Genomic DNA, 57671 nt, shown 5'->3' on the forward strand with positions numbered 1-57671 from the left:
TAAAAAAAATGTTACTTTTTTAATCTGTCCGTCAATTCCCTTTTGTAGGTTATTCCAACGGGTAATTTTTCATTTTTAATTACTACAAAATCTTTTTCAGTTGTATCAATTTTGTCTAATGCAACAATATAAGATTTATGGATTCGGATAAAATTTTTCTCCGGAAGGCATTTTTCAAGCTCCGTTGTGGTTATTGAGGCGAGATACGTTCGCTTTGTCGTGTGCAGTTTTACGTAATTTCCAAAACTTTGTGCATATAAAAGCTGGTCTAATTCAATATCAATAAAATAACCGTCAACTTTTACGCTTACCTTATTTACAACAACTTCTTCTTCTTTTGTTTTTACATTTTCTGTAGAGAAAAAACGATCTACAGCTTTTAAAAATCTTGGAAAATAAATGGGTTTCAGTAAATAATCAATTACACCGTAATCGTAGCTTTCGAGTGCAAATTCAGAATAAGCTGTTGTCAAAATTGTTTTGGGATGATTTGGAATAATCTTCAATAATTCCATTCCTGAAATCTCAGGCATATTGATATCCAAAAACATCAAATCGACTTTGTTTTCCCTAAGATAATCCATTGCTTCGATGCCATTATATCCCTGAAAAACCAATTCTAACTGCGGATTTTGTTTTATATAATTAGCTAAAACATAATGCGCTGCCGGCTCATCATCAACTATAATGCATTTTTTTGGATCTCTCATTATGCAAATCTTTTCAACTGCAGTTTTAAATCAACTATATAAGTTTTTTTATTCTCCTGAATATCGAGTGTATAGTTTTTTCCGAAAATCAAATTCAGTCTTTCAATCGTATTTTTTAAGCCAATTTTAGTCGAAACAACATCTGTTTGCTTCGTTGGAATTGAATTTACTACATGAAGATGCAGCTGTCCGTCTTCCACCGTAATAAAAATTTGGACGAAACATTTTTCAATCGCGCAGGTTCCGTGTTTAAAAGCATTTTCGATAAAAGCAATTAAAAGCATCGGCGAAATTTTATACGCATTTTCATTATCAACTTTAGAATCAAAAGTAATATCACAGCGATATCCTACTCGTTCTTTTTCAAGCTGCACATAACTGTTTATAAACTCTAATTCGTCTTCTAAAGATACGCATTGTTTGCTGTTACTTTCTAATTGATAACGCATTAACTGCGAAACCTTCATAATTAAATCAGGCGTTCTGTCCGGAAATTCAAGACTGATTCCGTAAAGCGTATTAAAAGTATTGAATAAAAAGTGCGGGTTTAATTGTCCTTTAAGGGAATTCAACTGCATTTGGTTGAATAACAAAGCTTCTTCAGTACGTTTTCTGTGTATTCTGTAGAATTTAAAAACAATAATCGGGCTTAAAATACAAACTAAAGTTCCTAAAACGCTGGCTAATTGGTACAAATAACTTCTTTGATGGGAGTTTTGATAAAAATAAAGATTTCTAAACATGTCTAGCATCGTAAGCTCATACAACACAATCGAGAAAACAAGAACACCAAAAAGCGTTAATACCAAATAAGTAAAAGGACGGCGGGTTTTAAATAATATGGGAAAAAGGAAGAAACGATTGAACTGTGCGTGCATATACAGAATGCAGTAGAAAAAAACGCCCATTAAAACAGATGTTATGGAACTAAATAACATCCAGTCGTTTTTTAAGGTATATATGGTAAAGGAAAACGCGACGACGGCAATTTCCTGCCACCATTTGTTATCCAGAATATTATCAAATTTTATGCTCATTTTTTAAACTTAAATAGTTCACAAAGTACGGACAAATATTTAATTATCATTTCTAAAAAATGACCAATTGAATTGGTCATTTACTATTGCAGTACATCACTTAACATGACTTTTATCAGTGTAAGAGAAATAAATTTGTGCTATAATTTCACACTTGAGTTTATGTATTTCAAAAAAATTACCTTATTATTTTTCTTGATTTTTGCATCAATCGGTTACTCTCAAACCCTTTCTTTAAAAGAAGCAGTAAAAACTGGGCTTGAAAATTACGGTTCGATCAGGGCAAAAAACAATTACACCAATGCATCAAAAGAGACTCTAAAACAATCTCGACGTGATTACCTGCCTAACCTTAATTTATCGGCTCAGCAGGATTACGGAACTGTAAATGGTCAAAACGGACCGCTTTATGGATTTGGAGGTCTTGGAGTTGCTTCATCAGGATTACCGCTGCCGGAACAAAACTGGAATTCGGCTTTTGGCGCACTTTATCTGGTCAACATGAACTGGGATTTTTTCACTTTTGGAAAAACGCAGGAAAAAATCAATTTGTCTAAAATTGATGTTCAGGCCAAAGAAAAAGATTTACAGCAGGAAAAATTCCAGCAGGAAATCAAAATTTCTGCTGCTTATTTAAATCTTTTGGCAAGTCAAAGATTGTTGATCTCTCAGCAAAAAAACCTGGATCGTGCAGAGGTTTTCAAAAAGACAGCTGTTGCGAGAGTTAAAAACGGATTATTAGCCGGAGTAGATTCTACATTGGCTACAGCCGAAGTTTCAAAAGCTAAAATTGCTTTAAATCTGGCAAAGAATTTCGTTAAAGAACAAAACAATAAACTGGTTGATTTAATGGGCGTTGCACCTCAGGATTTTGTTACGGATACTCTTTTTGTAACGCAGATTCCGAAAGAATTAATTAAAACAAATGCGGCTACAGACAGTCTGCATCCTTTATTACAATTCTATAAAACCAAAATCGATTACAGCAATCAGCAGGTTAAATTATACAAACGTTTTTATTACCCAACCATGAGTGCTTTTGGTGTTTTACAAACCAGGGCTTCGGGATTTGAAAATAGTTATGCTACAGACCAGCATGCTTTTAGCAGAAATTACTGGGATGGCGTAAATCCGGATCGTACCAATTATTTGGTTGGAGTTGGAATTACATGGAATTTAACCACGCCTTTTAGATCAAGCAAACAAGTAAGTGCTCAGAAATTTGTTTCTCAGGCTTTACAGGAAGAATATAATCAGGCAGACAGAGAATTAAAATCACAGCTGACTTTTGCCGAAGATAAGATCAAAATTACACTTGATAATTATGCCGAAGCGCCAATTCAGGTTGATGCGGCTAAAAGAGCTTACATTCAAAAATCGACTTTATACAAAAATGGTTTAACTGATTTAACCGATTTGACCCAAACGATTTACACTTTAAATCGCGCCGAAATCGATCGTGATATTGTGAACAATAATGTATGGCAGTCGTTTTTACTGAAAGTTGCTGCAACGGGCAATTTTGACTTATTTATAAATGAATTTTAATTATAACGTCTAATGAATTTAATACGTTTTGCACTCCGCAAACCCATTTCCATATTAGTATTGGTTGCGGGTCTATTTTTCTTCGGAATTGGTGCCATCAAAGACATTAAGGTAGATATTTTACCAAAAATGAATTTGCCGGTTATTTATATTGCGCATCCGTTTGGAGGTTATACGCCAGACCAGATGGAAGCTTATTTTGCTAAAAACTACGTGAATGTTTTGCCTTTTTCGAATGGTATAAAATCCGTAGAAACCAAAAATATTCAGGGGTTAATGATCATGAAATTAACCTATTATGAAGGTACAAATATGGCTCAGGCTGCTGCCGAGTTAAGTGCGCTTTCCAACAGGATTCAGGCAGCATTTCCTCCGGGAACTCAGCCTCCATTTATCATTCGTTTTGATGCTTCTTCCCTTCCAATTGGTCAATTGGTTTTAAGCAGTAAAGTTAGATCAAACAATGAATTACAGGATTTAGCCAACGTTTATGTTCGTGCTTCGTTTACTGCAATTCCCGGTTTATTATCTCCGGCTCCCTTTGGCGGAAGCCCAAGAACAATTGAGGTAAATGTTGATCCTGATTTATTGCGTTCGCATAATATGACGCCGGATCAAATTGTGGAAGCAATTCGTTTAAACAACCAAACGGCTCCTTCTGGAAACGTTCGTATGGGCGACAAAAACTATATTACTCCAACAAATAATACGATTAAAGAAGTTAAGGATTTTGAGCAGATTCCGTTATTTAAAGGCGGCGTTCAAAACTTAAAATTAGGAGATGTTGCTTCTGTAAAAGATGGTGCCGATATTACGGCAGGTTATGCTTTAGTAAACGGAAAACGTTCTGTTTATATTAGTATTGCAAAAGCGGGTGATGCTTCGACCTGGGATGTGGTTCAGAAATTAAAAGCCGAACTTCCTAAAATTCAAAGTACACTTCCTGAAGATGTAAAATTATCTTATGAGTTTGACCAGTCGGTTTATGTAATCAACTCGGTTAAAAGTTTAATTACTGAAGGAATTATTGGTGCGGTTTTAACCGGATTAATGGTATTGCTTTTCCTTGGAGACCGTCGTGCAGCTTTGATTGTAATTATGACGATTCCAATTTCGGTAATTTCGGGAGTTTTATTTTTGAAACTATTTGGGCAAACGATCAACTTAATGTCTTTATCAGGATTAGCTTTGGCAATTGGTATTTTGGTGGATGAAAGTACAGTAACTATTGAAAATATTCACCAGCATCTTGATATGGGTAAACCCAAGGCACTCGCCATTTGGGATGCGTGTCAGGAAATTGCATTGCCTAAATTATTAATCTTACTTTGTATTCTTGCCGTGTTTGCGCCAGCGTTTACCATGGTTGGTATTCCGGGAGCATTGTTCCTGCCTTTGGCTTTAGCGATTGGATTTTCGATGGTTATTTCGTTTTTATTATCTCAGACTTTTGTTCCTGTAATGGCAAACTGGTTAATGAAAGGTCATGAAAAACACGATCATGGCCCGGAAATTACAGATGATGAAGCTGAATTTAGAGACTGCGGTTTAACTCCGGAATCTGAAAAAGATTTGATAACACAGAAAAAAGGTTACGTTGAAAAAATCGATACGGATAATAACGGAAAAATAAGTCTTTTTGAAAGATTCAGAGTTCGTTTTATGAGAACTTTAGATCGATTATTTCCATACAAAAAAGCGACAAGTATTATATATCTGGTTTCGGCTACCGCTTTAGCAATTGTATTTATTGGTTTTATTGGAAAAGATGTATTCCCAAAAACAAATTCAAGTCAGTTTCAATTGAGAATGCGCGCTGTTGACGGAACTCGTTTAGAAAGAACAGAAGAACAAGCCAGAATTGTTTTAAAAGAATTAGAGAAAATGGTTGGAAAAGAGCATATCGGAATCACTTCTGTTTATGTGGGACAACACCCGTCTTTATTCTCCATTAACCCTATTTATTTGTTCATGGCAGGTTCTCATGAAGCGGTATTTCAGGTAAGTTTAAAAGAATATCATGTTGATATGGATGAGTTTAAAGATGACTTTAGAGCAAGACTTAAAAAAGTACTGCCAAATACGAAAGTTTCTTTTGAACCAATCGAATTAACTGATAAAGTTTTAAGTCAAGGTTCTCCTACTCCAATCGAAATTCGAATTGCAGGAAAAGACAAAAAACGAAATGAGTTATACGCCAATCAAATTGTTGATAAACTAAAAGCGATTTCTTATTTCAGAGATGTGCAAATTGGTCAGCCAATTCACTATCCGGCAATGAATATTGATATTGACAGAACCCGTGCTGCAGAATTAGGCGTTGATATGAATGATATTTCGCGTTCACTAGTGGCTTCGACTTCATCATCAAGATATACAGAAAAAAATACATGGGTTGACGAAAGAGCGGGATTATCATACAACGTTCAGGTTCAGGTTCCTTTAAATAAGATGAAAAGTAGAACTGATATTGGAGAAATTCCGGTATTAAGAAACTCGATTCGTCCGGTTTTAAGTGACGTTGCTAAAATTACACCAACTTATGTAAGTGGAGAAAATGACAATTTAGGGGCTATGCCATACATTACCGTTACGGCAAACATCAACCAAACCGATTTAGGTACGGCTGCAAAAGATGTGGGCAAAACAATTAGTTCATTAGGCGAATTACCTCGTGGTTTGTTCATTTCGCCAATTGGGTTAAGTACTGTATTGAGCGAAACATTAAGTAGTTTACAAACAGGATTATTGGTTGCCGTTTTTGTAATCTTCTTAATGTTAGCCGCTAATTTCCAGTCGTTCAAAGTTTCATTGGTAATTTTAACAACGGTTCCTGCGGTTGTTTTAGGAGCTTTATTAATGCTTACGCTTACAGGATCTACGTTGAATTTACAATCGTATATGGGAATCATTATGTCGGTTGGGGTTTCGATTGCCAATGCCGTTTTACTGGTCACGAATGCCGAACAATTACGTAAACGAAACGGAAACGCTTTAGAGTCTGCACGTGAAGCTGCGGCGCTGCGTCTTCGTCCGATTATTATGACTTCGGTTGCGATGATTGCGGGAATGTTACCTATGGCAATTGGACACGGTGAAGGCGGCGATCAGGTTTCTCCGTTAGGAAGAGCGGTTATTGGCGGATTATTATTTTCTACTTTTGCCGTATTATTAATTCTTCCTCAGATTTTTGCCTGGGCACAAGAAAAAACATCGACACAATCTGTTTCTTTAGATCCTGAAGACGAAGAAAGCATCCATTATATCTCATCAATAAGTAAGTCGAAAGTTGAAAAGTCATAAAGTTGAAAGTCCAATCGTGGTGAAAAAACTTCGATAACTTTTATCCTTTAATAATCATATAAAACCAAAAAATGAAAAATAAAATACAATATAGCGCGCTGTTTTTTGCAGCATTATTTTTCCTTAACAGCTGTAATTCAAAGAAAGAAGAACCTGTTGTGGCAGAAATTGAACCTAAAACTGAAACGTTTCTTTTAGAAAAAGAAAAACTAAGTACAGAATTGCGTTTACCAGCCGAATTAACTGGTTTTCAACAAGTAGATTTATACGCAAAAGTGAGCAGTTTCGTAAAATTATTGAAAGTTGATATTGGTACGAAAGTAAAAAAAGGACAGCTTTTAATTGTTTTAGAAGCTCCTGAAATCAGTTCACAGCTGGCTGCAGCCGAATCGAGATTAAAATCGATGGAAGCGATTTATACAACGAGCAAAAGTACTTACAACCGCTTGTATGAAACCAGCAAGGTTGAAGGAACGATTTCTAAAAATGATTTAGAAATGGCAAGCGGAAAAAAGAATTCTGATTACGCACAATACCAAGCCGCAATTGCTGCGCATAAAGAAGTTTCGATTATGAGAGGTTATCTTGAAATCCGCGCTCCGTTTGATGGCGTTGTGGCGGCAAGAAACGTGAATTTAGGAACATTTGTTGGTCCGGCAGGAAAAGGTTCAGATTTGCCTTTATTGACCATTCAACAGCAGGATAAATTACGTTTGGCGGTTTCAATTCCGGAATTGTATACAGGATATTTACACGAAGGCGACGAAATGAGTTTTAATGTAAAATCACTGCCTGAAACTTTTAAAGCTAAAATTACCAGAATGTCTGGTGCTTTAGATTTAAAATTGCGTTCTGAGCGTGTTGAAATGGATGTTGTGAACACCAAAAAAGATTTATTACCTGGAATGGTTGCCGAAGTTTTACTACCGCTTAACGCGAAAGACAGCACATTTGTAGTTCCAAAATCAGCAGTGGTGAATTCTGCTGAAGGTTTGTTTGTAATTAGAGTTGTAAATCATAAAGCAAACAGAGTTGACATTAAAAAAGGAAGAGAAATCGACGATAAAATCGAAATTTTCGGAGATTTAAACCTTAAAGATAAACTGGTAAAAATTGCCAGCGAAGAAACTAAGGAAGGCGATATCATAAACGAATAACCTGCGTTTAGTCTTCAATTTAGTGATTACCAAAAACTGTACGCATTCTTGAATGCGGCATTTTAAAATTGTTACTGATTTTAAAATGCAAATTTAAAATTTGCCTTGAAGGACGATACTTGATATAGTGTCGTCCTTTTTTGTTTTGCCACGAAGGCGCTAAGGCACAAAGTTTTTTCTTATTTTTGGATTAAACATATCTAATAATCCTTTCTATAATCACAAATATTTAAAAATGAAATTATCTGTAATTCTATTTCTTTTTACTTCTCTTTCGTTTGCACAAATGCTAAACTACGAAATGATGAAAAAAGATTTATTAAATGATGTTATTAGACAAGAAGCTTTCAATAAAGGAGAAACTTTTATTGCTACAAAAATTGATTCTGTAAACGTAGAACATTTATTAAAATTGATGCTAGAAAAACCGTATATAAATAATTCAGACATTGAAAGTGAAAGTCTTATATTAACTGGTGAAGAATTACAATATCTTTCTGAAGGTATTCGAAAGCAATACAAAAAGGAATGGAAAGAAGACGATTTTAGCAATCGTAAATTAATTAAGAAATCGGATATTTTGGAATACCTTGATAAATACACTAACAATCAAGTTATTATGATTTCAGATCCTATATATATTAAAACGGATAACACTGTATGTATATATCTTGCAAAATTATGCCGCACTACAGGTTACGGAAGTTCAAGTATTGTCCTCTACACTAAAAAAGGCGAAATATGGAAAAAGTCTTTTGATATTGTTGAAGATAATTATTAACAAATTATTTATAAATGAATGCTTTTACAATTCTATCATTCAAATTGTTTTGGCCAGCCAAGTGTGCTTATTTGTACAACAAATTCTTCTGCTTCTTTATTTGTTTCGATCAGTTATAAAGTGTTGCTTGTTATTATTTTCATTTTATTTCAAGTCTTGCGAAATCTGTGCTAAAATGTGTTAATAGAGCGGCAGTAATCATTCCTAGAACAATCGCGATCAATGCATCTGAAGGTTGTTCTTGTGTCCTCCAGTGTGTTGGGAATATTGTGACGTTTTTACTAAAAGGTAACACCTCAAATCTGAGAAGAACATTATTATAAAATTGCGCGCCAACTGGTGTCAACAAATATTTATCATCTTCTGATTGTGCAATCTTCCAAGTTTCTAAAGTACCGCTTTTAACAGCTTTAAAAATTTGTTCTCTTAGTTGTGTTGCATTTGGAGTAATTATTTCAATTTGCATAGTTACTATATTTAGAGGTTGTGTTTAAATCTAAAATTCTGATAATATTTTAAATTTTTCTTTTTTACATACTCAATAAAATCTTTTCCATGATCTGAGATTTGATAAATTCCTTTATTGTTTTTAATGAGAACTTTTAGTTCTATTAAAACTTTTAAGAATGCATCATCGATCCAAGTCGAGTCGATTGTATTATTTTCAGTCTTGTTTAAATCAGATATTGAGAAAAGTTGATCTAACTGCCAATTTGCGAAGATTCCTTCTGACATTGCTTTTAGGATTGTTTCATTTGAATATTTATCAAATTCTTTTCCAATTCCTAAGGTTTCTCGAATTTTTTCAGGATCAATATATTTATATTCCTGAATATTAGAAAATAGATTTTCATTATTTATATTCGCTTCTTTTAATTTTGCGTTTAGTTGATCAATTGAATTTTTATTAGCAATTTCCATTTGTCTTTTCGATTCTTCTAATTGCTCTTTTGAATCTTCCAAAAATTTTATCCTATCGATGAAGTCTTGTTTTTCTCTATTACCGGATTCCGCATTTTTTAAATCTAGTTCAACTATTGCGAGAGTGATTTTTTCTTTTATAACAAATTGCTTTGATTTATATACACTCTTTATTCTTTTTTCCTTTGTCGGTTCAAGCTTTTCGTCCACCCACACCATCAGCATGGGAATTAAAAAAGTATATACACCAACCATTAGAATAGGAACTATTATTGCTAGTACTGTCCAATACCAAGTGTCAAAGTAAAAATCAACTGCTTTTAGTCTATTTTCAATTTTTTCGTCCGAAAATATAAGTATTACTATTGGTCTCCAATTAAAAATGATAAAAGAACAGATGAAAGATCTCACAATAGGTGTCTTTAAGCGTTCTTTTGATGAGTCAATTGTGCTTTGTATTAATTCTGTTATAGTCATTGGTTAGTTTTAATTGAAACAAACATAATAAAAATAGGTAAATACTGCTAAAAACAACCGATACTAAATGTACGACGTAAATTTTGCTTTTATATTTTCGATCGATTTTTTTGTGTTCAAATCCATTTTAAGATTACGTTCATTAAATTATTTTTGATATTTAATGAGCATTATTTTCAAAGATAAAAGTATATAGATCTTTTTATTTTCGTTTACGGATTTCCATACATCAATTTATTTTTCTATATTTTTGTTACACAATAACATGTAAAAAATTAATTATGATCACTAAAAAAGATTTAATAAAACTGGGATATAATAAGAAACAAGACCGAAACCTAGGTAGATCTATTTCAGAAGATTTTCGATTCGGTGAGGCAGGAGAAAGAGAGTATCTTGTTAATTTAACTGACGATGGTGTTCTTAGTGTAGATTTTGGAATAAAAAAGGGACAAGGCTCATCAAAAAGAAAACCAAATCTTGCAAACATTACCAGTCTTGACGAATTTATAGCTTGGCATAATGCCTATGAAGTTTAATGTAGTGATAAAACTATATCAATATAAATTCTTTTTATAAGAAGGTATTGCTTTAGTTTTAACATTAATATACCTTTGTAATATCAATTCTAAGAAAGCACGCTAGTTTTTTTCTAGGATTGCTGAGTGGTTTAAGGAAGCAGGCTGATACCCTGTCGCTCGTAATGAGCCATGGGTTCGAATCCCATATCCCCCGCTAAGGGGCTTTAAGTAGCCCCTTTTTCATTAGGGGAATTTATTGATTCCAACAACGTTGATTTATATAACTTCTGCATAAGGAAAAGGTGAGTTTTACCCGCTCCAAAAAGTCCCCGTGCACGCAAAAATGATAACAATTTAAATAAAAAACCTCGATTTTAAAAAATCGAGGTTTTTTTATAAACTTTATTCATTCTCCAAATAAGGATTCAAAACTTCAGCCAATTCATTCAGCCAAAAAAAGCTGTTTTCTAAATTATCTATTCCGTTTTGAAGAGTTTCATGTTCTCGCATAACGCCTAAAGCAAGGATATAATTTACCTGCCTTATTGCTTTGGCCATGTCTTGCGGATCAATTTTAGTGTTGAAGAAATTTAGAAGCCTTGTTTCGGCTTCTGTTGAAAGGGTGTTTGTTTTCATGTCTTCCATTTAATGAATTAAAGCCTATTTTGGTAAGACATATTACTTGTCAAACCATAAAGGCAAATTTTACTTTATTTTAAATGTGAAGATTTAAGAACTTCAAATGTAGAGAAAAACATTTTTAAAAGAAAGATTTTTCTTTCAATTAATATATTGCTTTTATCAAATATAAGAAATCTATATTTCAGGAGGTATTTATCACCTTTTTGTCATTTCGACCGAAGGGAGAAATCGCACTAGAAACTCCGCAAAGTGAGTCCACAATCTTTGTCGAGCTACTTGTGGAGATTTCTCCCTTCGGTCGAAATGACAAACTAGACGTAAAATAGGAACGCTAACACTAGCAAAAGACAAAAAAATCAAAAATAAACTCCACAATTATTTTAAAACATAGCCTCTGGTTTCAACCAGAGGAACGCAAAGATTAATCCTCAATTAATTAAAAAAATCAATTGCCTCCAGCTTTAGCTGGAGGTATAAATAAGAATAATTGTAAGGCTTTAGCCAAAATGCGTGTTTTGGCTAAAGCCTTATTACTATTGAATCTTTTAATCCCCTAGTTAAAACTAGGGACTATTCAATAAAAAAAATGCAAGACCAAAATTGATCTTGCATTTTTTGCAATTTGACAAATCTAGATAAAATATCTTTTTTAGACTGTTTGACGCTCGTGTTTTCCTTCTTTAATTTCTTCCACCATTTTTTTATTAAAAGCGGGCAAATCATTGGGGTTTCGGCTGGTTACTAATCCATTGTCTACGACAACTTCTGAGTCTTCCCATTGTGCTCCGGCATTTTTTAAATCGTTTTTAATAGAGAAAAACGAAGTTACTTTTCGACCTTCTAAAACGTCAGCATCTACCAGAATTTGAGGTCCGTGACAAATAGCTGCTACTGGTTTTTTACTTTCAAAAAAGGAACGTACAAAATTTACTGCAGCTTCTTCTCTTCTCAATAAATCAGGGTTGATTACTCCTCCCGGCAAAACCAAAGCATCGTAATCTGCTTCATTTGCCTGATCTAATACTACATCAACATTATATTCCTTACTCCAATTTCCGTCTTTCCAAGATTTGATGGTTCCAGATTTCAAACTGACGATATCTGCATTCCAACCTTGCTCTTCCAGATAGGCTTTAGGTGATGATAATTCTGATTCTTCAAAACCGTTTGTGGCTAATATTGCTATATTCTTTTTCATGATTTAAATATTTAAAATGTTATTAATTTTGATTTAAGTTAAAATTAGTTATTTCAAACAGCCAGCAGAAACAGACGCTGTTAAAGCTTTCTTTAATAAAAGTTAATTAATTGAAAATCAAATTTTTATTAAAAATTAAACTGAAATTATATAAAATTGATGTCAATGTGGTTTACTATTTTATAGGAATTTAATAGAGAATAATTAAACAATTAGTTTGCTGCGAAGTAAAAAGAAATTCCAGAAACCATTATATACATGTTGGTGCGCGAAGTGTCGCTCGTAAATTAAAGAATGATAACAATCAATAAAAAAAACCTCGATTTTTTCAAATCGAGGCTTTTTATAAAATTTATTCTCCATCCAAATAAGGATTCAAAACTTCGGCCAATTCATTCAGCCAAAAAAAGCTGTTTTCTAAATTATCAATTCCGTTTTGAAGGGTTTCATGTTCTCGCATAACGCCTAAAGCAAGGATATAATTTACCTGCCTTATTGCTTTGGCCATGTCTTGCGGATCAATTTTAGTGTTGAAAAAATTTAGAAGTCTTGTTTCAGCTTCTGTTGAAATTGTGTTTGTAATCATAATGTCGTAAAATTTAGGAATAAAAAACCCTTGCATCTTAGTGTTCCAAACACTTACGACAGTGTTTACGGTCGTTTCCGATACCGTACACATAATACAAGGGCAAATTTCATTTATTTTCAAAGTCGTAATATTTAGGAAAAACAAATATAAGAAAAATCCTTCTATTTTATATTTATTTTCTTACAATTACAGATACTTATTTAAATAACAAAAGAGAAAACCAAATTAATTCAAATGTATTAAATCATAATCAAAAATTAATACATTTGAAAAATCCTCTTGAAACCAAATTCTATATGAAGATAAAGCCATTTAAAATTATTCTGCCTCTTTTAACTTTCCTTTCATTGGGTTGTAAAAATCCTGAAAAAAAGAAAATTGACAATCAAGAATCTAACGAAATGACAGAAGCTGATTTGCTTAATCACGTCAGACTTGCTATTAATCCAAAATTTCAAGATTGGGTTTTATTCAAAAACGGAACTTATATAATTTTTGACAATGCAGACACCATTCCAGATTTAGAAAGCGAGGCAGTAAAATTAATGAAAGAATTTGGCCCGGTACATGTCGGAGGGTCCGCCGGAGACTTTAGCGTTATTCATTTAAAGGAAACCGAAGGCTGGATTGTTTCAGGACATGGCTACGGAATGTATACGTATGTAAGTCCTAACGAACTAGGTTCTGAAAAACCAAATGATGTTCAAATTGGTCTGGAAGGCAGAAGTAAAAGAAATACAGATGGCGAAAATCCTGTAATAATACATATAAATCGAAAAGCAAACAGCCAATAAAATTTATGATTGAAAGTATTAGTGATTGGGAAAAAAAGCAACAAACTTATTTAATCGTATCTGTAACTTGTTTCATCATTGGGACTTACTTTTTTATGAAAGTCATTAGTGGAAGTTATATAATAAAACAATCAGAACTTCAGGTTTATGAAAATCTAATCACTTCAACCGCGCCTCAATTCAAAGAAAGAAAAGGGAAACATAGTAAAAAATGGATAGAAATTAACTGTATAAATAATCAAACTACTTTTGAGATTGCCAGTTATGATTATAGATGTGTTAATGATGATGAAGTAATAAATGAAATAAAAGCCGGAGATACAATCTCAATTTCCATTTTAAAAGATGATATAGACGATTTTGACACGGAAACTTCTTGTGAAATTCATTCGTTAATAAAAAACAACAAAGAATATCTAAGCCTTAAATGTAGAAATGAAGAAGATAATGATGATGGAAAATTCGGGTTTTTACTCCTATTTTCTATATCTATTATAACAGCAATTGTTTATTCTTTATCTAAAAAACCCAAACTTTTTGATAAAGTCAATCCAGAAATTATAATTGGATTTGCAGTTATAATACTTTTATTTGTTCTTTATTATATATGTAATATATATTCGATTTTGGATTAATATTACATCACCAAAAACCAGTAAATATCTTATGAAAAAAATTATTTCTTTACTATTTCTTGTAGCTCTTTCTTCATGCGATCAGAATCATTCGAATGAAAAATTTGAAAAGAAAACAGTCGAAAACAAATATTCATTATCTGTTCCGGAAAGTCTTGGTGTTACGACAGAATTAAATGATCAGGCTTCTTTACAATTACAGAATCAGTTTGACGAATTTTATGTTATTGTAATAGATGAATTAAAAAGTGATTTTGTAAATGCTATTGAAAATAATTTATTAAACACAACACCAGATCTAGATGGATATTACAATGCGACTTTGAATAATTTTAAAAAATCAGGTTTAAAAGATTTTAAGCTCTACGATGTAAAGAAAAAGAAAATTAATTCCTCAAGTGCTATTGTTTTTTCAGTATCTGGAATCAGCGACGGTTTTAATGTTTTTTATCGATTCGCAATTGTACAGGGAAAAAACCGATACTATCAAATCATGTCATGGACGGAAGCCAGTAAAGAAAAACAATATACCGAAAGAATGAATAGAATTCTAGATTCTTTTAATGTAGAAGAAGCTGGTTATTCTAAAAGCAAAAATCGTTTGGCAAAAGACAGAACGAAAAAATAATGAGAGAAAATATTCTATTACTTCTTCAAATAATAACTGTCGACTTTTTTACAGCCTTTGGTTTATATTCAATTCTATTTCTAATTGTTTCTATTTTTATAAAGAAACCAATTCTGTACAAAATAGATGAAGAAGCCGTTAAATTTATTTCTTTGGCCGGCGTAATTTATTTTACTGTCTGGATAATTGGAATTTTTGTTTTTTATGCAGAAAATAATTCCGAAGAACAAAGCGCTATGCTCAACAGGATGTTTGGCGAATACTGGTTTGGAATTTGGTCGCAGCCCATTTTATGGTTTGTTCTTACGCAATTACTGCGATTTAAAAAAGTCAGCAAAAATGCTTTATTGAGAATGATATTTAGCTTTCTACTCATTGTTTCAATTGAACGATTTATTATTTTTATTAGTAGTTTCCATCGTGATTACTTGCCAAGTTCCTGGACAATGTATCGTGATTTAGATATTTATCCCTCTAACTTTTTCCTTGCATTGTTGATGAAAATTATGGTGTTTTTGCTTTTTGTTGGAATATATTATTTGGTAAAAAATCAGATAAAAACTGAGAGAATTGAGAATTAAAAATACCTTATTTTAATACAATAAAAACTTTTAAGGGTGTAGTAACCGAAAAACACAGTCCTATATTTACAAAACTACACCAAAACTTAAAAGATTTTTATATGCTCAATAACCAAAAAGTAACCGAACTATTATCACAAAAATTCAATTCAAAGATCTGTATTTATGGTAGTTTCCCAAAAAGTAAATATACTTCTATACTTGATGTCAATAACGGAACTAATTTTATTACTTCAGATAATCTAATCTATTCCTTTAAAGATCACGAACGCCATCGGTGGTTTACCGTTGTAAATTCATTTCACGCAAATGGGAAAGAATATTTTCCAAACATTGGCGATCATTATACTTTAGAAAACGGAATACAATATAGTTTTACAACTAAAGACGAAATTGTAGAAATGGCGGTTGCGTATTTCAGTAAACATGTTTCGATAAGTTGATTGCGGGGCTTCTCCCGACGCCTCGGGATCGCTCAGCCTGACAAGATTGTGCAGCTTTTTTAGCGCAGTGTTTGTCATTTCGAGGAACGAGAAATCTCCGTTAGCAACTCTACAAAGATTGGCGATTTAGATTGGGAAAATTATGCATTTTTAAACTGGACTGAAGTCCAGCCCTACAATATAGGCCGAGCCTCTGGCTCTTTTTTTGGACGGAATAAAATTCCGAAGGAATGATCCATATTGTAGAGCTGGACTTCAGTCCAGTTTAATAACGGGAATTATTCCGTCGTAAATTCGTGTAAAATTACCAACGCCCAACCTTATAATAGCAAAAAAATAATTTTTATGTTTTAATGTTTCTAATGCAAATTCAATATTTGCTCTTAAAAATCCTTCAGTAAAGGATATACTTTTTTAAACTTATTGAACGCAGCTTCATATACATTTTTATGTTTCGTGTTAGGAAAATAGGTTTGTCCCGTTTTGTTATCATTTGTGATCTCCTCGCCGAGTGATTTTAAACCTATAAGAACAGCTCCCCACGAAGATCCTTCGATAGTTTGCGAAGTTTCAACCTGCATCTGAAAAATATCAGCAACCATTTGGAGCCACAGTTCGCTTTTACCAAATCCGCCGCTGGCCATAACTTTTGTTTCTTTTCTATGTTCGGGATCCGGAATTAAAATTTCTGTGATTTGGAACAATCCAAATAAAATTCCTTCTAAAGTGGCTCGTACCAAGTGCGCTTGTGTATGCGTAATCTGCATTCCTAAAAGAGTTCCCTGAGCCGAGGCATCCCAGATTGGCGCTCGTTCTCCCAATAAATAAGGTACAAAAAGCAGTCCATCAGAACCCGCAGGAATTTTTGCGGCTTCTTCAATAAGAACTTCTAAAGATTGTGTTGTATTTAGCAAAGTTTCTTTCAGCCATTGTAAAACTATCGCACCATTATTGACAGCACCTAAAGTAAGATATTGATTATCCATTAAATGATAGCACTGCGTGCGCATTTGGCCATCAAGATACGGTTTGTCAATGGGCAGTCGCACTGCTCCGCTTGTGCCAATAGTCAAAGCAATACAATTTTTGTTCATGGCGCCTGTTCCGAGATTGGCCAACGCACCGTCGCCACCGCCCATTATATAAAGAAAATCATCTGAAATTCCTTTGCATTGGTGTGTGACTTCGCAAACTTTAGATAGTTGATCTGGCTTTATGTTTAAGAAATCCAAAACTTCCTCATCCCAATCTAAAGTATGAATGTTTAACAATCCGGTTCCAGATGCCATTGAGGTGTCTGTATAATATTCATTGGTCAAATGATGCCAGACATATTCTTTTATACTGATGAATTTATAGGTTTTGGAAAATAGTTCAGCGTCAAATTCTTTGAACCAGGCAATTTTTGTCAAGGGAGAAAAAGGATGAATTGGTATTCCGGTTTTTTGATAAAAGTGTTTTCCCTGATCTGAATTTTTAAGTTTTTCGGCAATTCCCGCAGCTCTGTTATCTGCCCATAAAATAGCATCTGTCAGTGGTTTTCCATTTTCGTCAATTGCAATAACACTTTGCATCGCCGAGCTAAAACTGATGAACTGAGGCTGAATTCCGTTTGTAATCTCATCAATACATTCCTTTACGGTTTGCAAAATTTCGTGCGGTTTTTGAACACTCCATTCGGGCTTGGGATGATACATGCTGTACGACTTAGCAATTTGTCGAAGTACATTTCCCCTTTTATCAAAACAAACGGCTTTTGTTGCTGTTGTTCCAATGTCAATGCCAATATACAATGCTTCCATGTTATTTATTTGATCCATAAATTTAAAAGTAATACCCCAATTAATCCCATTACTCCTATAATTGTTTCCATAACCGTCCAGGTTTTAAAAGTGTCTGACACGCTAATGCCAAAATATTCCTTAAACATCCAAAAACCAGTATCGTTTACATGCGAGCACATTAAGCTTCCAGCGCCAATAGACAAAACCATTAATTCCGGACTCACACCAGATGCAATCACTAAGGGCTGTACAATTCCCGCAGCGGTTAATCCGGCGACTGTCGCAGATCCTAAAGCAATGCGAATAATAGTAGCAATCAGCCAGCCTAACAATAAAGGGGAAAGAGAGGATTGTTCGAAAAAAGTACTTAAATCTGTTCCTATTCCGCTGTCTATTAATACTTGTTTAAAAGCACCGCCGGCAGCAATTATTAAAATAATCATCGTAGCTGCACTTAAAGCACTACCCGATTTGTCCATGATATCCTGCATTTTTCTTCCGCGCAAAATAACTAAGGTAAATACAGCAAAAAGTATTGCAATTAACATTGAAGTCAGCGGATTTCCAATAAAAAGCAATACGGCACATAACGCACTTTTTTTGGGCAAAATTAATTCACTGAACGTAGCAGTGGCCATTAAAAAAACTGGAACTAAAGCCGTTACAATGCTAATTGCAAAAGAAGGCATTTCTGATTCTGTGAAAGTTTTACTGTCGAATAATCCTTTTGGCGGAAAGGCATTTATTTTTTTTATAAATTCAGGAAAGATGATTCCGGCCATGAAAAGTGCCGGAAGCGCAACTATAAGTCCGTAAAGAAGTGTTTTACCAATATTGGCCTTAAAAATAACTGCAATTGCTGTTGGTCCCGGATGTGGAGGCAAAAAACCATGCGTAATAGAAAGTGCCGATGCCATAGCAATTCCCAAATAAATGATAGGCTGTTTAGTGCTTTTGGCCACGGCAAAAACCATTGGAATCAAAATTATAAACCCTGCATTATAGAACATAGAAATTCCAACAGAGAATCCGGTTATAACCATTGCCCATTTAATATACTGAATACCAAAGGACTTAATCATGACAGAACTGATTCGCTGTGCAGCGCCACTATCAGAAAGCAAATTTCCTAAAATAACGCCAAAAGCAATAATTAAAATTAAAGAACCTAACGTACTTCCTATTCCCTCCTGTATCGAATTGATTAAATCCGGAAAAGGCATCTGCTTAAAAATACCGACAAAGCAAGCGGCAATAATTAAGGAAATAAAGGCATTGAGTTTTACAACGGAAATTAGAATCAATAATAAGAGAATCCCGGCAATAAGAATCAGTAGCGACATAATTAAATTATTGAATGAGTGTTCTTTGAATTTGTCTCGTAAAAATATTACTTTCTATACGTAAAAAGGCGCCATTTAAAATTTAATATGTTAAATAAATTCCTTTAAAGCTGCTTAGAAAAATTATAAAAAAGATACGTTCTCGCCTAGCCCCGATCGAAACGGCATCTCCCGATTTAGAAAAATAAGGCTTTTTAGCCGTAGTTTTTGTTTATCGGGAATATAGTGGAGAGCGGGACTAAACGTTCTTTTGAAAACGGAATTTCTGCTCCTCAAAAGAATCTTAACCCAACTTTGCAGAATATCAGAAATAAAAACTACTTTTAAAAACGCTTCAAAAGCAACTTTTAAACCTTTTTATAATGCTCCAACTTAAAATAAAATCACAACTTATATTTGTTATTACTTTAACTATTACAAATTTTATATCTGCTCAGACATCAAAAGAAAAAAGCTATAACTTAATAGCAAAAGGCGCAGTTCTCACAAAACTATCCGATCAATTCAGTTTTACGGAAGGTCCTGCTTCAGATAAGAAAGGAAATATTTATTTTACAGATCAGCCTAATAATAGAATCATGAAGTGGTCGGTTAACGGCGAACTTTCTGTTTTTATGGAAAATGCAGGAAGGGCGAACGGTTTGTATTTTGATCACGCAGGCAACCTTTTGGCTTGCGCCGATGAAAAAAATGAGCTTTGGAAAATAGACAAGAACAAAAATTATACTGTAGTACTAAACAACTTTGAAGGAAAAAGGCTGAATGGCCCCAATGATCTTTGGGTTGACCCAAAAGGCGGAATCTATTTTACAGATCCTTTTTACCAAAGGGATTATTGGAAACATACCTCGAAAGAAATAGAGAAAGAATGTGTTTACTATTTATCTCCGGATAAATCCAAAATTATAAACGTTGGGGATGACCTTGTAAAACCTAATGGCATTATTGGAACTTCGGATGGAAAAACCTTATACGTAGCAGATATAGGAGCAAATAAAACGTACTCTTATACTATCGAAAGTAATGGTTCTTTAAGCAAAAAAACACTGTTTACTGAATCAGGTTCAGATGGAATGACAATAGACAAATCCGGAAATATTTACTTATGCGGAAAAGGAGTTACTGTATTCAATCCGCAAGGAGAAAAAATAGCCCATATTGATGTTCCTGAACCTTGGACAGCTAATATTTGTTTTGGAGGGAAAAAATTTAAAACATTATTTATTACTGCCAGTAAAAGTGTTTATACGATAGAAATGAGCGTTCGAGGAATGAAATAATCGAAGATTTTGATTGAAATTTTATTCGATATTGAGAAATCAGATTTTTTCAGAATCAAAAAACTTCAAAATCATCTTAATTTTATTCGAATTTAGGTTGAATTTTACTTAAAATGAAATTTTACAAAAACACAAAACCTTTCGGAATACCTTATTTTACTACTGTTTTAGTACTCTCTATGATTGCATAAGAAAATATTATGACAAATTTATTTCATTATTAGAAAAACCGCCATACATTTGCCTAACAGTGTTAAACAATTTAATGCTCGAATATAATGGCTAGCAAAGATCGAATTTTAAGACAAAAAGAAGAGACAAGGAATAATATCCTTGGGGCTGCTTATGATATCGTAAAAGATGAAGGCTGGAATGGTTTGAGTATGCGTAAAATTGCCGACAGAATCGAATATACTGCTCCAATTATTTATGAATACTTTTCGAATAAAGAAGCAATATTAGAAGAATTGACAGGTAAAGGTTTTATTAAACTAACTAAAGAACTACAAATTGCAATAGATAAGTTTGAAAAACCGGAAGATCAATTAGAAGCCATGTGGATGACTTACTGGGACTTCGCTTTTACAAATACTGAAATGTATCAGTTAATGTTTGGTGTTCAAATGACTTGCTGCGCACAACGATGTTCTGCTCAGGAGGGACCTTACAAACTATTCACTGGTGTTATTGCTGATGTAATGAAAGACAGCAATCCGAGTGAAGATATCATTAAACAAAAATATTTTACTTTCTTTTCTGTTATTCATGGTTTAATCGCCATCAACATCATTAACAAAAGTGATATTTTAGAAACAATAAATGCTCAAATTTTGAAAGATGCCATTGGTGGTATCATCAAATCAATACAATAGATTTTTTTTCAATTTTTACTTAACAGTGTAAAATAATTTAATTGGATAATATAAAATCCTTTTTTTTATAACCTTAACTTAACACTGTTAGAAAATTTAATAGAGTAATAAAAGCTCTTTTTTTAGACTTTTACTTAACGCCGTTAAATATTTTAATAATGATTAAAATAGAATTGAAAATGCTTAAAGTAGGAAAGTTTGCGCACATTTACTTAACAACGTTAGATAATTTAATTTAATTAGATATGAATCCCGAGAATGCCAGAATACCTAAGAATTTAATCCGAGAAAATGTTCAACCAATTAAAACCAATATGAAAATGAAAAATGTAATAATTATAACCAGTTTTGTTCTGGCTTTTGTATTAAGCAGCTGTGGCGACAAAAATCAGGCGCCTACTGCTCCACCACCACCGGTTTTACCTGTGTTGGCTATAACAAGTGCAAATACAACTACTGATGCTGAATATCCAGCTGCTATACAAGGAACTGTAGATGTTGAAATTCGCCCGCAAGTAAGCGGAAACCTTGACAGAATTTTTGTTGACGAAGGTGCTTACGTAAGCAAAGGACAAACTTTATTTAAAATAAACGAACGTCCATACCGTGAGCAGTTAAACAATGCTTTAGCAAGTTTACACGCTGCAGAAGCAGCTTTGATTAACGCTAATTTAGAAGTAGATAAATTGACTCCTTTAGTTCAAAACAAAGTAGTTTCTGATTATCAATTGAAAACAGCTAAAGCTTCACAAAAAATTGCTGCTGCAAATATTGAACAAGCAAAAGCAATGGTAGGTTCTGCTAAAATTAATTTAGGATATACAAATGTTACGGCTCCAGTTAGCGGATACATTGGCAGATTACCTAAAAAACAAGGAAGTTTAGTTTCTGCTTCTGATGTTGAAGCTTTAACAACTTTATCTGATGTTCATGAAGTATTTGCTTATTTCTCTTTAGGAGAAACAGATTTCATCAACTTTAAAGAGCAATATAAAGGAAGTTCACTTGGTGATAAAATCAAAAAATTACCTCCAGTTACTTTGATTTTGGCAGATAACAATGCTTATCCTCAAACCGGAAAAATTGATATGGTTGACGGACAGTTTGATAAAACTACCGGAGCAATCACAATTAGAGCAACTTTCCCAAATGCAAACGGAACATTACGTTCTGGAAACACAGGAAGAATCCGTTTAGGATTACAACACGACGATGCGATTTTAGTTCCACAGTCGGCTACAGTTGAAATGCAGGATAAAGTATTTGTTTTCACTGTAGGTAAAGACAACAAAGTAACTAAAATGCCTATTACAGTTGTGGGTAAAAGCGGTACTAATTATTTAATTAAAGAAGGTGTAAAAACTGGTGACCAAATCGTGTTAAGCGGTATTGACAAACTTCAGGATGGACAAGCGATTCAGCCAGAAAAATCAACTAAAGTTGCCGAAGTAACTAATAAAAAATAATTCTAAAAGACAATGTTCAAAATATTTATACAAAGACCTGTACTGGCAACCGTAATCTCCATTTTATTGGTGATTCTTGGAGTACTTGGTTTAACTAAACTGCCTTTACAACAGTTTCCTGATATTGCGCCGCCATCGGTTTTGGTAACGGCGGTATATCCGGGAGCCAACGCAGAAACGGTTTTACGTTCTGTGGCACCTTCTATCGAAGAATCTATAAATGGTGTAGAAAACATGACTTACATGAGTTCTACAGCAAGTAACGACGGTACCTTGGCAATTACTGTTTTCTTTAAACTGGGTACAGATGCTGACCAAGCTGCTGTAAACGTTCAAAACAGAGTTGCGCAGGCAACGAGCCAGCTTCCTGCAGAGGTTGTACAACAAGGTATTGTTACGGCGAAACAACAAAACAGTTTCATCATGGCAATTGGTATGTACACTGATGATGAAGCAAAATACGATCAGACATTTGTTGCCAACTATGCACAAATCAATATTATTCCGGAGTTAAAACGTATTCCGGGTGTAGGTTCTGCCAGTATTTTTGGTGGTGTAAAAGATTATTCTATGCGTGTTTGGTTAAACCCAACACAAATGTCAACTTACAAAGTGACTCCAAGTGAAGTTATGGGAGCTATCCAAGATAAAAGTTTGGAAGCGGCTCCGGGTAAATTTGGAGAGCGAAGCAAAGAAGTTTTTGAATACGTTATTAAATATAAAGGGAAATTAACTAAACCAGAAGATTATGAAAATATTGCTATACGTTCTAATGCAGATGGTTCAGTACTTCGCTTAAAAGATGTTGCGAGAGTAGAACTTGGAGCATACTCTTATAACAGTTTAACTCGTTTAAATGGTAAAAAAGGAATTGTAATTGGGGTTATTCAGTTAGCTGGATCTAACTCAAATGATATTCAGATTGCCATTAACAAAATGATGGAAAAGGCTTCTAAAGATTTTCCTAAAGGCATAAAACACAATATTTTCTATAGTACAAAAGTATCTCTTGACCAATCTATTGAACAAGTTGAGCATACATTATTAGAAGCTTTTATACTTGTATTTATTGTGGTATTTATCTTCTTGCAAGATTTTAGATCAACATTAATCCCGGCTATTGCTGTACCTGTAGCAATTTTAGGAACGTTCTTCTTCATGCAGTTATTCGGATTTTCGATCAACCTTTTAACACTTTTCGCATTAATTCTGGCGATTGGTATTGTGGTCGATGATGCCATTGTGGTAGTCGAAGCGGTGCATGCGAAAATGGAGCATAAACGCTTGTCTCCAAAAGTCGCAACCCATGAAGCAATGCACGAAATAACGGGTGCTATTATCTCGATTACGCTGGTAATGGCTGCTGTATTCCTGCCGGTTGGTTTTATGGAAGGTTCTACAGGAGTTTTCTATCGTCAGTTTGCCTTTACAATGGCAATTGCAATTGTAATTTCGGCTGTTAATGCCTTAACATTGAGTCCGGCGCTTGCGGCATTATTCTTAAAAGATAATCACGGAGACCACGATCACGATTCAGCTTATGTAAAAAAAGGATTTAAAGAGAAATTCTTTACCGCTTTCAACAGCAGTTTTGAATCTTTAACGAATCGTTACGTAGGCGGACTTAAATTCTTAATCAGAAGAAAATGGTTGAGTTTAGGTGGATTAGCTTTAATTGTTGTGGCAACGATTGTAATGGTAAAAACAACTCCTGCAGGATTTATTCCAACAGAGGATCAAGGATTTATTGCGATTGCAGTAAATACGCCATCTGGAACATCATTAGACGGAACTCAAAAAGTAATGACCGAAGCTGAGAATACTTTAAAAGCATTAGACGCTTCAAGATTCGTAACTGCGATTTCAGGTTTCAACTTATTGACAAATTCTACAAGTCCATCTTCTGCAGTTGTATTCGTATTGCTTAAACCAAACGAAGAACGAGGCGAAGTAAAAAACATTGACGAAATCATGAATCAGGTTCGTGGAAAACTGGGCGCTATTTCTGGCGGAAGTTTCTTCGTATTCAGTTTCCCAACTGTACCTGGATTTAGTAACGTTGAGGCTTTAGATTTAGTTTTACAAGATAAAACAGGAGGAAAACTGGATAAATTCAGTGGAATTTCTCAAAACTTTATCGGTGAATTAATGAAACGTCCGGAAATTGCAGTTGCCTTTACCTCTTTCAAAGCAGATTATCCACAATTACAATTGGAAGTTAATGATGAAAAAGCAAATCAATTAGGCGTAAATGTAAAAGACATTCTGCAAACCATGCAGGCTTACTTTGGTAGCGCGCAGGCATCTGATTTCAACAGATTTGGTAAATATTACCGTGTTGTAGTTCAGGCTGATATTGCCGATAGAGCTGATCCAACAGCAATTGACCGTGTATTTGTGAAAAACAGAACAGGCGAAATGGTGCCAATAAATACTTTAGTAAAACTAACTCGTATTTATGGTTCAGAAACCGCATCACGATACAATTTATTTAACTCAATTTCTATTAATGCCATTCCAAAACCAGGATTTAGTTCAGGAGATGCCATTAAAGCAATTGAAGAAGTAGCAGCACAACAATTACCTGCAGGTTACGGGTTTGAATTCTCGGGCCAAACTCGTGAGGAGATTTCATCCGGAGGACAATCCGCAACAATATTCTTACTGTGTTTGATATTCGTTTATTTCTTACTTGCTGCACAGTACGAAAGTTACATTTTGCCTTTGGCAGTAATCTTATCAATCCCTGCAGGTATTTTTGGAGTATTCGTAGCTATTGGTTTAACTGGAATTGAGAACAACATTTATGTACAAGTTGCCCTTGTCATGCTGATTGGACTTCTCGCCAAAAATGCCATTCTGATCGTCGAATTTGCCGTACAGAAAAGAAAATCGGGACAAGCGTTAGTTAGAGCTTCAATCGATGCTGCAAAATTACGTTTACGACCAATTATCATGACGTCTCTTGCCTTTATCGTAGGTTTAATACCGATGATGAGCGCAACAGGACCATCAGCTCAAGGTAACCACTCTATTAGTATTGGTGCTGCCGGAGGTATGATTTCAGGAGTAATTCTAGGTTTGTTTATCATTCCTGTTTTATTCATCATCTTCCAGCATTTACAAGAAAAGGTTTCTGGAAAACCAGTTGCCGTAATTCATAACGAAGAAAAAGAATAAATGGAAAACTATATAACCACAGCTTTAGTAGCCATCATAATTGGCATCGCTTATATATCGTACAGAATCTCAAAAGATCTTGAAACTAAAGAGACTTGTACAGAAATTTAACCCTTTGGGATGAAAAAATATTTTAACACATAGAGACATAGTTTTTTTGTCTATGTCTAACAAAAGAGAGCAAAAGAAACAAGTTTCCACACATAGCTAAGCTATTTTAAACTAGTGAAACGCCTTTTTAAAAGCCTCAACAAACTATGTTTCATTGTGTTTAAAAAAATCACACCTAACGGATAAAAAAAATTAATAAAAGAAAGAATGAAAAATCATATAACCAAAATCGTGACCTTCGCCATTCTGATCACGACATTAATATCCTGTAAAGTTTCGAAGGATATTGAAACTCCAAAAGATGCATTTCCTGAGAATTTCAGGAATGCATCAACTTCGAGTGATACAACAAGTATTGCTGATGTGGAGTGGAAAAACTTCTTTACCGAAAAAGATATTATCAAATTGATCGACAGCGCCGTTGAGAGAAACAACGATTTGCAGATTGCCGAAAAAAACATTGAAATTGCACAATACAGATTTACACAATCAAAATGGGGAAATGTTCCTCAGGTTAATTTATTTGTAAACGCAAGCACAAGCAATCCGTCTGACAATAGTTTTACAGGATTGAACTTAAATCAGGCAATTGGTGCGAAACATATTGACGATTATTCTGCCGGAGCTTCGCTTTCGTGGGAAGCTGATATCTGGGGAAAAATCAGAAATCAGAAAAAAGGTGCTTATGCAGGATATTTACAATCTGCAGAAGTTAAAAAAGCATTGCAGACCAATATTGTTGCTAATGTTTCAAGAGGATATTACAACCTTTTAATGCTGGATGCACAATTAGAAATTGCCAGACAAAATCTAAAATTAAATGATAGTACAACCAATATTATCAAATTAAAATACGATGCTGGTCAGGTAACTACATTAGCGATTCAACAATCTGAAGCACAGAAATTAAACTCGGCGCAATTGATTCCTTTATTGGAACAAAACATTGCAATTCAGGAAAATGCTTTAAGTGTTTTAACAGGTTCTTTTCCGAATTCTAAAGAAAGAACAATTAAGTTAAGTGCAATTGAAGTTAAAAACAATACCGCTATCGGAATTCCGTCTTCATTAGTAAGCAGAAGACCAGATGTAAAAAGTGCTGAATTAGCTCTTAAAGCGGCAAACGCAAATGTTGGAATCACAAAAGCGGATTTATATCCAACTTTAAGAATTACTGCTCAAGGCGGAGTAAACTCTTTTGAAACCAGCAATTGGTTCAACATTCCGGCTTCATTATTCGGAACTGTTGCAGGAGGTTTAACACAACCGCTTTTGAACAACAAAAGAGTAAGAACACAATATAATATTGCTGTTGCAGAAAGAGAAAAAGCTGTTTTAAGTTTCAGACAATCTGTTTTGGTTGCTGTAAGCGAAGTTTCTGATGCTTTAGTTAAAGTAGAGAAATTACAACAACAGGAAACTTTCTTAAAAGAAAAAGTAAAAACTTTACAGCAAGCGATTAAAAATGCTAACCTATTATTCAAAAATGGTATGGCAGAATATCTTGAAGTTTTAACAGCGCAAGCGAATTTATTGCAAAGCGAACTGGAACTTGCTGATGTTAAAAGACAACAACTTACAGCTAATACTGAATTGTACCGCGCACTGGGCGGAGGCTGGAAATAATACCTGTTACATTACCCGTTAATTATTTATTTTTTGAGAGGAAAACGCTGTGAGACTTAGGTTTCATGGCGTTTTTTAGTTTTTTTTTGCCACTAAGGCACTAAGGCACTAAGTTTTTTTAAGTTTCTCGCAGATTTTGCAGATTGACCAGATTTTTTTTATGCCACAGATTACTCAGATTAAAAGGATTTTTATCTGCTTAATCTCCAAAATCTGCGAGAGCTTTTTTTATTCTCATTTTTTGTCAGGCTGAGCGAAGTCGAAGACCCGCAATCAAAATCGACAATCTTTGCAGAGCCTCTTTGCGATCCTTCGACTTCGCTCAGGATGATAAACTGTGTGGTTACTTCACTCCTACTATCGGTTCCAAAAAAAACTTAAAATAAAACTTCGCGCCTTAGTGGCAAATAATCTAAAATCTACCTCTAAAATCTACAATCAAAAAACTTGTCCCAAATGCCCCTAAAATAGTCGTAAATAACTATTTCATGAAAAAACAAGAATAGTATATTTGTAATACATTAACTAATAACTATTTAAAAATAAACCACATGAAAAAAGCAAAAATTATTTTTTGGATTGCAACTACAATTATTTTTCTATTTGAAGGCGTTATGCCAGCTTTGACTTCCCAGTCTGAAATGGCTAAAGAAGGGATCAGACATTTAGGTTATCCGGAGTATTTTGGAAATGCATTAGTGATTTTCAAAATTCTGGGAGTTCTCGTTTTAGTAATTCCGTCTGTTCCTAAAAATGTAAAAGAATGGGCTTACGCCGGATTTGGTTTCGACTTTATATTTGCTTCAATAAGTCATTTTGCGGTTGACGGCATTAACTTTCAAAGTTTTTTTCCGTTAATCTTTTTAGTGATTTTGGCAATCTCATATATCTATTATCATAAAATCGAGCGATACAAAAATATTGCTTTGTAACACTTTCCTGCGATGATAGAAGTTTTTAAAACAAATGTTCAGGAAGTTGAGCAATCAGTAATGATTGTTGGGAAACTTCTTGAACATTTCCCAAACAGCATCGTCAATTTTGATCTCGAAGACTGCGATAAAATTCTTCGGGTTCACGCTGCTTCTATTTCAAACCATAAAATAATTGAACTTCTAAATTCGCATGGTTTTCATTGCGAAGCACTTCCGTAAATTTACAATTTATTGATTTACAAAATATTACAATAAAAATCGTACTTTTGAGATACTAACATCTAAACCACAAAAAATGAATTTACCCGCAGAACATCAAACCGTAATGCCATACCTTATCCTGAAAGGCGCATCGCAATTTATAGATTTTACAAAAAATGTTTTCGGAGCTTCAGAGACACATTCGAAGGCACTCCGTGAAGACGGAACCATAATGCATGCCGAAATCACTTTAAACGGAAGCACAATTATGGTAACCGATGAAACTGAAGACTGGTCAAAACAAACGGCCAACTTATTTGTTTATGTTCTTAATGCCGATAAAACCTATCTAAAAGCATTAGAAAACGGCGCCGTTTCTTTAATGGGATTAAGCGATCAGGATTACGGCAGAACCTGCGGCGTAACAGATCCTTTTGGAAATGTCTGGTGGATTACTTCCGTAAATTAAACCTTAAAAATCAATAATATGAAGACAGACGTTCAAAAAGATATTGTTGAAACATTCAAAAAATTAAATGATATTCTATCAAAATTTTCTGAAAACGAGTTAAATCAGGTTCCGTTTCAAGGAAGCTGGACTCCCGGACAAGTTGTACAGCATATTATTTTAGCCTGTTCCGGATTTCCCGAATTATTTGCCGGAAATACGGAAAAAACAACCCGAAAACCCGACGAAAAAATTAAAGATATTGAAGGGCTGTTTTTAAACTTCAACATAAAAATGGATGCTCCTGTATTTCTGAAACCTGAGAAAAAAGAATACAATAAAAATGCATTAAACATAGAATTACTCAGACTTGAATCTGAGTTATTAGATTGTGCCGAAAAATACGATTTAACCCTAATCTGCTTAGATTTTCAGGTTCCGGGCTTTGACAAATTCACCATGTACGAATGGATTGATTTTGCATTAGTTCACACCCAAAGACATACGCATCAATTAAATTCTATTTTTCAACACATAACTAAACTCTAAATTAATGACATCAAAATCTAAAACTATTTTATACTCTGGTTTACTCGCAGGAACTTTAGATATTCTTGCGGCAATTTTTGTTTACTCCGTTATATTACATCAAACAACTGCCGAAAAAATTCTACAGTCTATTGCAAGTGGCATTTTTAAACAGCATGCCTATACAGGTGGCACACAAATGGTTTTCTATGGTTTATTACTGCATTACTTTATCGCATTTGCTTTTGCCTATTTCTATTATAAGATATATCCGCACGTTCCTATTTTGAAAAAGAATATTGTTGTTTCGGGAATTGTCTATGGAATTTTTGTCTGGATTGTAATGAACCTTATTGTGCTTCCAATTGTATTTCCAAAACTTCCATCAAAAGAATTTGATCTTCCCTTAATCATTTCTGTTTTAATTTTAATCGTCTGCATTGGTTTGCCAATTGCTTTTGTAACTAAGAAAAGTTATGAGTTATGAGTTATTAGCTTAGCGCAATAATTTTAACGCAAAGAACGCTAAGATTTTTTGAAAGGCTGCATTTTCAATGCTAAAGTTCGCAAAGCTATGTGTTCATCATGCTTTGCGAACTTTGAGTTTCAGTAAAAAACTAACTTATTAAAAATCTTAGCGTGCTTTGCGTTAAAATTATAAGTATAGATTAAAAACAAAAAAGCGAAATCAACACAACTGTTGATTTCGCTTTTTTAATAAACTTGAAATTTTAAACTCTTGATCTTCCGCTTATTAATGAGATAATAAATAAAACTAAGAATATAAAGAATAAAATTTTTGCGATACTAGCGGCTCCGGCAGCAATTCCTCCAAAACCAAAAATTCCGGCTACTATAGCCAAAATAATAAATGTGACTGTCCAACGTAACATAATATTGAAATTTAAGTTATAATAATGTGACTTTTACAAGTCTGATTTGTTTGTCTCTCAAAGTTCTCTTTTACTTACAAAAACAATTAACTCAAACGGTATATTTATTATCGCAATCCATTACAAATCATAAATTTATCAGGCTCTTTTAGAATTTTGGTCTCAACGTTATACAATTCCCATCCAGAAGCTTTAGAGTTAATTTTTTGATCGATTGAGTTAATTACCGCTGCGTTCCCAAGGTAATTTTATTCAAAATTAAAAACTGGCTCAGTTGAATCTTATAAAAAGATACTGTTATATAAATAAGGTATTTTTCTTAACAAAAAGTCATTTTTAATAGTATAACATTATTATGGTGCCGCCAATAAAAAAATTGTGGCGGCTACTTTGAACCTTGACGACTTATTAACAGAACTAAAACAGAATCCCATGAAGAAGATATCAAATAAATCGAAAATTGTTTTTCTTTCAACATTTCCTCCAACACAATGTGGAATAGCAACTTATACTCAGGATACAATTAAAGGAATTACCGACATTTTTGGTAAATCAATAACTTGTGAAATTTGTGAATTAGTAGACAATCCAAAGACAAATTCGACACAGGCCTTTACATTAAACACAAAAGAAAGAGCAGAGTACACAAAAGTTGCCGAAGAAATTAATAAAGATAAAAATGTGAAACTAGTTCACATTCAGCATGAATTCGGTTTGTTTGGCGGTAATTATGGTGATCATTTACTAGATTTTTTAAATGCAGTAAAAAAACCTATAACCTATACTTTTCACACGGTTATTCCAAACCCGAATAACGAATTGAAAACTTTTGTAAAATTACTTTTGAGCTACAGCAATTCTGTTTTTGTAATGACAAACCAGTCAAAAGAAATTTTAATACAAGACTACAACATTGACGAAGATATCATTACAACAGTGGCGCACGGAACCCATATTGTAATTTATGAAGAGCCGGCACAAGCAAAAGCAAAATTTGATATTCAAAACAAAATTGTACTTTCAACTTTTGGCCTTTTAGGCGAAGGAAAAAATATCGAAACAGGTTTACAGGCTTTGGCAAAAATTGTCGAAAAAGAACCAAATGTATTGTATTTAATTATTGGCAAAACACACCCTAATTTAATTAAAGACGGAGTTGATACTTATAGAGATAAACTGGAAGCACTTGTTGACGAATTAAATTTACACAACAATGTTCGCTTCATTAATCAATATTTAGATACTGACGAACTTTTAGAATATTTAAAAGCAACTGATATTTATTTGTTTACTTCAAAAGATCCAAACCAGGCTGTAAGCGGTACTTTTGCTTATGCAATGAGTTGTGCCTGCCCTATGGTCGCATCAAAAATTGCACATACAAAAGAAGTTTTAACTTCAGACTGTGGTGTTCTGGTTGATATTGGAAATGTGGATCAATTTGCAGAAGAAACCTTAAAATTGATTTCTGATGAAAATTTAAGACGTGAAATGGGAATCAATGCATTTACTAAAATGAGAGCTTCATCTTGGGAAAATGCCGCATTAACACTTATGAATACTTATAAAAAGTTAATCGAAAATCCATCAGATGTAAAATACAGCTATCCTGATATTCAGTTAAGACATATTAAAAGATTAACTACTGATCTTGGAATTATTCAATTTAGTAAAATTTCAGTTCCGGATCTGGATTCCGGTTATACTTTAGATGATAATGCCCGCGCTTTAATCGCATTTTGTGCGCACTATAAATTAACCAGGGACAAAGACGATCTTCCGTATATTTTAATTTATTTGGATTTTATTGAAAGATGCCAAAAACCAAAAGGAAATTTCATCAATTATGTCGATCAGGAAAACCGTGAACATATTGAGCAAAATGCCGAAGTTAATTTAGAAGATTCAAATGCAAGAGCAATCTGGGCTTTAGGAACTGTAGTTTCAAATTCAGATATCCTTCCTGAAAACATTTCTAAAAAAGCAGCAAAATGTTTCCTTAATTCCTTAAAATGGGCAGAAAATATTCAATCGCCTCGTTCTATTGGTTTTGCAACAAAAGGATTGTATTTGTATCATAATGCCGTTCCAAATTTATATGTGGCAGCCATTATCAATAAACTAAATGCAAAACTGCTGGCAAATTACGAAGATACAGCTACTGAAGACTGGCAGTGGTTTGAAAATTATTTAACGTATGGAAACGGAATTCTGCCAGAATCTATGTTGTACGCGTATTTAATTACAAACAAACCAGTTTACAAAAAAGTAGCCTTAGATTCATTAGATTTCTTATTGTCGAAAACATTTGTTGACGGGAATTTTAAAGCAATCTCAAATCAAAGCTGGTATCACAAAGGTTCAGAACCACAGGAATATGGAGAACAGCCAATTGATGTTACCTATACAATTCAGACATTAAATGCTTTTTATAACACATTTGAAACTCCGGAATACAGAAAGAAAATGAAAATTGCATTTAACTGGTTTTTAGGAAAAAATCATTTAAATCAAATTATGTATAATCCCGTAAGCGGCGGCGGTTACGACGGTCTTGAAAAAAACAATGTAAACTTAAATCAAGGAGCAGAATCAACCGTATGTTACTTAACCGCAAGATTAATAATGGAAAAATTTGCTCATGACGAATCTAAAGTTATTCCTTTAAATAAATTGAGAACAGGAGTAGCGATTAACTCTTAGAAAAAAAATTATAGAAAAATTCCAATTAAAAAATTCCAAATTCCAAAGTTGGGATTTGAAATTTAAAATTTGTAATTTTATAACGTAATAGACTGACCAAAATTCTATTAAACCCGGAAAATCCCTTTCTTAATGAAAGGGATTTTTTGTTTACAGCAATAATTAATCATAAAAATAAACTAAATAAATTTGCCTATCTACTAATAGGTAGTATATTTGTCAAAAAATTACAGCCATGACAACACGGGAAAATATTATAGAAAAAGCAGATCAGTTTATTCGAAACAAAGGCTACAATGCTTTTAGTTTTAAAGATATTTCAAATGATATTGGCATAAAAACCGCTTCTATTCATTACCACTTCCCTACTAAATCTGATCTTGGCGTAGCGACCATAAAAGAACATATTGCCAGAACCGAGGCTTTAAAGAAAAGAGTAGCCAATGAATCTCCTCTAATAAAACTGGAAGCTTTTTTAGAAGTACAGGCACAAATTAAAAAAGAAAATAAAGTTTGCATTGTAGGTTCATTAGCCACAGATTTAAATACGCTGGACGAATCCATAAAAACAGAACTGCAAGGATTTTCCCAAATCGTAATTACCTGGCTGACGGAAGTTTTAATTGAAGGAAAAAAACTCAAAATATTTGATTTTGAAATGGCGCCAAGAACAAAAGCCATAATGATCATAACGAATATGGTTGCGATTGTACAGCTTTCGAGACTTACTAACGATAGTGATTTTGACTTGGTTAGAGAAACAATATTAACAGAATTAAGACCTAAAAAATAATGAAAAGAGTTGTAGTAACAGGATTAGGAGCAGTAACTCCTATTGGAAATAATGTTCAGGAATTTTGGAATTCATTAATTAACGGAGTCAGCGGTGCTGCTCCTATAACAAGATTTGACACCACACAATTCAAAACTAAATTTGCATGCGAGGTTAAAAACTTTGATGCTTCGGCTATTTTTGAAAAAAACGAAATCAGAAAATACGATCTTTTTACCCAATACGCATTGTACGCCGCAGACGAAGCCGTAAAAAATGCCAATATCAATTTTGATTCTTTAAATAAAAACCGAATTGGAGTGATATGGGGCTGCGGCGATGGCGGTATTTCAACTTTTGAAGAACAAATTGGAGAATATAAATTAGGAAATGGCACACCAAGATTTAGTCCGTTTTTTATTCCGAAAAGAATTGTGAATATAGCTTCAGGCGTTATTTCGATTAAATATGGACTTCGCGGCATTAACTATACAACCGCTGCAGCCTGCTCTGCCAGCAATACTGCAATTATAGATGCTTTCAATTATATACGTTGGGGAAAAGCAGATATGATGATCACCGGCGGTTCTGAAGCTTCGGTTACAGAATCTTCAATTGGCGGTTTTAACGCTTCAAAAGCATTGTCTACCTTAAATGATGATTACAGCAAAGCTTCAAGACCTTTTGATGAAACAAGAGATGGTTTTGTTTTGGGCGAAGGAGCCGGCGTTGTGATATTAGAAAGCTACGAACATGCGATAAAAAGAAACGCAGTAATTCTGGTCGAAATTGTAGGCGGAGGTTTAGCCGCAGATGCTTACCATTTAACGGGAACGCATCCTGAAGGTGAAGGAGCTGTTTTAGGAATGGAGCTTGCGCTTGAAGAAGCCGGAATTTCTCCAGATCAAATTGATTACATTAATGCCCACGCAACTTCTACTCCAACCGGAGATTTAAGCGAACTTAAAGCTGTTGAAAAAGTATTTGGAATAAACCCGAATGCGAATATTAGTGCTACAAAATCTATGACTGGACATTTACTTGGCGGTGCCGGAGCAATTGAAGCCATTGCTTGTATAAAAGCGGTTCAGGAAAATGTTATTCCGCCAACGATAAACACACAAAACGTAGAACCCGAATTTGCAGATAAATTTAATTTGACACTTGGAAAAGCACAATCCAGAGAAGTGAATTATGCTATGAGCAATACTTTTGGTTTTGGAGGTCACGTTGCCAGTTCCATCTTTAAAAAATTCACAGAATAAACAATTACAACATACTTAATTTCAAATGGGCTGTCTTAAAATAAGAGCAGCCCATTCTATTTTATATGTTCCATAGGAACATTTCATCGGTAGAAAAATTATATTGCTATCATAATTTACGTTCCGTAGGAACGTTTGATACGCCAGATATTAAAAATGATTTCAAAATCAAACGTTCCTACGGAACGTAAATGTCGCTGATTTGCATTTTTTTCTACCTACGAAACATTCCTATGGAATGATAACTGGATATACAAATAGAGCTGTCTCAAAATTTAGAGCAGCCCATTCTATTTTATATTTTTTCATGTTCCATAGGAACATCTCGTCGGTAGAAATAATATTGTTACCATGATTTACGTTCCCTAGGAACGTTTGATACGCCAAGATTATTAAAAAACGATTTCAAAATCAAACCTTCCTACGGAACGTAAATATCGTTGATCTGCATTTTTTTCTACCTACGAAACATTCCTATGGAATGATAACTGGATATACAAAAAGAGCTGTCTCAATTATTGAGACAGTCACATTTATTCTATATATTTTCATGTTCCATAGGAACATATCATCGGTAGAAAAATTATATTGTTATTATAATTTACGTTCCGTAGGAACGTTTGATACGCCAGATTATTAAAAAACGATTTCAAAATCAAACGTTCCTACGGAACGTAAATGTCGTTGATCTGCATTTTTTTTCTACCTATGAAACATTCCTATGGAATGATAACTGGATATACAAAAAGAGCTGTCTCGATTATTGAGACAGTCACATTTATTCTATATGTTTTTTTGTTCCGTAGGAACATTTCATCGGTAGAAAAATTATATTATTATTTTTTACGTTCCGTAGGAACGTTTGATACGCCAGATTATTAAAAACGATTTCAAAATCAAACGTTCCTACGAAACGTAAATTTGGTTGATCTTTATTTTTTTCTACCTGCGAAACATTGCTATGGAATGAATAACCGGATACATAAAAGGGCTGTCTTAAAATTGAGACAGCCCTTTTGTTTTCTATAGGATGCGTGTAACGCAGCATTCATAAAAATATTGTGATTTTATGAAAATTATATAAGCCTCAAAAAAAGTTGTGTAAAGTATTTTAACAAGTATAGAAGTAACTTTCATATATAATTTAAAAAGTACCATAAACTGTTAAATAATTGATTTTCAAATTACACCTAACTATAAAAACTAAACATTTTGATTCTCAGCCTAAAAAATACATTCGCACAAATTGGAGATGCAACATTGTTTGCCAAGAGGTTTTTTAAGGAGGTTTTTGTTCCTCCTTATGAGGCTAAAGAGTTTTTGAAACAATGTTACATCATCGGTTATAAGTCATTGCCTTTGGTGGCAATCACAGGTTTTATTATGGGATTAGTGCTCACGCTTCAATCCAGACCAACTTTAGTGAAATTTGGTGCCGAAAGCTGGCTTCCCGGAATGGTGGCACTGTCCTTAATTAGAGAAATTGCGCCCGTTATTACGGCCTTAATCTGCGCCGGAAAAATTTCGTCGGGAATTGGAGCCGAATTAGGTTCTATGAAAGTAACGGAGCAAATAGACGCTATGGAAGTTTCGGCTATTAATCCTTATAATTATTTGGTCGTAACGAGAATTTTAGCCTGTACGTTAATGGTTCCGTTATTGGTAATTTTTGCTGATGCCGTTGGAATTGTTGGCGGTTACGCCGGAATAAACATTCACGGCGACGTTAATTTCTATCGCTATTTAACGCAGATTATTCAGTCTTTAGAATTCTCAGATCTAATTCCGGCGACGGTAAAAACTTTCTTCTTTGGCTATTTCATCGGAATGATTGGATGCTATAAAGGATTTAATGCCGCAAACGGAACAGAAAGTGTGGGACGTGCTGCAAACTCAGCCGTAGTTACAGCTTCTTTAAGCATATTTATTATTGATATGGTGGCAGTACAATTAACCGATTTAATTTATTTGAAATGATTAAAGAAGAAAAAAATATCGAACCAAAATCAAAAGATAAAAAAAAGACCCCAATCATTGTGATTAAGGATTTACATAAAACTTTTGGCAAAGATAATACGGTTTTAAAAGGCGTAAGTCTTACCGTAAATAAAGGAGAAGATTTAGTGATTTTAGGGCGTTCCGGTTCAGGCAAATCGGTAACCATAAAATGTATTGTGGGTTTAATTGTACCTGACAAAGGCGAAATAAAAGTTTTTGACGAAGATTTACTTGCTCTTTCTAAAGATGAATTAAACAAAATGAGAGTCAAAATTGGATTCTTATTTCAAAGCGGCGCCTTATACGATTCTATGTCGGTTAGAGAAAATCTTGCTTTTACGCTTCGTGCACACAAACGAGATTTAACCGAAGAAGAAGTAGAAAAAGAAGTTCTGGAAGCACTTGAAAGTGTGGGTTTAGGCGATGCAATCGAAAAAATGCCTGCAGAATTATCAGGCGGGATGAGAAAAAGAATTGGTTTAGCAAGAACCCTGATTTTAAAACCGGAAATCATTTTGTATGATGAACCTACAACGGGTTTAGATACCATTACATCAAGAGAAATCAGCGAATTAATTCTGGATATCAAAAACAAACAAAAAACATCATCAATCATTATTACGCACGATATGGCCTGCGCCAAATTAACTGCCGATAGAATTATGGTGCTTAAAGACGGCGTAATTCACGCCGAAGGAACGTACGAAGAATTAGAAAAAGACGAAGACGAATGGGTACGCTCATTTTTTGAATAAACAGCAAAAATAAATAACTAGAAATCATGGAGAAGCAATCTGGATATACTTGGAAATTAGGAATGTTTGTAACAGTTGGGCTGCTGCTTTTTATAATGGCCATTTATTTCATCGGAAAACAAAAAAATCTGTTTGGCTCAACATTTAACCTAACCTCAAAATTTAAAACGGTAAGCGGTTTAGAAGTTGGAAACAACGTCCGTTTTTCAGGAATTAATATAGGAACCGTTGAAGAAATAAGATTAATAAATGACTCATCGGTTGTAGTATCGATGGTCATAAAAGATGAAGTCCGCGAATTTATAAAAACAGATGCGCGCGCCAGCATTGGTTCTGACGGATTAATGGGCGATAAAGTTTTAACCATTTCTCCGGGAGTAAAATCCCAGAAAATAGTTGAAAATGGCGGAGCAATTGCTTCTGTAAACGGAATAGAGATGGCTGACCTTATGAAAAGTGTTAAGAAAAGCGTTGATAATGTAGGCGTTATATCTGATGAACTTGCGATTTTCAGCCATAGTATGAATAACGGAAACGGAGCATTGGCACGATTAGTCCGCGATGATAAAATGGCAAACAGCGTTTCGAATACGCTTTCAAATTTAGAAACCGGAACAAAAGGTTTCAGCGAAAATATGGAAGCCGCAAAAAGCAATTTCCTTTTTAGAGGTTACTTTAAGAAAAAAGAAAAGGAAAAAGAAAAACAGAAAGAAGAAATAAAAGAGAAAAAAGAAGAACAGCAGGAAAAAGCGGCTAAAGAAAAAGAAGCCAAAGCCAAGGAAGAAAAAGAAAAACAGGAAAAAGCCAAAGAAGAGAAAGAAAAGCAAGACAAGCAAAAAGCTGAAGAAGCCAAGAAAGAGGCTGAAAAGAAATAGTAAAACTCTACGCCATGAAAACTTCGTTTAAAAATATAAGCCTTAAAATACTCAAATGGACGGGAATAGTAATAGCAGGAATCCTGCTGTTACTTTTTTTGGTTCCATTACTATTTCCCGGAAAAGTAGCCTCAGAAGTTAAAAAAATTGCCAACGAACGTTTAGACACAAAACTCGAGTTTTCGAAATCTAAACTTTCGTTTTTTACCCATTTCCCATCGCTTACTGTTTCACTTGATGATATATCGATGACAGGTTCTAAACCTTTTAGCAGTGATACTTTACTTAAAGCAGATCAGGTTGCGTTTGGGATAAATTTAAAAAGACTGATTTTTGACAGTGAAGTTAAAATCAACAAATTATACGTTTCGAATGCTTTGATAAATGTAATGGTCAACGAAAAAGGACAAGCCAATTACAATATTTATGTCGCGCCAGAAGACAGAAAAGACGAAAAAAAAGATCCAAATGCTCCCGAAGAAGGAACAGCAATAAAACTGGAACGAATTGATTTAGAAAACTGTCATGTTAAATACAATGATCGCTCGGCTAAAATTCTGGTCGATGCAAAAGGTTTTAATTATATCGGAAAAGGAAATCTAAGCGAAGATATTTTTGACTTAAATACCGATGCTAAAATTGACACCTTAGATTTCTATTATAACCGAACAGCTTATCTTAGAAAAAAAGCCGTACGCGCTGATTTAATTACCAGAATCAACACACACGCACTTTCATTTATTCTTCAAAAAAATGAATTACAGATTAATAAGCTGCCATTAACCTTTACCGGTTTATTTACCATTTTAAGAGACGGTTATAAAATAAATATTAAAGCCGCTTCAGAAAATACAACTGTAAAAGATTTACTTTCTGTAATGCCACCGGAATATTTAACTTGGCTTGATGAAACCGAAATTTCAGGAAAAAGTGATTTAGTACTTTCTTTTAAAGGAGATTATAACGTTTCGAAAAAACAGAAACCCAATTTAGCTTTTAATCTAAAAGTTAAAGACGGAGCGATTAATTATCAAAACGCGCCCGTTCCGTTGACTGATTTTCAAATGGATTTGAACGCGATTCTGCCTTCTCTTGATACAGAACAATTGCTCGTAAATCTTAGGACTTTGCGTTTTAAAGTAGGCGAAAAAGATTATTTCAACGCCTATTTACATAGTAAAGGGTTAAGCGAAATGAACATCAACGCAAGTGTAAAAGGTGCGCTTGATCTTGCCGTTGTCGATGCTGCAATAGGTTTAAATACTGTGGAATTAAAAGGGCTTTTAAAAACCAACATTCAGGCGAGAGGACTCTTTAGTACTTCAAAAAAATTATTTCCCAAAACAATTGGCGGTATTTCGCTTAGAAACGGCTGGCTGAAAACAGACTCCTATCCTAACCCAATTACTGATATTACTTTTATTGCCAATGTCTTGAACAAAGCCGGAACTTTCCAAGATTTGATCGTTGCCGTTGCGCCTGCATCATTTGTTTTTGAAGGAAATCCAATGTATGTAAACGCCACTTTATCTGATTTTAGTGATTTGGCTTATAATGCAAAAATTAAAGGCGAATTGAATGTTGGCCGAATCTATCAGGTATTTTCTCAAAAAGGCCTTGATGTAACAGGTTACGCAAAAGCTGATTTATCTCTTAAAGGAAAACAAAGTTACGCCACAACAGGACAATATAATAAACTGGATAATCGCGGAACAATCCTGTTGAAAAACATTAAAGCAACATCAGAATTATTTCCGAAATCCTTTTTTATCAAACAGGGAAATTTCCGTTTTCAAAATGAAAAAATGTGGTTTGAAAAATTCTATGCATCATATGGGAAATCTGATTTTGATATTAACGGATATCTTCTCAATACGATTAATTATTTCCTTGAATCTCATGGAACTTTAAGCGGAGACTTCAACCTAAAATCAAAACTGATCAATGTTGATGAATTTATGGCACTGGAAAAAGGTGAAAATAAAGACCGAAAACTCGAAGTAGAATATGCTAAAGAAGACCACCCAAAAATGAGCGGTGTAGTTTTGGTTCCTAAAAATTTAAATGTTTCGCTTACCGCAAATGCTGATAAAGTAGAATATAACGGATTGAACTTAAATAAGCTTACCGGAAAAGTAGGGATTTCCAAAGGCGCTTTATATTTAGAAAATACCACTTTTAATATTATCGATTGTATTGTTGGCATTAATGCCGGATACAAAGATGAGACGCCAACAACAGCTCATTTTGATGCACATTTTAATGCCAAAGATTTCAGCGTTCAGCGTGCATACAAAGAAATTCCAATGTTTCATGATATGGTTACGTCGGCAGAAAAAGCGCAGGGAATTATTTCTGTTGATTATAAAATTAAAGGCGATTTAAACGGAAATATGGGACCTATTTACGAATCACTTGAAGGCGGCGGAACTATTAATCTGCGTGATGTAAAAATTAAAGGTTTAAAATTATTTGAAGGTGTAAGTTCTAAAACAGGACAAGATGGTTTAGGCGATCCCAAAATGGAAGGAATCGAAATCAAATCAAACATTGATAATAATTTAATTCATATTGAGCCTTTTACTTTTAGTGTGGCGAGTTTTAGACCTACCATTAAAGGAACTACCAGTTTTGACGGATTGCTGGATTTACGTATGCGTTTAGGGCTTCCGCCGGGCGGAATAATTGGTTTTCCAATCGTAATAACCGGAACTCATGAAGATCCTAAAATTAAAATTTTCAGTAAAACAGGTCAGAAAATTTACGACGCTGTTTATGATGAGAAGAACAATAAAGTGATTAAAAAAGAAAAAGTCAGCAAAAAGAAAACCTAATTTATAAGGCAATGAAAAAGAAAAAACAAAATGGCGGAAGCACATTTGAAAAATTTGCATCAAAAACGTCTAAAGCTGCCGGAAGCACAACAGCTTTTATAAGTGCTTTTGTTATTGTATTAGCATGGGCAGTTTCGGGACCTATTTTTGATTATTCTGAAACATGGCAGCTGGTTATTAATACCGGAACAACAATCATAACCTTTTTGATGGTTTTTTTAATTCAAAAAGCACAAAACAAAGATTCGCTGGCAATTCAGTTAAAACTAAACGAACTCGTGGCTTCAAATGAACATTCAAGCAATAGTCTGGTTGATATTGAAAATATGACAGAAGAAGAAATGATTATTGTCCAGAAGTTTTATCGCCACCTGGCTGAACTTGCAAAGAAAGACGAAAGCATCCGAACTTCTCATTCGCTGACCGAAGCGCATTCTCAGCATGAGTACAAAGATAAAAACAGAACTAAACATCGTGCTTCACGAAATACGACTAAGAAATGAAATTACGCTCTACAGAAACCTTTTGGCCTCTTATAAGTGCCATGAATACCAGTTATCCTTCCATTGATTCTGATATTAAAACTGAGATTTTGATTGTTGGCGGAGGAATAACAGGGGCTTTAATGGCTTATAAATTAATTACCGCAGGAAAAAAAATAGTATTAGTTGACCGCCGCGACGTAGCAAATGGAAGCACGGCCGCCAGTACCGCTTTGCTTCAATATGAAATTGATGTTCCGTTACACGAACTGATTAAACTACGAGGCGAAAAATGTGCCGTAGACAGTTACAGAAATGGTAAGAAAGCTATTTTTGATTTGCGAAATATAATTGATACCGTAGAAAGTGACTGCGGGTTTGAGTTCAAAAAAAGTATTTATTTTACATCCTATAAAAAAGATATCCCGTTTTTAAAGAACGAGTTTAAAGCCCGAAAACAGCGCGATTTTGATGTAACCTGGCTCAATAAATATGAGCTCGAAAAAATGGGTTTAAACGCCATTGCAGCAATCGAATCTAAAACTGCCGCAGTTATGGATCCGTTTAAACTGGCAAACGATTTATTGTCTTACTGCCATCAAAACGGAATGCAGATTTTTGACAGAACGAATATTACTTCTGTCCAGACTACAAAAGGGAAATGCATTGCCCACACCGAAAATAAATGTACGATAACTGCAGATCATGTTGTGTATTGCAGCGGTTATGAAAGCACTGAAACTATTGAAGAAAAAATCGTTGATTTAAAAAGCACATATGCGCTGGCTTCTGAAATCGTTCCTGAATTACCTACAATTTTAAAAAATGCGGTTATTTGGGATACTTCTTCTCCGTATTATTATTATCGCGCCACCGCAGACAACCGAATTATTATGGGCGGCGGTGATGAAGAATTCAGAGATGCCAGAAAACGTGATAAACTGATTCCCAAAAAAGAAGCTTCTTTAATGCGTCAGTTTAAAAGACGATTCCCGAATGTACAATTCAAATTAGATTATTCCTGGGCGGGAACTTTTGGCGAAACTAAAGATGGCCTTCCCTATTTTGGAAAACCAGACCCGAAAAAAAATATTCATTACGTTTTAGGTTTCGGAGGCAACGGAATCACTTTCAGCGTAATCGGAATGAACTCAATTGTTGATTCTATAAAAAATAAAAAAAATCCGGATTTAGATTTTTATAGGTTTGGACGCTGAAAAAGTTTCTAAGATGCTAAGATGCTGTGTTTTTTCTTAGCATCTAAAAACTTAGAATCTCAGCATCTTAGAAACTTAGCAACTTTCTTAAACTTTAAGTTCCATTTGAATATTACATCTTTTATAAGGTGTTTCCAGACCAAAAACTTTCTCGAAACCTAATTTATAATATAAGTTTATGGCGGGTTTTAAGATCGTGTTGCTTTCCAGATAAATCTTTTTTGCTCCAAGTTCTTTTGCTTTTGCAACAATTGCCTGTCCTAATAACCAGCCGATATTTTTACCTTGTGCTTTTGGTGAAACGGCCATTTTCGCCATTTCAAAATCGTATTCCGGATTGTTCATCTTGATAAGGGCGCAGACTCCTACGGGTTCGTTTTCATATAAAGCCACAAGAATTTTTCCGCCTTTGTTTAAAATATATTCTTCGGGATTATCCAGCGCTTTATAATCGGCTTCTTCCATTTCAAAATACGTTGAAATCCATTCTACATTTAAGGCTCTAAAGGCTTCCTGATATTCCGGTTTGTATTCTACGATTTTGACATCTTTGCTTTCGCGGATTTTTTTCTGATCGCTTACTCTTTTAAACATTGATTTTTGCTCTAATAGAAATTCCCATTCCTCAAGCGCGGCCCAAAGATTATGTTTAGATTCGGCAATTAAACCGTCTATCGCAACATCAATATCTTTTAATTGCTGCTGGATATTTTTCGCTAGCAAAATTCCTTTAGCAGTCAAAACGACATTGTTTTTTCGTTTATCATCTGTTTTCAAACTTTCCTGAACCAATCCCGCAGCTGTCATTTCCTGAATAATCTTGCTAACCGAAGGCTGCGAATGTCCAATTTCATTTGCAATTTCTGTAATCGTTAATTCTCTTTCTTCTGCCAGCGTATAAAACACAGGAAACCACTTCGGAACAAAATCTGCACCGTATAACTCATAAATTTTAGAAGCATCATCTGTTATAATCGCAGTCATTAATCGTAAACGACTTCCTAAAGCCGCTTTACCTACTTTGTTGAAAAATTCCATATTATAATTAATTATATAACCAGTTATGCAAATGTATAAAAAAAATCTTTTTGGCAAAAGATTTTTTTTTAGTTGCTAAGATTCTGAGATGCTAAGATTCTAAGTTTTTTTCTTAGTATTTGAAAACTTATAGTAACTGAACGCTGAGTAAAACATGGAAAACTTCGGAACTAAAAATCTTAGCATCTTAGAAACTTAGAATCTCAGCATCTCAAAAAAAAAAACTAAGATTCTAAGTTTGGAGCCTTTAAGTTAAACTTAAAACCTCAGCGACTCAGAATCTTAGCGTTTTGTATATATATCTTGCTTAATAGCTAACGACATTAATTTTTTTTAAGATGCTAAGCGACTAAGTTTCTTAGTTGCTAAGAAAAAAAACTTAGCACCTTAGTATCTTAGAACCTCAGCAACTTTATTAGGCTGTTACTGCCAACGGATTCAAATTAAACTTATACTCTTTTGGACTGCAGTTAAATTTTTGTTTGAAGATTTTAGAGAAATAACTTCTGCTTGTAAAACCAATGCAGTACACAATTTCAGAAATATTTAAGTCTGATGTTCTTATTAGGATTTCGGCTTTTAGAACTCGCATGTGCGTGATATAATCGTTTACGGTTCTGTTGTGAATCATTTTAAAACCTTCCTGAAGTTTATTTGGCGATAAACCTGATTTTTTACTTAATGATTTAATGGTAAAAGGTTCTTCCGGATTTGCTTTTATAGTTTCTGAAAGTTCTTTTATTTCTTCCATTTCTCTTAAAGTTAAGCAGTTTGCTTCTTTAGAAAATGAATTTAAGTCGTCTGTATGCTGTTGGATTTCCATTGCCAGAATGATTCTTAAAATACCTTCTTTCAATAAATTTCTAACTACTCCGGTTTGTGTTACGGCGTTTAACTGTTCGATTTTTTCACCAATTTTTAAATTGTATGAACCGGCATAAAAGAATTCTCCATTAAGGTTTTCTTCAAAAAATGTTTCCCTAACCATTTGGTTTAAAGAATTTGCCTGAGTTGATTGTGTTCCTACAATTATTAAAGTGAATTTTGTTTTTTTATCTTTTTCAAAAAGCAAAACATTATCCTGGTTTAATTTTGAAGTTACAATCGCTGTTTGAAAAGTTTTTAGTTTATGTTCTTCACCATGAACCCCAAAACTATGCGAAAGATTTCCCTTAGAACAATAAGCAAAATATAATGGTGATGAAATTCCGTTATTAATATTCAGTTTTAAATCAACTGAAAAAGTCATATCAAACTGAACATAAGAAATATTGTCATTAAATGAAGCACCGCTAATAGAGCCTTTTGCAAAATTATTATTTACTTCAAGTGTATATTCATCAACGTCAAAAGTTACTTTTCCGCCGAAGTTTTTATTCAACTCTTCAAATATGTCTTGAATTTTCTCTGTATGTATAGTAACTATTTTCATTTTGTTTCGATTTAAATTCTGTAATTTTAAATGATTCTTAAACCAACATATTCGTTTAAAAAAGCAGATGTTCAAAGTTCGCTCAATCACAAACCAAAAATGTTATATAATTTTCTACAATTGTTTTATAATTACTTATCTATATAAGTTTAACTCAAATAAAATATTTCTTAATTCAATCAATGAAAAGCTACTCCTTCTCTCCTATAAGTTCAAGTGATTCTAAAATTCTGATTTTAGGCACAATGCCCGGAACAAAATCGTTAGAACTCAATCAATATTACGGACACAATCAGAATAATTTCTGGAAGTTTTTGTTTTCTATTTTTAATGAGGATTTTTCGAATGATTATGAAACCAAAAAAGCGCTTTTGCTGAAAAACAAAATTGCGCTTTGGGATGTTTTGCAATATTGCGACCGCGTAGGAAGTTTAGACAGTGCTATAAAAAATGAAATTGCCAATGATTTTGAGACATTCCTGAAACAACATCCCAAAATAAATACGATATTATTTAACGGACAAAAAGCAGCAGCGTTCTTTAAAAAATATGTACACCTAAAAAAAGAATATATCTTAATTACACTTCCGTCCACAAGTCCGGCAAACGCCGGCAAATCATTTCAATCAAAATTAGAGGAATGGAAAGTTATTGAAGAAATTATTTAAAAAACATTAAATATTGGAATAATATAACTTTTGAACTTTAAAATATAACACGAAATTTCTCAACGTGCTATAATTTTACAATTAAGAAATCAAAGCCCCGGTTTAGAAGGATTGATGAAGAAGAGGCTTTTTAAAATTATAGATATTATTAAGACAAACTTTTTACAAGTTTAGATTATAAAGAGAACATTGGTTATGTTAGTTTATTTTTGAGAAAAAAGCTATTCTAAATTATTAGGGTAGCTTTCTTTTTTTTTACATTTAACATAAAATTCCAATTATGAAAATTCAAACTTACTACAATCATATTCGGTTTTACACTCCGCACCATTTTGTGTATTATCCTGTTTTAACGGTATTTCTTGTATTTAGTATTTACTTTGCTTCTACTACAAATGATACTCTTATTTGGTCTTTTATAAGCGTTGTTTTTGTGTTTTTATTTTTCCTTGCTTATATGCTTCGCCAGCATTATGCGCTTATTTTACAAAACCGAATTGTACGCTTAGAACTTCGTTATCGCTACTTTACATTAACGGGTAAAAGACTGGAAGAATTTGAACATAAATTAACGGATGATCAAATATTTGCGTTACGATTTGCTCCAGATGACGAATTTCTTCCGTTACTTGAGGATGCATTAAAAAATAACCTGACAGGTGACGCCATAAAAAAAGCTATCGTGCACTGGCGCGCAGATTATAATAGAGTTTAGGAAGGGATTTTAGATTCTCTCGATTAAACGATTTTTCGTTTCCTGCAAGGTTTTCAAAACCTTGTAGGTTTCTATATCATGTCAATTTACTTGGAACATTTATACCTACAAGGTTTTGAAAACCTTGCAGGAACGTCAATGAATTAAATTATTTTAAAAGCCTTATAACTTATAACTCATAACTTCTTACCTTTCATATAATTAAAAGGAATATAAAACAAAAACAGGCCTAACCAAACTATCGCAACTACAATAAAAAATATAGGCAAAATATTTGGGTGCAAATAATTTGGCTGGTATAAATAACGTTCTAAAGTCTGGAATTTTTCATTCAGGGCTTTTCTGTCAAAGTAATTTTCTATTCCTTCTAAACGTCTTTCCTGATTTTTAGCGTAATAAAAAACTTGAGACGTTAATTTTTGAGGAACAATATGTGTCTCGATATTATATTTTTTAAATAAAGTATCGAGTTTTTGAAACTGTTTTGTCAACGAATCTTGCTTGAATTTATACAACAAATTATATCGTTTTACAGCAGCTTCATATTGCTGCTTTTCAACTGATTTACCATTAACAGGCTTATAAAGCGATTTGTTTTCAATGAAAATACAAATATCTTTATCATATTCAGGACTGACTTCGGTTCCTTTAAATACGATTTCTGTGCTGTCTCCAATAACTGTTTGTTTGATTATCCTGTCTTTTACAATATTTACATCCAGTCCGACAAAATCGAAAATTGAATCTGCTTTTTTAGAAACTTTATTATAAGTTTCGGTTAAGACTTTTAGCGTATCAATACTGTAATAAGTCGTTACTGTACCAAATTGATCATGATAAATCAATTCTTGTTTTTCTTCTTTAATTACGGGATAAGGTTTTGGATATAAGATATTCTCGTAATTAAATAGTTTCTCTGAATAATAGGAGCTTGAATTATATAAAAACGGGTTTAAAACATTCAGTAATTGTTTGTCTTTGTTATAACTTTTCTCTGATAATTCTCCTTTCAGCTTTGCATTTTGTCCAAAACTAAAACTGATAAAAAAGGTTAAACTCACAAACGAAATCAGTAATAAGAAAAAACCAATCTTCAGGATTTTTCCAAAAGAATAATGTTGTCTTGCATGATTCTTCAATAAAAAAATAAGAAAGAAAAGCAAAAATAAACCGCTTATAAAAAAGTGGGAAATCGATACATCATCATAAAACTTAAATCGGTAAAACTCTGAATAAATATCAATTTTCTTAATTCCTTCAAAAGTAAAATAGCCATATAAAAAATAGGATAAATGAATTACTGCTAAAATGATAAAAGACTTAACGAGGTATTGCTTTAAAGCTTTGTTCATATCTTAAGGGTTATACTCAAATATAAGCAATCGCAATGGCAATGACAAGACTCAATCTTAATTTTTGGTCTGTACAAGGTGTTTAAATCTCCTTTATAAATAAGTATTATCTGATAACTATATTTTTACATACCTGAAAATCAAATAAATAAAATTCAAAAAAAATAATTTTAATGATTTTTTTTGTTAACTTTAATGATTGTAATCTCATTAATAAACCTAAAACCTCAATACCATGAAAAAATTAGTTTATTTTTTGATAATTCCTCTCTCCTTTTTTTCGGCAAATGCACAGACAACCGCCGAAATAACAGACGAAAATACTTTAACTACTGTAAAAAATAGTTCAGATGAATTTCAGAATTATGCTGCAGATGATCTTCCGTGGCATGGAAGGCGATTTAAAGCAACCGCTGGTGTATTTTTTCCCGTAAACAATACCGAAGTCGAAGTTAATGGAACAGGCGGAAGAATTGGAACTGATATTGATTTTGAAAAAGATTTAGGTTTTGAAACAAATACGGTTTCCTTTTTTGGCGCTTTTGAATGGCGCGCTTCCCGAAGATCCCGCTTTAATCTGGAGTACTTTTATTTAAAAAGAAATTCGGAAAAAACACTTCAAAAAGAAATTGAATTTCAGGACCATACTTATCCGGTTGACGCAAGAGTTTCTGCTTTTTTAGACAATCAAATGATTCGATTTGCTTATGGATATGCCATAATATCTAAACCAAAATACGAACTTGGTTTATTGATTGGTGCGCACGTAATGCTAGCTGATGTTGGAATAGGACTTGTAGGAAATACGATAGAGGCATCATACAGAGATAATGTTGATTTCACCGCTCCTTTACCTGATGTTGGAATCTGGGGTGAATTTGTACTTGGAAAAAAAGTGGGTTTATATGCGAATATAAATTATTTTGCTCTTAAAATAAATGATATCGACGGCCGAATTATCAGTTATAATTTATCGGTTTTATATAACGTTTATAAAAATTTCAGTCTTACGGCAGGTTATACGGGTTTAAATTTCAGGCTCGACGTAACTAAACCAAGAATTGATGGTTTCTTTAAATGGGGTTATAATGGGCCAACTTTAGCTGCAACGTACAGCTTTGGAAACCATGTTAAGTTTTATAAACATTGAGTTTTTGTTTCAGGTTTTGATCTATGCGGGTAATTTTTTAACGCAAAGAACGCAAAGATTTTTACGCAAAGAGCGCTAAGTTTTTTTAATAAGGTAGGTTTTTATAAAACCAAAGTTCGCAAAGCTTTGTGTTGATATAGCTTTGCGAACTTTGGGCATTCTAAACGCAATCTATATCAAAAAAGCTTAGCGTCCTTTGCGTTAAAAAATTATGCGTTAAAATAAGCAATCCAATCAACACAAAGCTTTGCCAACTTTGGGCATTCTAAACACAATCTACATCAAAAAACCTTTGCGCACTTTGCGTTAAAAATTATGCGTTAAACAAACAAATCCAATCAACACAAAGCTTTGCGAACTTTACGCATTGTAAATGCTATCTATATCAAAAAAACTTAGCGTCCTTTGCGTAAAAATCTTTGCGCACTTTGCGTTAAAAAATTATGCATTTAAAAAAAAACCGCAATACATTTAAATGAACTTATATAACTTATATGGTTTAAAAAAAACAAACCCGACATCTTTTGCAAGATATCGGGTTCATCCACTCAAACTTAACTCAAAATAATCTAAACTTTCTTATTTCTCGATTGGAGTGAATTTTATAGCTGTTCCTCCGCCAGCTGCCAATTTGATATTTAAAACGGTTTGGTTATTTACCTTTTGTTTTGAAATTTTAACCGGATAAGGATTTGTTTTATAGTTTGCTCCTGCTCCATCGGCATAAATTTCTGCTTCGTATTCTTTTCCTTTGTCTAAGAAAGATAATGTTACTTTAAGATCTCTGGCATCTTTGTTTGTAATAGAACCTAAATACCAGTTTTTCTCGTCCCAGTCTTTACGAACAATTGTGGTGTATTCTCCAATTTTAGAATCTAAAACTTTTGTATCCGACCATGTACACGGAACATCTTTTATAAACTGAAATTCTGGTTTATCAACATAATTCTCCGGTAAATCTGAAGCCATTTGCAGCGGACTGAAAATAATCACATACAATGCCAGTTGATTTGCCAAAGTTGTTTGCACTCTTGCGCCTGAAGGAGTTTTATAATCAAAATTGAAATTCCCCGGTGTGTAATCAAACGGACCAGAAAGCATTCTTGTAAACGGCAATGTTGTTAAATGCTGAGGCGTATTTCCGCCGTCTACAGACCAAGCGTTATATTCCTGACCTCTTCCACCCTCTTGTGACATAAAGTTTGGATACGTACGCTGAATTCCGGTTCCTTTTATCGGTTCGTGATTGTCAATCATTATGTGATATTTGGCTGCTGTTTCGATTACTTTTCTGTAATGACGAGATGCGTACTGGCTGTCGTGCCATTCTTTTTTATCCAAATATTTATTTACATAACCCGTTTTAACTGAGTTCACACCCATTTTTTGATACAATTTAAAGGCATCTTCAAGCTGGCCTTCATAATGTTTAGAAGCACCAGCTGTTTCATGATGACCTATTAATCGAACATTTTTTATGGCAGCATATTTTGTAATTTCTTCCAGATTAAAATCCGGATACGCTTTTACAAAACTAAAGGCGCTGCCATCGGCAGTCCAGTCGCCGTCCCAGCCCTCGTTCCAGCCTTCTACCAGAACGCCGTCAAAATTGTTTTTCGCAGCAAAATCAATGTATTCTTTTGTATTTTTTGTTGTAGCACCGTGTTTTGGTCCTTGTCCCCAAGTGAATTTCTCCAAATGCATTCCCCACCAAATTCCAATGTATTTAGAAGGCGTAATCCACGAAAGATCTTCAATTTTTGAAGGTTCGTTCAAATTCAGCATAATAGTCGAAGTCGCAACATCTCCCGGAGTTTCACCCACAACAACCGTTCTCCAAGGTGTTTTAAAAGGTGTTTCAGCATACACTTTTACACCATCTGCCCAAGGCACTAAATCACTTTTGTATTGTTTATCACTTGTTTTTAAAAGTGTCATCGAAGCAAAATCAGTTAAGTTGGCTTCGTGAATCGCCACATATAAATTCTCTTTTGTTTCAAAAGTTGCCGGAGTATTTATTGTATCTGTTTTACTGATAGCAGTTTTACGGTATTCACTTTCATAATAACTGTTTTCGCGGTGCACCGGAATCCACCAAACATCATTATTTGATTTAAAGGTAAATTGTGTGATTTCGTTTGAAATTTTCACTTTTCCTAAATTAGGCTGTTTTGGAAATTCATATCTAAATCCTACACCATCATCAAATACTCTGAAAATAATATCAACTAAGCGCTCTTCTCCTTTTGATTCTTTTAAGTGAACAATCAATTCGTTATGGTGATCGCGAACTTTTTTGAATTCTCCCCAAGGCTGTTCCCATGTTTGATCGACAGATTTTTCTTCAGTCGAAACCACTTCAAAACCTTCAGTCATTTTTTGAATTCCCTGAAATTCAAATCCCATTAACGAAGGTTCTATAACTGATTTTCCGTTTGAAGTAAAACTGTATTGAGGCTGACCTGAAACAGTTAATTCAAAAACTAATTCGGTCACTTTTCCCGGCGAATTAATTTTGTATGTTTTTTTAGTACCAGCACTGCAGGCGTAAATTAATATTGACGCTAAAGCAATTATACAGTATCTATATCTTATGTTTTTCATTATTTAATTGTATTAATTACAACTCTTATTTTATTTCGTTTATTAACTGTTTTGCTTTTGCGGGCTGCATGGAAACAAAAAAATTAAAAGCCTGATCCAGTTTATTCTGAGCATCTGCATTGCCTTTCTTTTCTACTCGCAGGTTGTACATTTTGCTTATATCCGGAAATACAGATTCGGTATTTTTAACTCCGGCAAATGCTTTTACTTTTTCGATGTACGAGTAACCAAATTCAACTGTTGGTTCAAACATGGTTCCTTCTCCAAAGTCATTCCACGTAATTAACTGCAGGTAATTTAAATTGGCATTTTTAGCCATAGAAAGTGTTTCGTCTAGCGTTGCGCCATTGTTATGTTCAATTGTCCATCCAATTGCTACACCGCCTCCGCCATCGGCATAAAAATCTTTAAAACCAGGATAAGCACTTCCAATTGCTACAGAAAGTTTTGGTTTTGTATTGGTATAAAAATTTGTTAGATATGTACTGTTTTTATAAACCCACGCATATTCTCCAGATGCATTTGCTCCGGCTTCTACAGATTGATCCCAAAGGGTTAAAAAAGTTGGTTTTGTCGTTATGCTATTGAAAACGTTTGTCCATTCGGCAGGCGTTTGCAATACAATTGGCCCAAAATTTAATAACAATGGTTTTCCGTTTACTTTGATGTAGTTTGCATCATCAAAATAATTTTTCTCCATATAAGCTAAATCTGTTTTTGCTGCACTGGTTACAGAAATTGCTTTTCCGGCATTGACAACGTTTGTTGTAACTCTGTCTTCATAAACAATGGCATATTCCAAGCCCACTTTATCGAGCATGGCAATAAGCTGTTCTGTGTTTTCTTTTACCATTCTGTAATCATTGACATCGTAAGTTCCGTACCAGTCGATCAAAACACCATCAATTCCTGAATATTTCATCAATAATAAATGATTTTCAATCACATTTTTATCTCCCGAATGATATGGACCAATAAGAGGATAATAGTAAGAGGCAATTTCCCTGCGGTTGTTTGCGCCTATAGTATTCGGATTTTTGTTTGCCATTGTCCAGTGGTATCCCCATTTTTTATCGGCACTGCTTTCATTGGTTTCAAACCATGGCATATAGTGCACATAAATTTTGGTGCTGTTTGTTTTTTCAACTGCAACGGGTTTAAGCACTTCTGGTTTTACTGGTTCTTCGGGGCTTTTGTCATCGCTGCTGCATCCGGAAACGATTACAATGTTCAGTATCCCAAAAAACAATAATGTGATATATCTTTTCATATTGATTTAATTTTTATTTTTTGCCACAGATTAAAAGGATTAAAATGATTAAAATGATTTTTTTTTATTGTATTTTATTTGCTCACTATCTGATTAAATTTCAAGCAGATTTTAATAGATTTAAGCAGATTGTGCAGATTTATTATACTTTAAAATTAGATCTGCTTTAATCTGCAAAATCTGCGTGAAACATTTTTTTAAATCTTTTTAATCCTTTTAATCTGTGGCAAAAATTATTTTTATAAACATGTCAGCCTTCCACGACTAACCAACATGGAAGACTGACATTTTTGAACCTAATTCAAAGGATACCCAGGATTTTGTTTCAGGTTTTTGTTTGTTGTTAAAACGGTACTTGGAATAGGGAAGATTGCTTTGTAAGCTTCTGTTGTTCCTTTTTCCCACCATGGCAGGAAGAAAGTTCCAAAACGAATGTTGTCTGTTCTTCTTCTTCCTTCAAAAGTAAATTCCTTAAGCAATTCTTTATCTATAAAGTTAAGATCGATTGTTGCCGGCATTTCTTCTCCTGCACGTGCTGTAACTTGTTGTACAAATGGTTTTGCTAAATCTGCAGATCCTAAACGAACGTAACATTCTGCCTGCATCATTAAAATTTCGGCATAACGAATTACTACTAAATCGTGATCACGTTCCCAAGTTTCTCCGGCTTTCATTTCGTATTTTCCTAAACGAACACCTTCATTTTCTTTTGCATCGGCAACACTTGTAACTGTTTCTGTATAGGTTAATGGTTCTCCATTATCCATTGTAATTACAGTTCCTGTTGCTAAGTTGATTTGATCTCCGGCAACCATACATTTTTTTCTTTTGTCTGTATCGGCAAATTCAGAATAAACTCCCGGCTGCGCGCACATTCCGTTTGCACTCCAAGGATAATCCCCTACTGGAGAAATTGTCAATTTATGAAGGTAATGACAAGACATTGAACTCATGTAATTTCCAACTGTTCCTGCTTTTGAATCGTAAGGAATTGCGAAAATAATTTCAGGAGATTTCTCGTTTTGAGTTGCAAAATTGGCAAAGAAATCAGGAGCTAATGTGTAACCTGAAATTTTCTGGCACATGTCGATACAATCCTGCCAGCGCTCTGTTCCTATAAAAGCTTTTGAGTTCAAATATAATCTTGCTAAAAGAGCATAAGCCACATTTTTTGTCATTTTTGAATACACTACATTTCCAGTTAAATGCGGAATGGCGTCTGTTAATTCTTTTTCAACAAAATCGTAAACTTGTTTTCTTGTAGAATTTGTTGGAAGTGCTGTATCTGCAAAATCTACAACAATTGGCACATTTCCGAATAAGTCTAAAAGATTGTAATAGTAATACGCTCTTAACGCTTTTAATTCAGCATAAATTGGTGCTTTTGCATTAGCTGTCAATGACGATTTATCGATTTGATAAATGATGGAATTGATTTTTGCAATTCCGGTATAGTTGTAACGCCAAGCCGAAAGAATCATACGGTTGTCTGCTTTCCAGGTATGTTTTTGTGCATCCTGATATTGTCCGCCATCGTACCAGTTTGTTCCTCTGGTAGGAATTGTAGCTTCATCAGAAACCGTTTCGTTCAAAAAGAATACGTATTCGCAGGTTGGGTAATTGTTTGAAATTCCATCTGCAAAACCTCTTAACGAAGAATACGCCCCGCCCACTAATGCATCAATTTCTTTTGGAGTATTTCCAAAATTTCCATCTTCTACTCTATCATATAATTGTTCATCCAGATCGGTACATGATGATATCGTAAAAAGCATGCTTACTAATATTGCTGCTGTTATTTTGATTTTCATTTTTTATATTTTTGAGTTAATCGCTTAGTTATTCAGCGTGAAATTTAATCCTACAGAAATTGTAGTCGGTCTTGGATAATTGTTGTACTTATCGATACCAGGCGCTGCTAATCCTGTTTGGTCAACACCATCCTGTGCATTTAAACCAATCTCCGGATCTACTCCTTTGTATTTTGTAAATACAGCAAGGTTTTCTCCCATGATGTACATTCTCAATTTTGAATTTTTGAAGCCTAATGGCATTGTGTATCCAACAGAAAGTGTTTGTAATCTAAAGAAAGAAGCATCTTCGATCCAGTAATCTGAATATTTAGGAGAAGAAGTGATTCCGCTTCCTAAGAAATCATCCGGTACATTGTAAGATGGTAATCTTGTTGGATCGTTCAACATCATGTTTGTAGCATTCAACGCTTTTTGTCCAAACATTCCGTAACCTGTAATACCAAGATCAAAATTTCCGTAAGTAAAATTCATTCCGATACCCATAGTCAAATCTGGCTGAATATTTCCTAAATCTGTTTTGTCAGCGTCAACTAAAGCACTTTCTGCCACAACATTTCCTGCTGCATTGTAGTACTGAATTTTTCCGTTTTCATCAAGACCAGCATTTCTGAATCCCCAGAAAGTTCCCACCGGATATCCTTCTGCAATAACCTGAGAATATTGACCAGACATACCTGCTAAACCGTGTAATGAACCGCTGTAAATAACATCTGTTTTATAGGTTGGGTTTGATAATTTTTCGATTTTTTGGATGTTGTGTCCAAGTGTTAAATTAGCATTCCAAGTGAATTTATCTCCTCTTACGATATCAGCATTCAAAGTAAGTTCAACTCCTTTGTTAGACATTTCACCCACGTTTGCTAACATTGTTCCTACTAAATATGGAGGCTGAGGAACTTCATAAGTATACAATAAATCGTCTGTGTTTTTTTGGTACCATTCAAATGAACCTGTGATTCTGTCAAAAAGACCAAAATCAATACCCACGTTGATTTGTCTTGTAGATTCCCATTTCAAATCAGGATTTGGGTTTTGTTTTGGAGAATAAGCTAAACTCCAGGTTCCTGTAACCGGATCGTAGTAACTATCGTTTCCAACACCTAAAATAGAAAGTGATTTGTATTCACCAATTCCGTCCTGATTACCTGTAACTCCATAACCAACTCTTAATTTTAAAGATCCTAACCAGTCTTTTGTACCGCTCATAAAATCTTCGTTAGAAATTTTCCACGCTGCAGATGCAGATGGGAAAGTTCCCCATTTATTGTTTTCTCCAAAACGGCTTGAACCATCACGTCTTACAGTTGCAGTAAGCAAATATTTTCCGTCATAGTTGTAGTTTGCACGAGCGTAGAAAGAAACTAAATTTGATTTTCCTTTATAAGAATAAACATCTCCTAAACGATAGTTGTAACCTGCTCCTAAGTTATTGTAGCCAAAAGCATCACTCACGAAACCGCTTCTTTGTGCTCCAAAACCTTGGTAAATATTTTCTAAATAAGAATAACCTGCCAATGCACTAACGCTATGTTTTCCAAATACTTTAGAATAATTCACATAAAGTTCGCCTTGTGCATTTGTATATTCTGCGTAAGTTCTTTGCGCGTAACCAGCTTCAGTTCTTCCTTCCATAATAGCGTAAGTTGGTTTGTAAGTTCCACCCGCTACTGCATTGTGCTCTAACGAAATATTAGCAACTGCCTGAAAATCGTTTAAGAATTTAACTTCTGTTTTAAAGTATCCTAAAAGTCTGTGTCTTTCATTATCAACTGTTCTGTTAGTTAAAATCTCAACAGGGTTTTCGTAGATATTTCCTCCTACAGATGTAAAGTTTCCATTTGCATCATAAACCGGAATTGTTGGGTTTAAGTTGTAAGCGCGCTCAAAAATTCTGTAATCAATTGGATGCCATTTATCAATATTAGCAAATAAACCCATATCAAATTTTACATCTTTATTGTCTCCAAGATATTGGTAAGCATTAACGTTTCCGCTGATTCTTTCTAAACCAGATTTTTTAATAACACCTTCGTTGTTTAAGTAAGCGATTGAAGCTCTAAAACCACTGTCAACTTTTCCAGAATTAATACTTAAA

At 33.9% G+C, this 57671-nt stretch carries 49 protein-coding genes (1 of these 49 cut by a window edge); 32 read left to right on the forward strand and 17 right to left on the reverse strand.

What is annotated here, in order from left to right:
• Positions 1-11: 11 nt before the first annotated feature.
• Positions 12-710, reverse strand: a complete 699-nt coding sequence (locus FLAPXU55_RS04315; protein ID WP_053472017.1) for a LytR/AlgR family response regulator transcription factor — start codon at positions 708-710, stop codon at positions 12-14.
• A complete protein-coding gene (locus FLAPXU55_RS04320) occupies positions 710-1747 on the reverse strand; it encodes a sensor histidine kinase (protein WP_053472018.1) in 1038 nt (345 codons plus the stop codon). Before FLAPXU55_RS04320 ends, FLAPXU55_RS04315 begins: the two co-directional genes overlap by 1 nt.
• Positions 1748-1909: 162 nt before the next feature.
• Between FLAPXU55_RS04320 and FLAPXU55_RS04325 the strand changes: the two genes are divergently transcribed.
• The 4 genes from FLAPXU55_RS04325 to FLAPXU55_RS04340 all read left to right on the forward strand — a co-directional run bounded on the left by FLAPXU55_RS04325 (position 1910) and on the right by FLAPXU55_RS04340 (position 8536).
• Positions 1910-3295: a TolC family protein gene (locus FLAPXU55_RS04325; RefSeq protein WP_053472019.1), complete on the forward strand. Its 1386-nt coding sequence runs from the start codon at positions 1910-1912 to the stop codon at positions 3293-3295.
• 12 nt (positions 3296-3307) lie between these two features.
• Positions 3308-6598, forward strand: coding sequence for an efflux RND transporter permease subunit (locus FLAPXU55_RS04330; protein ID WP_180856735.1), 3291 nt, complete (start codon positions 3308-3310; stop codon positions 6596-6598).
• A 71-nt stretch (positions 6599-6669) separates the two neighbouring features.
• Positions 6670-7755: an efflux RND transporter periplasmic adaptor subunit gene (locus tag FLAPXU55_RS04335; RefSeq protein ID WP_180856736.1), complete on the forward strand. Its 1086-nt coding sequence runs from the start codon at positions 6670-6672 to the stop codon at positions 7753-7755.
• Between the two features lie 235 nt (positions 7756-7990).
• Positions 7991-8536, forward strand: a complete 546-nt coding sequence (locus FLAPXU55_RS04340) for a hypothetical protein (protein WP_180856737.1) — start codon at positions 7991-7993, stop codon at positions 8534-8536.
• Between the two features lie 139 nt (positions 8537-8675).
• Here FLAPXU55_RS04340 and FLAPXU55_RS04345 read toward each other — a convergent pair whose 3' ends face one another.
• Positions 8676-9002, reverse strand: coding sequence for a hypothetical protein (locus FLAPXU55_RS04345; RefSeq protein WP_180856738.1), 327 nt, complete (start codon positions 9000-9002; stop codon positions 8676-8678).
• Positions 9003-9013: 11 nt separating this feature from the next.
• Complete coding sequence (locus FLAPXU55_RS04350) at positions 9014-9934, reverse strand: hypothetical protein (protein WP_180856739.1); 921 nt, start codon at positions 9932-9934, stop codon at positions 9014-9016.
• Between the two features lie 281 nt (positions 9935-10215).
• Here FLAPXU55_RS04350 and FLAPXU55_RS04355 point away from each other — a divergent pair, with 281 nt between their 5' ends.
• A complete protein-coding gene (locus FLAPXU55_RS04355) occupies positions 10216-10473 on the forward strand; it encodes a hypothetical protein (RefSeq protein WP_180856740.1) in 258 nt (85 codons plus the stop codon).
• A 384-nt stretch (positions 10474-10857) separates the two neighbouring features.
• Here FLAPXU55_RS04355 and FLAPXU55_RS04360 read toward each other — a convergent pair whose 3' ends face one another.
• From FLAPXU55_RS04360 to FLAPXU55_RS04370, 3 genes are all read right to left on the reverse strand, one after another.
• Positions 10858-11091 (reverse strand): hypothetical protein, encoded by a 234-nt coding sequence (locus tag FLAPXU55_RS04360; RefSeq protein ID WP_180856741.1) that lies wholly within the window; start codon positions 11089-11091, stop codon positions 10858-10860.
• 655 nt (positions 11092-11746) lie between these two features.
• The gene (locus FLAPXU55_RS04365) at positions 11747-12295 is read right to left on the reverse strand and encodes a type 1 glutamine amidotransferase domain-containing protein (RefSeq protein WP_180856742.1); all 549 of its coding nucleotides are present in this window, start codon (positions 12293-12295) and stop codon (positions 11747-11749) included.
• 352 nt (positions 12296-12647) lie between these two features.
• Positions 12648-12881, reverse strand: coding sequence for a hypothetical protein (locus tag FLAPXU55_RS04370; protein ID WP_180856743.1), 234 nt, complete (start codon positions 12879-12881; stop codon positions 12648-12650).
• Between the two features lie 299 nt (positions 12882-13180).
• Between FLAPXU55_RS04370 and FLAPXU55_RS04375 the strand changes: the two genes are divergently transcribed.
• From FLAPXU55_RS04375 to FLAPXU55_RS04395, 5 genes are all read left to right on the forward strand, one after another.
• Positions 13181-13678, forward strand: a complete 498-nt coding sequence (locus tag FLAPXU55_RS04375; protein ID WP_053472026.1) for a hypothetical protein — start codon at positions 13181-13183, stop codon at positions 13676-13678.
• 5 nt (positions 13679-13683) lie between these two features.
• Complete coding sequence (locus tag FLAPXU55_RS04380; RefSeq protein ID WP_053472027.1) at positions 13684-14313, forward strand: hypothetical protein; 630 nt, start codon at positions 13684-13686, stop codon at positions 14311-14313.
• A gap of 31 nt (positions 14314-14344) precedes the next feature.
• Complete coding sequence (locus tag FLAPXU55_RS04385; protein WP_180856744.1) at positions 14345-14941, forward strand: hypothetical protein; 597 nt, start codon at positions 14345-14347, stop codon at positions 14939-14941.
• Entirely contained in the window at positions 14941-15522 is a 582-nt protein-coding gene (locus tag FLAPXU55_RS04390; protein WP_180856745.1) for a hypothetical protein, read from the forward strand. The genes FLAPXU55_RS04385 and FLAPXU55_RS04390 overlap by 1 nt, the downstream gene beginning before the upstream one ends.
• Before the next feature lie 101 nt (positions 15523-15623).
• Positions 15624-15965: a hypothetical protein gene (locus FLAPXU55_RS04395; protein WP_180856746.1), complete on the forward strand. Its 342-nt coding sequence runs from the start codon at positions 15624-15626 to the stop codon at positions 15963-15965.
• A gap of 383 nt (positions 15966-16348) precedes the next feature.
• Here the strand turns inward: FLAPXU55_RS04395 and FLAPXU55_RS04400 are convergent, their stop codons facing one another.
• Complete coding sequence (locus FLAPXU55_RS04400) at positions 16349-17785, reverse strand: gluconokinase (RefSeq protein ID WP_082356496.1); 1437 nt, start codon at positions 17783-17785, stop codon at positions 16349-16351.
• Complete coding sequence (locus tag FLAPXU55_RS04405; protein WP_053474491.1) at positions 17773-19092, reverse strand: gluconate:H+ symporter; 1320 nt, start codon at positions 19090-19092, stop codon at positions 17773-17775. The genes FLAPXU55_RS04400 and FLAPXU55_RS04405 overlap by 13 nt, the downstream gene beginning before the upstream one ends.
• Positions 19093-19454: 362 nt before the next feature.
• Between FLAPXU55_RS04405 and FLAPXU55_RS04410 the strand changes: the two genes are divergently transcribed.
• From FLAPXU55_RS04410 to FLAPXU55_RS04455, 10 genes are all read left to right on the forward strand, one after another.
• Positions 19455-20372, forward strand: a complete 918-nt coding sequence (locus tag FLAPXU55_RS04410; protein ID WP_180856747.1) for an SMP-30/gluconolactonase/LRE family protein — start codon at positions 19455-19457, stop codon at positions 20370-20372.
• A gap of 278 nt (positions 20373-20650) precedes the next feature.
• On the forward strand, positions 20651-21244 hold the full coding sequence (locus FLAPXU55_RS04415; protein WP_180856748.1) for a TetR/AcrR family transcriptional regulator: 594 nt from the start codon (positions 20651-20653) through the stop codon (positions 21242-21244).
• A gap of 245 nt (positions 21245-21489) precedes the next feature.
• A complete protein-coding gene (locus FLAPXU55_RS04420) occupies positions 21490-22710 on the forward strand; it encodes an efflux RND transporter periplasmic adaptor subunit (RefSeq protein ID WP_180856749.1) in 1221 nt (406 codons plus the stop codon).
• A gap of 12 nt (positions 22711-22722) precedes the next feature.
• Positions 22723-25890 (forward strand): efflux RND transporter permease subunit, encoded by a 3168-nt coding sequence (locus tag FLAPXU55_RS04425; RefSeq protein WP_180856750.1) that lies wholly within the window; start codon positions 22723-22725, stop codon positions 25888-25890.
• Between the two features lie 318 nt (positions 25891-26208).
• Positions 26209-27627, forward strand: coding sequence for a TolC family protein (locus tag FLAPXU55_RS04430; RefSeq protein WP_180856751.1), 1419 nt, complete (start codon positions 26209-26211; stop codon positions 27625-27627).
• Positions 27628-28178: 551 nt separating this feature from the next.
• Positions 28179-28559, forward strand: coding sequence for a DoxX family protein (locus FLAPXU55_RS04435; RefSeq protein WP_053474485.1), 381 nt, complete (start codon positions 28179-28181; stop codon positions 28557-28559).
• 12 nt (positions 28560-28571) lie between these two features.
• On the forward strand, positions 28572-28781 hold the full coding sequence (locus FLAPXU55_RS04440) for a hypothetical protein (protein WP_053474484.1): 210 nt from the start codon (positions 28572-28574) through the stop codon (positions 28779-28781).
• Positions 28782-28857: 76 nt separating this feature from the next.
• Positions 28858-29232 (forward strand): VOC family protein, encoded by a 375-nt coding sequence (locus FLAPXU55_RS04445; protein WP_073488292.1) that lies wholly within the window; start codon positions 28858-28860, stop codon positions 29230-29232.
• Positions 29233-29250: 18 nt separating this feature from the next.
• Entirely contained in the window at positions 29251-29760 is a 510-nt protein-coding gene (locus FLAPXU55_RS04450; protein ID WP_180856752.1) for a DinB family protein, read from the forward strand.
• 4 nt (positions 29761-29764) lie between these two features.
• Positions 29765-30226: a DUF1440 domain-containing protein gene (locus FLAPXU55_RS04455; protein WP_180856753.1), complete on the forward strand. Its 462-nt coding sequence runs from the start codon at positions 29765-29767 to the stop codon at positions 30224-30226.
• Between the two features lie 244 nt (positions 30227-30470).
• On the opposite strand, the gene FLAPXU55_RS04460 is transcribed toward FLAPXU55_RS04455, so the two are convergent.
• A complete protein-coding gene (locus tag FLAPXU55_RS04460) occupies positions 30471-30632 on the reverse strand; it encodes a DUF1328 domain-containing protein (RefSeq protein WP_071638579.1) in 162 nt (53 codons plus the stop codon).
• Between the two features lie 432 nt (positions 30633-31064).
• Here FLAPXU55_RS04460 and FLAPXU55_RS04465 point away from each other — a divergent pair, with 432 nt between their 5' ends.
• The 9 genes from FLAPXU55_RS04465 to FLAPXU55_RS04505 all read left to right on the forward strand — a co-directional run bounded on the left by FLAPXU55_RS04465 (position 31065) and on the right by FLAPXU55_RS04505 (position 43533).
• On the forward strand, positions 31065-33335 hold the full coding sequence (locus FLAPXU55_RS04465; RefSeq protein WP_180856754.1) for a glycosyltransferase: 2271 nt from the start codon (positions 31065-31067) through the stop codon (positions 33333-33335).
• A 235-nt stretch (positions 33336-33570) separates the two neighbouring features.
• Complete coding sequence (locus tag FLAPXU55_RS04470) at positions 33571-34128, forward strand: TetR/AcrR family transcriptional regulator (protein WP_180856755.1); 558 nt, start codon at positions 33571-33573, stop codon at positions 34126-34128.
• Positions 34128-35372, forward strand: coding sequence for a beta-ketoacyl-ACP synthase II (gene fabF / locus FLAPXU55_RS04475; protein WP_180856756.1), 1245 nt, complete (start codon positions 34128-34130; stop codon positions 35370-35372). The genes FLAPXU55_RS04470 and fabF overlap by 1 nt, the downstream gene beginning before the upstream one ends.
• A gap of 1212 nt (positions 35373-36584) precedes the next feature.
• Positions 36585-37349 carry an MlaE family ABC transporter permease gene (locus FLAPXU55_RS04480; protein ID WP_053474442.1) on the forward strand — a complete coding sequence of 255 codons (765 nt, stop codon included), beginning with the start codon at positions 36585-36587 and terminating at the stop codon, positions 37347-37349.
• Positions 37346-38125: an ABC transporter ATP-binding protein gene (locus FLAPXU55_RS04485; protein ID WP_053474441.1), complete on the forward strand. Its 780-nt coding sequence runs from the start codon at positions 37346-37348 to the stop codon at positions 38123-38125. Before FLAPXU55_RS04480 ends, FLAPXU55_RS04485 begins: the two co-directional genes overlap by 4 nt.
• 26 nt (positions 38126-38151) lie before the next feature.
• Entirely contained in the window at positions 38152-39000 is an 849-nt protein-coding gene (locus FLAPXU55_RS04490) for an MlaD family protein (protein WP_053474440.1), read from the forward strand.
• A gap of 14 nt (positions 39001-39014) precedes the next feature.
• Positions 39015-41834, forward strand: coding sequence for an AsmA family protein (locus tag FLAPXU55_RS04495; protein ID WP_180856757.1), 2820 nt, complete (start codon positions 39015-39017; stop codon positions 41832-41834).
• Positions 41835-41845: 11 nt separating this feature from the next.
• The gene (locus FLAPXU55_RS04500) at positions 41846-42337 is read left to right on the forward strand and encodes a low affinity iron permease family protein (RefSeq protein ID WP_180856758.1); all 492 of its coding nucleotides are present in this window, start codon (positions 41846-41848) and stop codon (positions 42335-42337) included.
• Positions 42334-43533: an NAD(P)/FAD-dependent oxidoreductase gene (locus FLAPXU55_RS04505; protein WP_180856759.1), complete on the forward strand. Its 1200-nt coding sequence runs from the start codon at positions 42334-42336 to the stop codon at positions 43531-43533. Before FLAPXU55_RS04500 ends, FLAPXU55_RS04505 begins: the two co-directional genes overlap by 4 nt.
• Before the next feature lie 87 nt (positions 43534-43620).
• Here FLAPXU55_RS04505 and FLAPXU55_RS04510 read toward each other — a convergent pair whose 3' ends face one another.
• Positions 43621-44571 carry a bifunctional helix-turn-helix transcriptional regulator/GNAT family N-acetyltransferase gene (locus FLAPXU55_RS04510; RefSeq protein ID WP_180856760.1) on the reverse strand — a complete coding sequence of 317 codons (951 nt, stop codon included), beginning with the start codon at positions 44569-44571 and terminating at the stop codon, positions 43621-43623.
• A 415-nt stretch (positions 44572-44986) separates the two neighbouring features.
• Positions 44987-46003: a helix-turn-helix domain-containing protein gene (locus FLAPXU55_RS04515; protein ID WP_053474435.1), complete on the reverse strand. Its 1017-nt coding sequence runs from the start codon at positions 46001-46003 to the stop codon at positions 44987-44989.
• A gap of 182 nt (positions 46004-46185) precedes the next feature.
• Here FLAPXU55_RS04515 and FLAPXU55_RS04520 point away from each other — a divergent pair, with 182 nt between their 5' ends.
• Positions 46186-46671, forward strand: a complete 486-nt coding sequence (locus FLAPXU55_RS04520) for a DNA-deoxyinosine glycosylase (protein ID WP_180856761.1) — start codon at positions 46186-46188, stop codon at positions 46669-46671.
• Positions 46672-46951: 280 nt separating this feature from the next.
• Positions 46952-47386 carry a DUF6526 family protein gene (locus tag FLAPXU55_RS04525; protein ID WP_053474433.1) on the forward strand — a complete coding sequence of 145 codons (435 nt, stop codon included), beginning with the start codon at positions 46952-46954 and terminating at the stop codon, positions 47384-47386.
• Between the two features lie 176 nt (positions 47387-47562).
• On the opposite strand, the gene FLAPXU55_RS04530 is transcribed toward FLAPXU55_RS04525, so the two are convergent.
• Positions 47563-48738, reverse strand: coding sequence for a hypothetical protein (locus FLAPXU55_RS04530; RefSeq protein WP_180856762.1), 1176 nt, complete (start codon positions 48736-48738; stop codon positions 47563-47565).
• 235 nt (positions 48739-48973) lie between these two features.
• Between FLAPXU55_RS04530 and FLAPXU55_RS04535 the strand changes: the two genes are divergently transcribed.
• The gene (locus tag FLAPXU55_RS04535) at positions 48974-49888 is read left to right on the forward strand and encodes a hypothetical protein (RefSeq protein ID WP_180856763.1); all 915 of its coding nucleotides are present in this window, start codon (positions 48974-48976) and stop codon (positions 49886-49888) included.
• Between the two features lie 579 nt (positions 49889-50467).
• Here FLAPXU55_RS04535 and FLAPXU55_RS04540 read toward each other — a convergent pair.
• From FLAPXU55_RS04540 to FLAPXU55_RS04555, 4 genes are all read right to left on the reverse strand, one after another.
• Complete coding sequence (locus FLAPXU55_RS04540) at positions 50468-52492, reverse strand: glycoside hydrolase family 97 protein (protein WP_180856764.1); 2025 nt, start codon at positions 52490-52492, stop codon at positions 50468-50470.
• Positions 52493-52517: 25 nt separating this feature from the next.
• Positions 52518-53762 (reverse strand): glycoside hydrolase family 71/99-like protein, encoded by a 1245-nt coding sequence (locus FLAPXU55_RS04545; RefSeq protein ID WP_180856765.1) that lies wholly within the window; start codon positions 53760-53762, stop codon positions 52518-52520.
• A 296-nt stretch (positions 53763-54058) separates the two neighbouring features.
• A complete protein-coding gene (locus FLAPXU55_RS04550) occupies positions 54059-55573 on the reverse strand; it encodes a RagB/SusD family nutrient uptake outer membrane protein (RefSeq protein WP_180856766.1) in 1515 nt (504 codons plus the stop codon).
• Between the two features lie 24 nt (positions 55574-55597).
• On the reverse strand, positions 55598-57671 hold the 3' portion of the coding sequence (locus FLAPXU55_RS04555) for a SusC/RagA family TonB-linked outer membrane protein (protein ID WP_180856767.1). The gene runs 926 nt beyond the window's last position; the window shows 2074 of its 3000 coding nt (coding positions 927-3000); its start codon lies beyond the right edge, outside the window; its stop codon occupies positions 55598-55600.

The organism is Flavobacterium panici, from assembly GCF_903819335.1.
GTDB classification, from domain to species: Bacteria; Bacteroidota; Bacteroidia; order Flavobacteriales; family Flavobacteriaceae; genus Flavobacterium; species Flavobacterium panici.

Bases quoted from the DNA above. Each gene is read 5' to 3' on its own strand.
- FLAPXU55_RS04370 (WP_180856743.1), bottom strand. From the start codon at position 12,881: ATGATTACAAACACAATTTCAACAGAAGCTGAAACAAGACTTCTAAAT.
- FLAPXU55_RS04420 (WP_180856749.1), top strand. From the start codon at position 21,490: ATGAATCCCGAGAATGCCAGAATACCTAAGAATTTAATCCGAGAAAAT.
- FLAPXU55_RS04515 (WP_053474435.1), bottom strand. From the start codon at position 46,003: ATGAAAATAGTTACTATACATACAGAGAAAATTCAAGACATATTTGAA.
- FLAPXU55_RS04360 (WP_180856741.1), bottom strand. From the start codon at position 11,091: ATGAAAACAAACACCCTTTCAACAGAAGCCGAAACAAGGCTTCTAAAT.
- FLAPXU55_RS04490 (WP_053474440.1), top strand. From the start codon at position 38,152: ATGGAGAAGCAATCTGGATATACTTGGAAATTAGGAATGTTTGTAACA.
- FLAPXU55_RS04335 (WP_180856736.1), top strand. From the start codon at position 6,670: ATGAAAAATAAAATACAATATAGCGCGCTGTTTTTTGCAGCATTATTT.
- FLAPXU55_RS04340 (WP_180856737.1), top strand. From the start codon at position 7,991: ATGAAATTATCTGTAATTCTATTTCTTTTTACTTCTCTTTCGTTTGCA.
- FLAPXU55_RS04455 (WP_180856753.1), top strand. From the start codon at position 29,765: ATGACATCAAAATCTAAAACTATTTTATACTCTGGTTTACTCGCAGGA.
- FLAPXU55_RS04365 (WP_180856742.1), bottom strand. From the start codon at position 12,295: ATGAAAAAGAATATAGCAATATTAGCCACAAACGGTTTTGAAGAATCA.
- FLAPXU55_RS04485 (WP_053474441.1), top strand. From the start codon at position 37,346: ATGATTAAAGAAGAAAAAAATATCGAACCAAAATCAAAAGATAAAAAA.
- FLAPXU55_RS04325 (WP_053472019.1), top strand. From the start codon at position 1,910: ATGTATTTCAAAAAAATTACCTTATTATTTTTCTTGATTTTTGCATCA.
- FLAPXU55_RS04395 (WP_180856746.1), top strand. From the start codon at position 15,624: ATGCTCAATAACCAAAAAGTAACCGAACTATTATCACAAAAATTCAAT.
- FLAPXU55_RS04425 (WP_180856750.1), top strand. From the start codon at position 22,723: ATGTTCAAAATATTTATACAAAGACCTGTACTGGCAACCGTAATCTCC.
- FLAPXU55_RS04465 (WP_180856754.1), top strand. From the start codon at position 31,065: ATGAAGAAGATATCAAATAAATCGAAAATTGTTTTTCTTTCAACATTT.
- FLAPXU55_RS04375 (WP_053472026.1), top strand. From the start codon at position 13,181: ATGAAGATAAAGCCATTTAAAATTATTCTGCCTCTTTTAACTTTCCTT.
- FLAPXU55_RS04520 (WP_180856761.1), top strand. From the start codon at position 46,186: ATGAAAAGCTACTCCTTCTCTCCTATAAGTTCAAGTGATTCTAAAATT.
- FLAPXU55_RS04355 (WP_180856740.1), top strand. From the start codon at position 10,216: ATGATCACTAAAAAAGATTTAATAAAACTGGGATATAATAAGAAACAA.
- FLAPXU55_RS04350 (WP_180856739.1), bottom strand. From the start codon at position 9,934: ATGACTATAACAGAATTAATACAAAGCACAATTGACTCATCAAAAGAA.
- FLAPXU55_RS04435 (WP_053474485.1), top strand. From the start codon at position 28,179: ATGAAAAAAGCAAAAATTATTTTTTGGATTGCAACTACAATTATTTTT.
- FLAPXU55_RS04315 (WP_053472017.1), bottom strand. From the start codon at position 710: ATGAGAGATCCAAAAAAATGCATTATAGTTGATGATGAGCCGGCAGCG.
- FLAPXU55_RS04320 (WP_053472018.1), bottom strand. From the start codon at position 1,747: ATGAGCATAAAATTTGATAATATTCTGGATAACAAATGGTGGCAGGAA.
- FLAPXU55_RS04385 (WP_180856744.1), top strand. From the start codon at position 14,345: ATGAAAAAAATTATTTCTTTACTATTTCTTGTAGCTCTTTCTTCATGC.
- FLAPXU55_RS04330 (WP_180856735.1), top strand. From the start codon at position 3,308: ATGAATTTAATACGTTTTGCACTCCGCAAACCCATTTCCATATTAGTA.
- FLAPXU55_RS04405 (WP_053474491.1), bottom strand. From the start codon at position 19,092: ATGTCGCTACTGATTCTTATTGCCGGGATTCTCTTATTATTGATTCTA.
- FLAPXU55_RS04495 (WP_180856757.1), top strand. From the start codon at position 39,015: ATGAAAACTTCGTTTAAAAATATAAGCCTTAAAATACTCAAATGGACG.
- FLAPXU55_RS04505 (WP_180856759.1), top strand. From the start codon at position 42,334: ATGAAATTACGCTCTACAGAAACCTTTTGGCCTCTTATAAGTGCCATG.
- FLAPXU55_RS04345 (WP_180856738.1), bottom strand. From the start codon at position 9,002: ATGCAAATTGAAATAATTACTCCAAATGCAACACAACTAAGAGAACAA.
- FLAPXU55_RS04380 (WP_053472027.1), top strand. From the start codon at position 13,684: ATGATTGAAAGTATTAGTGATTGGGAAAAAAAGCAACAAACTTATTTA.
- FLAPXU55_RS04400 (WP_082356496.1), bottom strand. From the start codon at position 17,785: ATGGATCAAATAAATAACATGGAAGCATTGTATATTGGCATTGACATT.
- FLAPXU55_RS04460 (WP_071638579.1), bottom strand. From the start codon at position 30,632: ATGTTACGTTGGACAGTCACATTTATTATTTTGGCTATAGTAGCCGGA.
- FLAPXU55_RS04530 (WP_180856762.1), bottom strand. From the start codon at position 48,738: ATGAACAAAGCTTTAAAGCAATACCTCGTTAAGTCTTTTATCATTTTA.
- FLAPXU55_RS04445 (WP_073488292.1), top strand. From the start codon at position 28,858: ATGAATTTACCCGCAGAACATCAAACCGTAATGCCATACCTTATCCTG.
- fabF (WP_180856756.1), top strand. From the start codon at position 34,128: ATGAAAAGAGTTGTAGTAACAGGATTAGGAGCAGTAACTCCTATTGGA.
- FLAPXU55_RS04440 (WP_053474484.1), top strand. From the start codon at position 28,572: ATGATAGAAGTTTTTAAAACAAATGTTCAGGAAGTTGAGCAATCAGTA.
- FLAPXU55_RS04470 (WP_180856755.1), top strand. From the start codon at position 33,571: ATGACAACACGGGAAAATATTATAGAAAAAGCAGATCAGTTTATTCGA.
- FLAPXU55_RS04430 (WP_180856751.1), top strand. From the start codon at position 26,209: ATGAAAAATCATATAACCAAAATCGTGACCTTCGCCATTCTGATCACG.
- FLAPXU55_RS04525 (WP_053474433.1), top strand. From the start codon at position 46,952: ATGAAAATTCAAACTTACTACAATCATATTCGGTTTTACACTCCGCAC.
- FLAPXU55_RS04540 (WP_180856764.1), bottom strand. From the start codon at position 52,492: ATGAAAAACATAAGATATAGATACTGTATAATTGCTTTAGCGTCAATA.
- FLAPXU55_RS04510 (WP_180856760.1), bottom strand. From the start codon at position 44,571: ATGGAATTTTTCAACAAAGTAGGTAAAGCGGCTTTAGGAAGTCGTTTA.
- FLAPXU55_RS04500 (WP_180856758.1), top strand. From the start codon at position 41,846: ATGAAAAAGAAAAAACAAAATGGCGGAAGCACATTTGAAAAATTTGCA.
- FLAPXU55_RS04545 (WP_180856765.1), bottom strand. From the start codon at position 53,762: ATGAAAAGATATATCACATTATTGTTTTTTGGGATACTGAACATTGTA.
- FLAPXU55_RS04535 (WP_180856763.1), top strand. From the start codon at position 48,974: ATGAAAAAATTAGTTTATTTTTTGATAATTCCTCTCTCCTTTTTTTCG.
- FLAPXU55_RS04450 (WP_180856752.1), top strand. From the start codon at position 29,251: ATGAAGACAGACGTTCAAAAAGATATTGTTGAAACATTCAAAAAATTA.
- FLAPXU55_RS04410 (WP_180856747.1), top strand. From the start codon at position 19,455: ATGCTCCAACTTAAAATAAAATCACAACTTATATTTGTTATTACTTTA.
- FLAPXU55_RS04550 (WP_180856766.1), bottom strand. From the start codon at position 55,573: ATGAAAATCAAAATAACAGCAGCAATATTAGTAAGCATGCTTTTTACG.
- FLAPXU55_RS04390 (WP_180856745.1), top strand. From the start codon at position 14,941: ATGAGAGAAAATATTCTATTACTTCTTCAAATAATAACTGTCGACTTT.
- FLAPXU55_RS04415 (WP_180856748.1), top strand. From the start codon at position 20,651: ATGGCTAGCAAAGATCGAATTTTAAGACAAAAAGAAGAGACAAGGAAT.